At 54.6% G+C, this 45,626-nt stretch carries 47 protein-coding genes, 2 tRNA genes, 1 other RNA gene and 1 pseudogene (1 of these 51 running past the window's edge); 31 read left to right on the top strand and 20 right to left on the bottom strand.

Annotated elements, in window-relative coordinates; genetic code table 11:
* Positions 1 to 100 precede the first annotated feature (100 nt).
* Both FC75_RS03455 and FC75_RS03450 read right to left on the bottom strand, forming a co-directional pair.
* Positions 101 to 1,288 (bottom strand): hypothetical protein, encoded by a 1,188-nt coding sequence (locus FC75_RS03455; RefSeq protein WP_056989131.1) that lies wholly within the window; start codon positions 1,286 to 1,288, stop codon positions 101 to 103.
* Between the two features lie 161 nt (positions 1,289 to 1,449).
* Entirely contained in the window at positions 1,450 to 2,406 is a 957-nt protein-coding gene (locus FC75_RS03450; RefSeq protein WP_162261096.1) for a helix-turn-helix domain-containing protein, read from the bottom strand.
* A 282-nt stretch (positions 2,407 to 2,688) separates the two neighbouring features.
* Here FC75_RS03450 and FC75_RS03445 point away from each other — a divergent pair, with 282 nt between their 5' ends.
* Complete coding sequence (locus FC75_RS03445) at positions 2,689 to 3,375, top strand: ATP-binding cassette domain-containing protein (protein ID WP_056989129.1); 687 nt, start codon at positions 2,689 to 2,691, stop codon at positions 3,373 to 3,375.
* Between the two features lies 1 nt (position 3,376).
* Positions 3,377 to 4,555: an ABC transporter permease gene (locus FC75_RS03440; protein WP_056989128.1), complete on the top strand. Its 1,179-nt coding sequence runs from the start codon at positions 3,377 to 3,379 to the stop codon at positions 4,553 to 4,555.
* A gap of 437 nt (positions 4,556 to 4,992) precedes the next feature.
* Here the strand turns inward: FC75_RS03440 and ssrA are convergent.
* Positions 4,993 to 5,363: a transfer-messenger RNA gene (ssrA, locus tag FC75_RS12385) on the bottom strand.
* A 115-nt stretch (positions 5,364 to 5,478) separates the two neighbouring features.
* Here ssrA and FC75_RS03435 point away from each other — a divergent pair.
* From FC75_RS03435 to FC75_RS03420, 4 genes are all read left to right on the top strand, one after another.
* Positions 5,479 to 6,198 carry a response regulator transcription factor gene (locus FC75_RS03435; RefSeq protein WP_056989127.1) on the top strand — a complete coding sequence of 240 codons (720 nt, stop codon included), beginning with the start codon at positions 5,479 to 5,481 and terminating at the stop codon, positions 6,196 to 6,198.
* Positions 6,195 to 7,658, top strand: a complete 1,464-nt coding sequence (locus FC75_RS03430; protein WP_054664557.1) for a sensor histidine kinase — start codon at positions 6,195 to 6,197, stop codon at positions 7,656 to 7,658. The genes FC75_RS03435 and FC75_RS03430 overlap by 4 nt, the downstream gene beginning before the upstream one ends.
* A gap of 125 nt (positions 7,659 to 7,783) precedes the next feature.
* Positions 7,784 to 8,218: an ACT domain-containing protein gene (locus FC75_RS03425; protein WP_054664554.1), complete on the top strand. Its 435-nt coding sequence runs from the start codon at positions 7,784 to 7,786 to the stop codon at positions 8,216 to 8,218.
* A 131-nt stretch (positions 8,219 to 8,349) separates the two neighbouring features.
* On the top strand, positions 8,350 to 8,853 hold the full coding sequence (locus FC75_RS03420; protein ID WP_054664551.1) for a hypothetical protein: 504 nt from the start codon (positions 8,350 to 8,352) through the stop codon (positions 8,851 to 8,853).
* 45 nt (positions 8,854 to 8,898) lie between these two features.
* Here the strand turns inward: FC75_RS03420 and FC75_RS03415 are convergent, their stop codons facing one another.
* A complete protein-coding gene (locus tag FC75_RS03415) occupies positions 8,899 to 10,212 on the bottom strand; it encodes a Y-family DNA polymerase (RefSeq protein ID WP_156403570.1) in 1,314 nt (437 codons plus the stop codon).
* Between the two features lie 112 nt (positions 10,213 to 10,324).
* On the opposite strand from FC75_RS03415, the gene FC75_RS03410 reads away from it, so the two are divergent.
* Positions 10,325 to 11,167 carry an aldo/keto reductase family protein gene (locus tag FC75_RS03410; protein ID WP_056989125.1) on the top strand — a complete coding sequence of 281 codons (843 nt, stop codon included), beginning with the start codon at positions 10,325 to 10,327 and terminating at the stop codon, positions 11,165 to 11,167.
* Between the two features lie 17 nt (positions 11,168 to 11,184).
* Here the strand turns inward: FC75_RS03410 and FC75_RS03405 are convergent, their stop codons facing one another.
* From FC75_RS03405 to FC75_RS03395, 3 genes are all read right to left on the bottom strand, one after another.
* Positions 11,185 to 11,766 carry a hypothetical protein gene (locus tag FC75_RS03405; protein WP_056989124.1) on the bottom strand — a complete coding sequence of 194 codons (582 nt, stop codon included), beginning with the start codon at positions 11,764 to 11,766 and terminating at the stop codon, positions 11,185 to 11,187.
* Positions 11,767 to 11,778: 12 nt separating this feature from the next.
* Complete coding sequence (locus tag FC75_RS03400) at positions 11,779 to 12,564, bottom strand: hypothetical protein (RefSeq protein WP_056989123.1); 786 nt, start codon at positions 12,562 to 12,564, stop codon at positions 11,779 to 11,781.
* Between the two features lie 124 nt (positions 12,565 to 12,688).
* Entirely contained in the window at positions 12,689 to 14,929 is a 2,241-nt protein-coding gene (locus tag FC75_RS03395; protein WP_420843306.1) for an LTA synthase family protein, read from the bottom strand.
* A 184-nt stretch (positions 14,930 to 15,113) separates the two neighbouring features.
* Between FC75_RS03395 and FC75_RS03390 the strand changes: the two genes are divergently transcribed.
* From FC75_RS03390 to FC75_RS12625, 4 genes are all read left to right on the top strand, one after another.
* Positions 15,114 to 15,725, top strand: coding sequence for a VanZ family protein (locus FC75_RS03390; RefSeq protein WP_056989121.1), 612 nt, complete (start codon positions 15,114 to 15,116; stop codon positions 15,723 to 15,725).
* A 318-nt stretch (positions 15,726 to 16,043) separates the two neighbouring features.
* Entirely contained in the window at positions 16,044 to 16,892 is an 849-nt protein-coding gene (locus tag FC75_RS03385) for a GRP family sugar transporter (RefSeq protein ID WP_056989120.1), read from the top strand.
* Positions 16,893 to 17,020: 128 nt separating this feature from the next.
* Positions 17,021 to 18,361, top strand: coding sequence for a glucose-6-phosphate isomerase (locus tag FC75_RS03380; RefSeq protein WP_056989119.1), 1,341 nt, complete (start codon positions 17,021 to 17,023; stop codon positions 18,359 to 18,361).
* A 160-nt stretch (positions 18,362 to 18,521) separates the two neighbouring features.
* Positions 18,522 to 18,662 (top strand): hypothetical protein, encoded by a 141-nt coding sequence (locus FC75_RS12625; RefSeq protein ID WP_156314388.1) that lies wholly within the window; start codon positions 18,522 to 18,524, stop codon positions 18,660 to 18,662.
* A 56-nt stretch (positions 18,663 to 18,718) separates the two neighbouring features.
* Here the strand turns inward: FC75_RS12625 and FC75_RS13270 are convergent, their stop codons facing one another.
* Both FC75_RS13270 and FC75_RS03375 read right to left on the bottom strand, forming a co-directional pair.
* Positions 18,719 to 18,877, bottom strand: a complete 159-nt coding sequence (locus FC75_RS13270; protein ID WP_225350806.1) for a sunset domain-containing protein — start codon at positions 18,875 to 18,877, stop codon at positions 18,719 to 18,721.
* 111 nt (positions 18,878 to 18,988) lie between these two features.
* A pseudogene (locus tag FC75_RS03375) lies at positions 18,989 to 19,837 on the bottom strand (DNA/RNA non-specific endonuclease); the annotation flags it as partial.
* Positions 19,838 to 20,043: 206 nt separating this feature from the next.
* On the opposite strand from FC75_RS03375, the gene FC75_RS03370 reads away from it, so the two are divergent.
* Positions 20,044 to 20,955, top strand: a complete 912-nt coding sequence (locus tag FC75_RS03370; protein WP_054664539.1) for a Gfo/Idh/MocA family protein — start codon at positions 20,044 to 20,046, stop codon at positions 20,953 to 20,955.
* Between the two features lie 24 nt (positions 20,956 to 20,979).
* Here FC75_RS03370 and FC75_RS13110 read toward each other — a convergent pair whose 3' ends face one another.
* Positions 20,980 to 21,111, bottom strand: coding sequence for a hypothetical protein (locus tag FC75_RS13110; RefSeq protein WP_268872394.1), 132 nt, complete (start codon positions 21,109 to 21,111; stop codon positions 20,980 to 20,982).
* A 227-nt stretch (positions 21,112 to 21,338) separates the two neighbouring features.
* Here FC75_RS13110 and FC75_RS03365 point away from each other — a divergent pair, with 227 nt between their 5' ends.
* Both FC75_RS03365 and FC75_RS13105 read left to right on the top strand, forming a co-directional pair.
* On the top strand, positions 21,339 to 23,216 hold the full coding sequence (locus FC75_RS03365) for an OPT/YSL family transporter (protein ID WP_056989118.1): 1,878 nt from the start codon (positions 21,339 to 21,341) through the stop codon (positions 23,214 to 23,216).
* Positions 23,217 to 23,485: 269 nt separating this feature from the next.
* On the top strand, positions 23,486 to 23,617 hold the full coding sequence (locus tag FC75_RS13105; RefSeq protein ID WP_263849641.1) for a hypothetical protein: 132 nt from the start codon (positions 23,486 to 23,488) through the stop codon (positions 23,615 to 23,617).
* A 90-nt stretch (positions 23,618 to 23,707) separates the two neighbouring features.
* On the opposite strand, the gene FC75_RS03360 is transcribed toward FC75_RS13105, so the two are convergent.
* On the bottom strand, positions 23,708 to 24,040 hold the full coding sequence (locus FC75_RS03360; RefSeq protein ID WP_054664983.1) for a DsrE family protein: 333 nt from the start codon (positions 24,038 to 24,040) through the stop codon (positions 23,708 to 23,710).
* A 118-nt stretch (positions 24,041 to 24,158) separates the two neighbouring features.
* Here FC75_RS03360 and FC75_RS03355 point away from each other — a divergent pair.
* Positions 24,159 to 24,230, top strand: a tRNA-Glu gene (locus tag FC75_RS03355).
* 91 nt (positions 24,231 to 24,321) lie between these two features.
* On the opposite strand, the gene FC75_RS03350 is transcribed toward FC75_RS03355, so the two are convergent.
* The 5 genes from FC75_RS03350 to FC75_RS03330 form a co-directional block, all read right to left on the bottom strand.
* Positions 24,322 to 24,687, bottom strand: coding sequence for a hypothetical protein (locus FC75_RS03350; RefSeq protein ID WP_056989117.1), 366 nt, complete (start codon positions 24,685 to 24,687; stop codon positions 24,322 to 24,324).
* A 49-nt stretch (positions 24,688 to 24,736) separates the two neighbouring features.
* Positions 24,737 to 25,267, bottom strand: coding sequence for a hypothetical protein (locus FC75_RS03345; protein ID WP_054664988.1), 531 nt, complete (start codon positions 25,265 to 25,267; stop codon positions 24,737 to 24,739).
* Positions 25,268 to 25,313: 46 nt separating this feature from the next.
* Entirely contained in the window at positions 25,314 to 25,964 is a 651-nt protein-coding gene (locus FC75_RS03340) for a TMEM175 family protein (RefSeq protein WP_054664991.1), read from the bottom strand.
* Entirely contained in the window at positions 25,957 to 26,448 is a 492-nt protein-coding gene (locus FC75_RS03335; RefSeq protein WP_054664994.1) for an AAA family ATPase, read from the bottom strand. Before FC75_RS03335 ends, FC75_RS03340 begins: the two co-directional genes overlap by 8 nt.
* Positions 26,449 to 26,532: 84 nt before the next feature.
* On the bottom strand, positions 26,533 to 27,966 hold the full coding sequence (locus FC75_RS03330; protein ID WP_054664997.1) for a C69 family dipeptidase: 1,434 nt from the start codon (positions 27,964 to 27,966) through the stop codon (positions 26,533 to 26,535).
* Between the two features lie 177 nt (positions 27,967 to 28,143).
* Between FC75_RS03330 and FC75_RS03325 the strand changes: the two genes are divergently transcribed.
* Both FC75_RS03325 and FC75_RS03320 read left to right on the top strand, forming a co-directional pair.
* A tRNA-Gln gene (locus tag FC75_RS03325) sits at positions 28,144 to 28,214 on the top strand.
* 94 nt (positions 28,215 to 28,308) lie between these two features.
* Positions 28,309 to 29,379, top strand: coding sequence for an FAD:protein FMN transferase (locus FC75_RS03320; RefSeq protein WP_056989133.1), 1,071 nt, complete (start codon positions 28,309 to 28,311; stop codon positions 29,377 to 29,379).
* Here the strand turns inward: FC75_RS03320 and FC75_RS12620 are convergent.
* Positions 29,369 to 29,509, bottom strand: a complete 141-nt coding sequence (locus FC75_RS12620; protein ID WP_156314419.1) for an ASCH domain-containing protein — start codon at positions 29,507 to 29,509, stop codon at positions 29,369 to 29,371. The genes FC75_RS03320 and FC75_RS12620 overlap by 11 nt on opposite strands.
* Positions 29,510 to 29,603: 94 nt before the next feature.
* Here FC75_RS12620 and FC75_RS03315 point away from each other — a divergent pair, with 94 nt between their 5' ends.
* Positions 29,604 to 29,804, top strand: a complete 201-nt coding sequence (locus tag FC75_RS03315; protein ID WP_056989116.1) for a hypothetical protein — start codon at positions 29,604 to 29,606, stop codon at positions 29,802 to 29,804.
* A 25-nt stretch (positions 29,805 to 29,829) separates the two neighbouring features.
* On the opposite strand, the gene FC75_RS03310 is transcribed toward FC75_RS03315, so the two are convergent.
* Positions 29,830 to 30,015: a hypothetical protein gene (locus tag FC75_RS03310; protein ID WP_056989115.1), complete on the bottom strand. Its 186-nt coding sequence runs from the start codon at positions 30,013 to 30,015 to the stop codon at positions 29,830 to 29,832.
* Positions 30,008 to 30,328 carry a hypothetical protein gene (locus FC75_RS03305; protein WP_054665003.1) on the bottom strand — a complete coding sequence of 107 codons (321 nt, stop codon included), beginning with the start codon at positions 30,326 to 30,328 and terminating at the stop codon, positions 30,008 to 30,010. The genes FC75_RS03310 and FC75_RS03305 overlap by 8 nt, the downstream gene beginning before the upstream one ends.
* An 89-nt stretch (positions 30,329 to 30,417) precedes the next feature.
* Here FC75_RS03305 and FC75_RS03300 point away from each other — a divergent pair, with 89 nt between their 5' ends.
* The 7 genes from FC75_RS03300 (at position 30,418) to manA (ending at position 38,622) form a co-directional block, all read left to right on the top strand.
* Positions 30,418 to 31,119: a histidine phosphatase family protein gene (locus FC75_RS03300; protein WP_054665006.1), complete on the top strand. Its 702-nt coding sequence runs from the start codon at positions 30,418 to 30,420 to the stop codon at positions 31,117 to 31,119.
* A gap of 159 nt (positions 31,120 to 31,278) precedes the next feature.
* Entirely contained in the window at positions 31,279 to 31,938 is a 660-nt protein-coding gene (locus FC75_RS03295; protein WP_056989114.1) for a TetR/AcrR family transcriptional regulator, read from the top strand.
* Positions 31,931 to 33,661 carry an ABC transporter ATP-binding protein gene (locus tag FC75_RS03290; protein WP_056989113.1) on the top strand — a complete coding sequence of 577 codons (1,731 nt, stop codon included), beginning with the start codon at positions 31,931 to 31,933 and terminating at the stop codon, positions 33,659 to 33,661. The genes FC75_RS03295 and FC75_RS03290 overlap by 8 nt, the downstream gene beginning before the upstream one ends.
* Positions 33,661 to 35,544: an ABC transporter ATP-binding protein gene (locus FC75_RS03285; RefSeq protein ID WP_054665009.1), complete on the top strand. Its 1,884-nt coding sequence runs from the start codon at positions 33,661 to 33,663 to the stop codon at positions 35,542 to 35,544. The genes FC75_RS03290 and FC75_RS03285 overlap by 1 nt, the downstream gene beginning before the upstream one ends.
* A 129-nt stretch (positions 35,545 to 35,673) precedes the next feature.
* Positions 35,674 to 36,528, top strand: a complete 855-nt coding sequence (locus FC75_RS03280) for a VOC family protein (RefSeq protein WP_054665012.1) — start codon at positions 35,674 to 35,676, stop codon at positions 36,526 to 36,528.
* 70 nt (positions 36,529 to 36,598) lie between these two features.
* Positions 36,599 to 37,582, top strand: a complete 984-nt coding sequence (locus FC75_RS03275) for a serine hydrolase domain-containing protein (RefSeq protein WP_056989112.1) — start codon at positions 36,599 to 36,601, stop codon at positions 37,580 to 37,582.
* A 68-nt stretch (positions 37,583 to 37,650) separates the two neighbouring features.
* Complete coding sequence (gene manA / locus FC75_RS03270) at positions 37,651 to 38,622, top strand: mannose-6-phosphate isomerase, class I (protein ID WP_056989111.1); 972 nt, start codon at positions 37,651 to 37,653, stop codon at positions 38,620 to 38,622.
* A gap of 89 nt (positions 38,623 to 38,711) precedes the next feature.
* On the opposite strand, the gene FC75_RS03265 is transcribed toward manA, so the two are convergent.
* Positions 38,712 to 40,070 carry a Mur ligase family protein gene (locus FC75_RS03265; protein ID WP_056989110.1) on the bottom strand — a complete coding sequence of 453 codons (1,359 nt, stop codon included), beginning with the start codon at positions 40,068 to 40,070 and terminating at the stop codon, positions 38,712 to 38,714.
* A 153-nt stretch (positions 40,071 to 40,223) separates the two neighbouring features.
* Here FC75_RS03265 and FC75_RS03260 point away from each other — a divergent pair, with 153 nt between their 5' ends.
* The 6 genes from FC75_RS03260 to upp all read left to right on the top strand — a co-directional run.
* Complete coding sequence (locus FC75_RS03260; protein WP_056989109.1) at positions 40,224 to 40,805, top strand: thymidine kinase; 582 nt, start codon at positions 40,224 to 40,226, stop codon at positions 40,803 to 40,805.
* Positions 40,806 to 40,856: 51 nt separating this feature from the next.
* Positions 40,857 to 41,936 carry a peptide chain release factor 1 gene (gene prfA, locus FC75_RS03255; protein WP_054662004.1) on the top strand — a complete coding sequence of 360 codons (1,080 nt, stop codon included), beginning with the start codon at positions 40,857 to 40,859 and terminating at the stop codon, positions 41,934 to 41,936.
* A complete protein-coding gene (gene prmC, locus FC75_RS03250) occupies positions 41,929 to 42,759 on the top strand; it encodes a peptide chain release factor N(5)-glutamine methyltransferase (protein ID WP_056989108.1) in 831 nt (276 codons plus the stop codon). The genes prfA and prmC overlap by 8 nt, the downstream gene beginning before the upstream one ends.
* A gap of 22 nt (positions 42,760 to 42,781) precedes the next feature.
* Positions 42,782 to 43,798, top strand: coding sequence for an L-threonylcarbamoyladenylate synthase (locus FC75_RS03245; protein ID WP_056989107.1), 1,017 nt, complete (start codon positions 42,782 to 42,784; stop codon positions 43,796 to 43,798).
* A gap of 174 nt (positions 43,799 to 43,972) precedes the next feature.
* Positions 43,973 to 45,205: a serine hydroxymethyltransferase gene (gene glyA, locus FC75_RS03240; protein WP_056989106.1), complete on the top strand. Its 1,233-nt coding sequence runs from the start codon at positions 43,973 to 43,975 to the stop codon at positions 45,203 to 45,205.
* A gap of 118 nt (positions 45,206 to 45,323) precedes the next feature.
* A protein-coding gene (gene upp, locus FC75_RS03235; RefSeq protein ID WP_054662007.1) for a uracil phosphoribosyltransferase crosses the window boundary here: on the top strand, positions 45,324 to 45,626 show its start. The gene runs 327 nt beyond the window's last position; the window shows 303 of its 630 coding nt (coding positions 1-303); the start codon lies at positions 45,324 to 45,326; the stop codon falls past the right edge of the window.

Below are 45,626 nucleotides of genomic sequence, written 5' to 3'. Positions count from 1 at the left end.
TCATGGCCTTTTTGGTCTAGTCGCTAAGGTGTTGCACTTGAATTGTAAACTGGGGTAAAAGACTTCTACTTACTAATTGAGGAAAAATAGGACGTCTAAACTAAGAGTGACCTTGCCTGTGCTGTTGAAGGGAGACAAGCATAGTGATCCCGTATAGTGTCAGGGCCTCTGCTAAAATCAAGCTCAACGAATGTACGTACTCGATGTTGTGAAAATCACCGCGCCCGTAATAAATGCCCATAAAGTTCGTGAGCGATGAGGGAAGAAAGGGTCTGATCATTTTCGGTAACAAGTAAACAAGATTAAGGGCACGTCCCCAAATCACACACAACAAGATTGTATCTCCGAGTATTCGGTTACTGGTAAAACGTGAGAGAAGGTATGCGCCGGAGGTTAACAACAGTGTCCACACGAGAAAGTACAACAAGAGGATACCACCCCATTGGAGCGCATAAACGATATGTACCCCTGAACTGGTTTTTTGAGAGACTGCATAAAAGGGTTCCCCAAGTGGTATATGATCCAGTGATATTAATCCCAATAATGCCAGAGCGGTACCTAAGATTAACGTTACACCGATTTGTAAAAACGGTGGAATTGCTGTTCCGAAGAATATCGTATGAATCCTAACGGGCGAAATTTCTTCGAGAGAATCTGTTTCATTACGTTTAGATCGACTGAACGCACTAAACAATAGAAGTGCAATCATAGACAAAATCGGTAACAAAATGCGATCCGCTCCCTCATCAACCGATTGCGAATCCGCGCCCGTTGCATAAACCAATGCCACTATCGCATCCTGAACGTCGAGTGCCGGTGTTGCATTGACATGCCGTTTGACAAAAGCTTTGAGAACATTCAGACGGTCACGATTTTGAAGATTGAAATAGACCAAGACGCCTCTGTCAGCAAGATCACTTGACTTATACGCCGATAGGATTGTTGCATTGAAGGCCGCATAATTATGGTGCGCCATTTCGGACTGTAATTCTCGAATCGTGCTACGCCACTCTGGCGAGTCCTTGAAAGAATCTGCTCTCGCCCTGGCATAACTGTCCATTTCGGCGTAACCCTGCTGCATCCCTCGTTTCAGTTCGGTACTCATTACTTTTTCTACATTTTTCTGTGTCGTAATTCGTTCCGCTTTAGTCTGCGGCCATCCGGATGCTTCACTGGAGACGATTCCGGGTCGAAGAGACAGATACATGAACCCAGCTAATAGGAAAACCGTGAACGCCCAGAGGCGCCAATGCTGTTGTTTGAACTGAAACCGGAGAATAGCCTTCATGCCGTTCGTCCCCCTCTCCTAACTGAAAAAAGACGAAATAAATTAGACCAGATACAGTCAACCCAGGAACTTGTACTGGAGTGAATCGTAGCATGAACGAAACTTTTAACTTGCAAAATTTGCAGATGTGAAAAATATGTAAGCACTTTTATCTGAGTAAACTACATTGGTTTTGTCCGGCTGGCCAACTTGACACTGTCATACATCTCTCTGAATTCAGTCGCAACTTGATCTGCGCCGAATTCTTGAAGAAATTCAATGGCTTTAAATATTTTAGGCTCAACATCTTCCTTGCCGGAGCGGAGATCGTACAGCAGTTGTATGAAAGACCGGCGAATGGTTGTGAAGAGGAGGTGACTAGGTAATTCTTGCTGTTGTATCAGACCCATCAGCTTTCTTGCACCATTGAAATCTTCCATCGTTTTACGTTCCAACAGAAGATATTCTGTATTTAAGAGGGCATCCCATGCACGCTTGTACGCTTCAAAATCGTTTTGTCGTATCTCATTCAGGGCATTTAGCAGTAACAACGCAATAGCAATATTTTGTCGCGTCGTTAAGATTGCGGAAACGTTCGCAAATTGTCTGACGGTTTGTTCATTCCACACAGTATTGTCAGATAAATCATCGCTTAGTTTAGCTAGATCACTTCCACGCAGTAATTGTCTCCCGGTTAAATCTAAATAAAAATTAGCCGCCGTGGCAGCTTGATATAAATCATGAGTTGCACTGCTGCGTCTATATGCATGAATTGACGTGCGATAAAGGTCAAATAGACCACTGATATCTTTCTTGAAATATGCAAGCGCGACTTTTGATTCAAACCGCTGCGTTAATCCTTCTCCCTCTTTGGTAAGGCTATTGAATTCCTCAACTGTTACTCCCAAGTTGACGAGTAGTCGCTTGAGAATGTCGAAAGATAAATTGGTCTTCCCCGCCTCAAATCGAGACAACGTCGATGTAGAGATAATGTCACCTGCCACCTCGGATTGTGACAGACATCTTTCCTTACGCAACTTTCTAAAGACGAATCCGGTCATCACAAACACCTCGGAGTAAAAAATGAAAAATACTGTAAGTTTCTCTGCATAGCTCTGCTTCTGTCCGTTCTCGAACACGGACTGGTCGTCTCTGGGACCGATTACGACGACAGCGGCCATTCATGGCATACATTGGGATAACAAATAGTTCGTTGTACCAGCCTGCAGCCAATAACGTATCATTTGCCCAGTCACTCGGCTCTAACTTGTCTTTAATTTTAACATCGATTTTTAATGAAAAACATATCTTTTTAGCACCAAGTTCGAACGACGAAAGATTCAAACCAGAATGGTTCACGAGCAACAATCAATTCTATATGGGACATTATGTCTAAACTTAATTTAGAGCGGGGTGTTTTTATGCTAGAAGTGAAGGACCTGTCGTTTGCGTACAAAGACCAGCAAATTTTCGAGCACCTCAGTTTTACTGTTGAGGATGGCGAAATCGTCGGCCTAGTCGCGCCAAATGGTACCGGCAAAACAACGTTGCTCAAGCTTTTGTGCGGCCTCCTGCCGACCGGGGCGGATACGCTGACGCTGAACGGCCTCAAGCTGTACAGCAAGCGCATCGCTTACCTGAAGCAGCTGTTTTTCCTAGAGAGTTCCAACCAGTTGTACCAGGAGCTGACCGTGCGAGATCACCTGACGTACGTCAAGGAGGTCTGGCACTCCAAGGTTGAGATTGGTCCGGTGGTGGAAAGTTTGGAGATGGGCAGTTATTACAAGAAGGTGATTAAGGATCTATCCTTGGGCATGAAGCAGCATGTCCTCTTGGCGATGTATATCATCAGCGACGCGCAAACCATGCTAATCGACGAACCGCTGAACGGACTGGATCCCACCAGCATTCAAGAATTCGAGGAGGTTTTCCTTCAGCTCAAAGCCAAGGGCAAGAGTTTGGTTATCTCCTCTCACCAAATGGACAGCGTCGGGCGCACGTGTGACCACGTCTTTTTTCTCAAGGACCAAACCCTGCATGATGTCACAAACACCGGTCAGGATATGATGGGCGTTTACAACCATTTCTTCCCGAAGGCAGGTGCTTGAAATGGGACCACAGTATCGCATCACGTTGAAACGAGGGCTGCACTCAGTTACCAACATTGTGATTGCGGCAGCGTTTTTTCTCCTTTTGATGGGCACGTCTTTCAGCCATTTCGGCCAGCAGGACACGACGCAGGCCGATCAGTACATGGCCTATGCCACAGCCGGTGAGACGGTCGCCAAAACCATCAATAAGCTAAAGAAGGTCAAGCCCGCCACAGCCACGGTGAAGGCCGAGTTGCGCCAGAAGAAGCAGGAAAAGTATTACCTTGACCAAATCACCCTTGTCGCCTCCGGTGGGCCGGCGGCCGACCTTGATGAGGTCAACAAAGCGGTGTTAGACCACGCCAAGTACAGTCTGCACGCAACGGAAAAGGACCCGCACGTGCAGCTGCAGCTGATCAAGTACGCTGGCCAGCCCACAAGCCGCAAGCTGATCGAGCGCAAGAAAGACGTCGCGTTTCATACGTACCTGTATCAGCATCACATGCGCGAGATTCCGGTAGCGTCGATCAAGCCTCCAGCCGCGAATTATGTCAGCGATGCGTTGCTGTACCATGTTTCGCCGCTGCTTATCATCGCCGTGTTCATCGTCTGGCTGGCCGAGTTCTTCACGACCGACAAGCGTGAAGGCAACCTCAGCGTGACCAACACGTTACCAATGACCAAGATGAAGGTCCTGATTGCCAAAATTGGCGTTGCTTTCACTATCGCGCTGCCGTTGTTTTGCCTCACTGCACTGATCGTGTATGTGATTATTGGGCTAAGCGCTGGTTGGGGCAGCTTCCAGTACCCCATTGTGTATTCACCGGACGGGCAGCGCGCCTCAGTCATGCTGTTGGGGCATTTTCTCATATTGTTCCTTGGCGCGCTGATTGCGGTGTTCTGTTTCTTCGTGGCGCTCAGTGCGTTAGTCGGCCTATTTGCCAGCGACATGGATGCCGTGCTAGTGGCGGACGTCTTGGTGCTGCTCACTGGCAGTGCGCCAGTCATCGGCAGCAAGATTTTGAGTGGCGCGGCAAAGTTCCTGCCGTCTGCGTATTTCGATTACTCGGGATTAATCCTGCACTCTGCCGCTTGGCCTAGCCTGGGATATGGTGGCGCCGTTGCCGTGTTAATTGTTGGCACAATTATGCTGCTTGGGCTGACGAGCCTGATTGTGCACCGGCGGCAGCTACTTTAACCGTCACGGCCAGATGAGTTAAGACTGCTGACAAACTTGAATCAGTATGATGAGTTGAAGATTGACTAACGACCATCAAAGTCAGTTGCCTCGCACAATGAGGTCAGCTGGCTTTTTGTATGTCATGGGGGAGGGCGGGTACCCCAAAGTTTTAGCAAAAGCCTCAAGCCTCAAAAAATAATCCCCAGCATTCTAACCAGTTAATAGCTAAAATAGGGGCAGCGATAGAGACACTAGATTTGTTGCTTAATTCGCCACAGAATCATCACACTTTTGGCCGACAATCGTTATTGTTAGTGAGTGCCTAAAAAGCGTCCATTCGTTTTACCGAATGTGGAAAGTCATTTCGAGTCAACCGAAACGAGCAGAAAAGAAAAGCCCCAAATCCCCGGTAAATCAGCGATTCAGGACTCAATCGAAACGTATGAAAAGGTACTTTCTGGAGACGAGGGGAATCGAACCCCTGTCCATCAGCCTTCCTACCAACAGCTCTACACTCATAGTGCGCCTACTTGGGATTTCGCATTGCGCGAGCGCCGACGCGCAGGGCTAACGGCGCAATGCTAACCTGATTATCTCTTGACCACACCTTCAGGTGGGAGGGCGACCCGTAGCACTATTGATTGAGACCCAGATCCGGCGCTAGTGCGACACCGGGAGGATCACGCTAAAGACTGTTGTTAGGCAGCCAGAGCGTAAGATGATTCATTGTTGTTTGCAGTTAAAAACTGTGTTCCGTTGATGACGGAGCCGAGCCTCCGGAGTGCACCACTGGCGAAACGACCAATGTCGAGACCATTACGTCCCCATAACTTGCAAACTACATCGTATCACGTCATTAAAACCTTTGTCAAAGAGGTGTGCAGCGTGCTACGCTGGAATTATAATGAGATAGTGAACGACTAATTATAAGAGGCTGTTAAATGAAAATCTTGATGATCGAAGACAACGAAAGTGTTGCCCAGATGATGGACATGTTTTTTAAAAAAGAAAAATGGGAGGTCGAGAATGCCTATGATGGCGAGTCTGGCCTGGCCATGTTTAAAGCGGCGCCGGACTCTTTCGACATCATCACGCTGGACCTCAACTTGCCGAAAATGGACGGCATGGAGGTCGCTCAGCAGATTCGTAAGCTGTCCAAAACCGTGCCACTGATCATGCTGACGGCGCGCGACTCTGAAAGTGATCAAGTGCTCGGCCTTGAGCTTGGGGCGGATGACTACGTGACTAAGCCATTTTCGCCGATCACGCTGGTGGCGCGCATTAAGGCGCTACATCGGCGGGCTGAAACTGCGGAACCAGCAGCTGTTCAGCAGGAGGACGAAGAAGATTTTGATGTGGTCACGGATCATTTCAAACTGAGCACGAAGACCCGCGAAGCGTACTTGGACGGTAAGGAAATCGAGGGGCTGACGCCGAAGGAATTCGACCTGCTGCACACCCTTGCGGCCAATCCCAAGCAGGTTTTTTCCCGAGAACAGCTGCTTCAGCTCGTCTGGGACTGTGAATATTACGGTGATGAACGGACGGTCGATGCCCACATCAAAAAGCTGCGGCAGAAGATTGAAAAGGCTGGACCGCAAATCATCCAGACGGTCTGGGGGGTCGGTTATAAGTTTGACGACTCCGGGCTGGACCAGTGAAACTTCTTTATCAACAGATGCTGGCGTTCTTCGGCGTCCTGATTGTCGCAATGGCGATCATTTCGGTGATGTTCATCCGCTCCACCTCAAACACGGTGTGGCAGAACAGTTTTGACCAGCTGGAAGAGTACACCGACGTGTTAAAAGACCGCGCCGTGGACCCGAACACCTACCTGATCAACACCGAATTTATTGAACACTCTGAGGAAATCTTGAAGAAGCAGAATGTTCACTTCATGATTTATGATGCGACCAATACCGTCCGCTACCCCCAAACAGCGGAAGGCCAGGCCACGGCCATCGCTGGCAGATACTGGAAGCAGCTAGAAAACGGTGACGCAGTGGCGCTGCCGGAGCTGACCACGAATCCCCGCAATGGCAAGCAGCAAAGCATGACGATTTACTACAAGCCGGTGTTTTTGTCCGGTAAGTTGCTGTTTGTCATTGCGGCGTTTGCGCCAGTGGACAACATTCAAAGTTCACTGCGGCGGACTGAGTATAACCTGTTTATCGCCTTTCTTCTGTCGCTGTTGGTCGCCATTGTGCTGAGTTATGTCCTTGCGCGCTATCAGGTCAATCGCATCAACCGGCTGCGCCAGGTCACGCATCAGGTCGCTGAAGGCAATTACGACGTGGATGTCAAAATCAAGAGTCGCACGCATGATGAGGTCGCGGCGCTGGCCGACGATTTCCAAGACATGGTCGGCTCCCTACGCGACAGCCAGGCGGAGATCCATCGCCAGGAGGAGCGGCGGCGACAGTTTATGGCGGATGCGGCCCACGAGATGCGGACGCCTTTGACCACGATCAACGGGCTGCTTGAAGGCTTGGCTTATGATGCGATTCCTGAAGAAAGCAAGGGCCAGTCGATTCAACTCATGCGCAACGAGACCAACCGGCTGATCCGCTTGGTCAACGAGAACCTTGACTACGAAAAGATTCGCACCAACCAGATCCTGCTGAAAAAGCAGACGTTCAACGCGACCGAAGCCTTGGGCGAGATCAAGGTCCAGCTCAAGCAGAAGGCGGCAGACGCTAAGGACGAACTGGTGCTCAAGGCCAGTCCAGACGTTCAGGTGTACGCTGACCGCGACCGGTTCGTTCAGGTGATGGTCAACATCATTCAAAACGCGATTCAATTCACGCAAAACGGCACCATCACGGTCACGGCGAAAACCGGGTACCATCAAACTGAGCTGAGCGTTGCCGATACCGGCATTGGCATGACTGAGGACCAGGTGAAAAATATTTGGGAGCGTTACTACAAGGCGGATCCTTCCCGGAAAAACACCAAGTACGGGGAGTCCGGATTGGGGCTGGCCATTGTTCACCAGTTGGTCACGCTGCATGGCGGCACAATTGACGTGCAGTCGAAGAAAGATGAAGGGACGACCTTCACAGTTGCCTTTCCAGACGAGGAAACGGCGCCTAAGCAGGCGCCCATCACGCATACGAAATAAGGCGACACTCAGGCTGCATCACGGCGGTCTGGGTGTTTTTTTGACGACAGTTGTGGGTTTCTGTGCGCAGTTGTTCACCATTCGTGATACAATGGGGCTATTTGATAGGGAATCGAGGATTTATTGTGGAAAAATATTATATCGTCGATAGTTCGATCCTGCCGGACGTGGTGGAAAAGGTGATCGCCGCACGCACGATGATTGAAAACGGGCAAGTGCGTCAGGTTTCGGAAGCGGTCAAGCAGGTGGGCATCTCCCGAGGCACTTATTACAAGTACAAGGATTACGTCTTCTTGCCTGACGCCGGGTTGGCTCAACGCAAGGCGGTGATTTCACTGATGCTGCACCATGATCGGGGCATTCTGTCGGAAGTGTTGACGACGATGTCCAATGCCGAAGCATCGGTCATTACCATTAACCAGAACATTCCGATTCACGACTGGGCCAGCGTGGTGATTTCGTTTGACATCAGCAACCTCACTGGGACTGTTGACAGCCTGCTGTCCGCGCTGAAAAAGTCCCGCGGCGTGACAGATGTGACCCTGATTTCCGTTGAGTGATTCCTGACAGTAAGATTAAACTTGCAAGTGAATTCGATGAGGTATATTCTAATTTGCAAGAACAAACGCGAGTTGTGGGAGTGAGTCGCGTTTTTTAATTGGCGACTGCTGTCGTTGGGGGGCTTTTCTGAATGAGCCGTGTTGTGAAGCTGTTTTGTGGCGTTTTGCTGGCGTTGATTGTGGTGCTGCCGGCGTTGTTGCTAGTGGCGCTTATTCTACTGGTATCAGTGCTTTTCGCCGGGGTCAGTGCGCCGGTGGATCTCGGCGTGGTCCTGCCGTCCCTGGTCGCGGTTTTGATTGGCGTTCCGCTGCTCTGTGCGCTGCTTTTGCTGGGATTGTGGTTTGCGCACTTTCACCGAGCAACGCTCCATGTGGTGGACAACGGCGTCAAGCGCGAATTAACCATCAAAGTCAGCCTCAGTGGGCGCCAGATCTTGAGGCAACTGTTCAATGAAACCATCATCTCTCATCAGCATGGTGAAGGCTGGTTCTTTGCTTTTGATCATGCGCTTGAAGGGTTCTTCCATGACGAGCTGCGTGACTACTTACTGCACCAGGTCAGCGAGCAGTATGGCCTGGATGTTGAGGCCGTGATGCGCTTGGCCGATGATCAGGATTACCACTTCTCACTGTAATCAAAGCGGCGCCCCTCGCAATCCGCGTAGGGACGCCGCTTTTTGCTATTCGTAGCTGTTGCCGCCGTTATGGCCGCCGACCAGGCTGGCGCGTTGGATCGCGGTGCCGCCGCGCAGTTTACTCTTGGCGTAGACAACGGCAGTGAAGCCGAATTTGGTGCGCAGGCTGTCCACTGCGCGGGCAAGGTCGGTGGTTCGCACTTGGTCTGCCACGGGTTGCAGCAGGCTCAGCTGCTCGCCCGTGTCCGGGGCCAGGCGGCCGGTGTACACGGCGATGTTGCGGATGACCTCGCCGTGCCAGTAGCGGCGAAATAGCATGATCAGCGCCTCGTTCAGCTCGTCGTTGCGGTTGGTCGGAAAAATGCGCAGCGCGTGGCTGAAGCCGCTTTTGCCTGAAGCCTCTGCGGCCGCGTAGGAAAAGCCGATCCCCAGGCTGACGCTGCCGGCTTTCTTGTGGTGATGACGCAAGCGGGCAGCCACCTGTTCGCCTATTTCCTTGATCACGAGCTCGATTTCACTTTGAATCGCGTAGTCGCGCGGGAGAACCTGAGAGTTGCCGATACTTGGGGCCTTGGTCGACACCCGCTTGGCGATGGTGGTGCGATCAATTCCCCAGGCCAGGGCAAACAGCTGCTGGCCGATAATGCCCATTTCCTGGTCGAGTAGGTAAGGGTTGGCGTGTGCCAGCTCGTAAACCGTGGTAATGCCCAGCCGTTTGAGATGCGTGGCGGTGCGATCCGCAATGCTCCACACTGAGGTCATGTCGTTGATCGACCACAGCTTCTCTGGGACCGTGGCGTAGGAAATCTCGCCGATGAGGTCTGGCTGGTGCTTGGCGTAGACGTCCAAGGCAATTTTGGCCTGGACCGGGTTCTCACCGATGCCGACGGTGGTGTAGAGGCCCAGCTGGTGATACACCGTTTTCTGGATTCGCTTGGCGACTTCCCGTGGCGTCTTGCCAAAAAGGCGCCAGGAGTGCGTGAGGTCCAGCACAGACTCATCGATCGAATACGGCCACAGGTCTGAATCGGCGACGAAGCGGCGGAAGATGTCGTTGATCTGCAGGTTGCGCTGAATGTAAAGGTTCATGCGCGGGGGGACCACCATCAGGTTGGGGTCGTCGGGCAGGTCGCGCTGGCGGCTCACGTTTGCTTGCAGTCCGTACTCTTTTTTGGCGATCGGCGAGGTGGCAAGGATCAAGCCGCCGTTGGTATTCTCCTGCTCGGACATGACGACCAGGGCGACCTTAAGCGGGTCCCAGCCGCGGGCGACCGCCTCGACCGACGCGTAAAAGGATTTATTATCGATTAGAAAAATGACCCGGTGCGGCTCGTTTGCGTAAATAGATGGCTCAATCATCATGACTCACCTCTTGTTCATTATACGAACAAACGTTCTGCTTTGGCAAGCCATTTAATGGTCCGTCACGTGCTATACTTTTCATGTTCAGATTAAAAAATGAGGTGAAAAAATGTCAGTATTAACTGATCCATACACACTCCCAAACGGGGTCAAAATCCCGCAGGTGGGTTTTGGTACGTGGCAGATTCCCAACGGTGATGCCGCTTACCAGGCGGTGAGCGAGGCCCTTCGCCAGGGCTACCGACACATTGACACAGCACACGGCTACGGCAACGAGGAAAGCGTGGGCAAGGCCATCCGTGATTCCGGGATCCCGCGTGATCAGATTTTTGTGACCTCTAAGCTCCCCGCGGGGGCGAAGACGGCAGAGGCGGCCCAGGCGGCCTTTGAAGAGTCCATGGCCCGGCTCGACCTTGGCTACATTGACATGTACCTGATCCATGCCCCGTGGCCATGGGAAGAGTTCGGCGCGGATTACCGAGTGCAGAATCGGACCGTATGGGAACAGATGGAGTCCTTCTACACCAGCAAAAAGGTGCGTGCCATCGGCATTTCCAACTTCAACGTTCGCGACCAAGAGGACCTGTACGCGCACGCCAAGATCAAGCCGATGGCACTGCAGCTGCAGTACTACATCGGCTTTACGGAGGACGATAACGTCAAGTGCGCGCAGGATAATGGGCTGCTTGTTGAGGCCTTTTCACCGCTGGCGACGGGTTTTCTGCTCAACAACGATGCCGTCAAGGCCGTTGCCGGCCACTACAATACTGGAGTCGCGCAGGTGGCGATCCGCTATGTCCTGCAAAAAGGCTTGCTGCCGCTGCCTAAGGCGACCAGTCCGGCGCACATCAAAGCCAATACCGAGTTGAGTTTTACCATCAACGATGAGGACATGAAGACGCTTGATCAGTTGAAGGACACGGCGCCGGGGGAAGACAATAATCGCTATTAAGTCAAAAAAAATCGCGCCTAGGCGCGATTTTTTGGTTGATCAGGGGCAATCACCAGGTTGGGGGCGGCGGTGAAACTGTGGTCCGGATGCGCGTCAATCAATCCCTGATCGGCCGTTAGGATCACGAATCGGGAGTCGCTCCCAGCCAGCGTCTGAGCGGCCAAACTCAGAAAGGCGCGCGTTTCGGTTGGCACCATGCTCGCCGGCAGGCCGTTGGCAAGAATCACTGGGCGCTTGCTCATGACGCCGCGGAAGAATTGGAGGTAGAGACTTTCGGCTGGGGTCAGCTGACTTGCGAGCTGATCCAAGAATAAGGTGTCTTCGCGCAGGACTGCTGGCAGCAAATCCATCGCCGAGCCGCGACTGTTGATCAGCAGGTTCGCCCGCACGCTCAGGTAGGGCACAATTCCCGTGTCGGTTTGATCGACCAGCGCCAGGGCTTTGGTGCAGCCACCGTTAACGAACGCCTGCGTGTAGTCGGCGAAGGTCTGGGTGAGCGCAGTTGCCGGAACGAAAACGAAGCTGATCATTCCCGGAGCAAAAAGGGTTTTGACATGATCGCGAAAAGTTTGTGCAGTTTGCGAATGAAAAAGGGTCATTTACATGTCTCCTTAGGAATGGGTTTGATTAGGCGAGGACACCGTGTGCAGCAGCCGGTGTTTAATCACGCTCAGCTCAGCCAGTGCAGCGAGGCCTTGACCGCCGATAATGGTGCCACACCCGACCAGTGCAGTGGGGATGATCCCGAAGAGCTGGTGCGGCGGCTGCGGTTCGTTGGGTGGGGGACCGGGGAAGAAGAGGCCAGGGCCGGTAAACTCGGTGAGTTTGTGCTCGAACAAAGTGCGGAGGCTCTGATTGGCAGTGGTGTTTGACACGCTGCGGCTGAACTCAGCGGTCAGCGCATTCCGGCTCTGATTGACCAGTAAGTGATTGAGCGAGTCGCTGAGTAAAAAGGTGGCCAGACCGATCAGCAGGAATGCGGCAATGAAAACAGCCAGGCTTTCAGCAACGTACTGGGCGGCGATACTCCAAGTACTTTTACCCAAAATCAGGTAGGCCTCGGATTCAGCGCGGCGGTGGCGCACAGACCACCACCCGAAAACGAGGCAAAGCAGCAGGTTGATCGCGACCACGACCAACCACGTGAGCGTGTATCGCGTGTCCAGTGTGGCGTAGCCGGCTTTTACGGCTTGCACGACTGGGCCTGAAGCAGCGTGACCATCCGTCGTCAGCTGTTCGAGCCGGTTGATGAAGCCTTGGCGCATGTCGGCGTTGGCGTGGCGAATGGTCCACAAAGCGAGACTAGCGAGGCAGAAAACAGCGGTCAGCAAAAATTCGCCCAGGTAAACCCGTTTATGATATCGAATCGCGCTGGCTACCCGCTCCATGAACCGCATGCTGATCACCACCTTACGAGTCAAAGTATAACGGGCAGTTTTGAACAAAGTGTGAAGCCAACGCGAAAAACTCGCTTTGCGGCAACCAAAAAGGCCTCGCGCTCGGCGGGACCCAATTGACGCGTTATTTGCTGGACTGAGTGGTTCTCTTCACGTCACCGTTCGCTTGGCCTGCGACCTTATCCGGATAGGTGGTCAGTGCGCTGGGGTCATTGGCGACCTCAGGCGCATCGGTGCTGAAGTCTGAAACGGTTGACTGATCATGATTTTTGCTGAATAACGAGGTGGACTTTTTCCCGGCCTCCTGCTCAACATGCATCATTTGCGCCAGGCTTTGAGAAAAGTCGGCTTGGTCCGGGTTGACCGGGGTGTACCCTTTCGGAACGTAAAAGCGCAGCAGATTTTTGTTAGCGAGCGTATCCGAGAGTGATAATTCTTGGTTGACGTGTTGCTGCTTAGCATCGATCGTCGCCTGGTCCGCGGCGCTCAATTTGACGATTTGGCCCGTTTTATTATCGTAGACGACGCCGCTGAGAACGGTATAACGCGGCGTGACAAAGTCGTGATTCCGGAAGGCAATCGTGGTGTCGTGCTGCGGTGAGAGCAAATCGGTGCCAAACTGGACGAAGTTGTTGCTCTTGACGCCAAGCAGGTGAAGCAGGGTCGGCAGAACGTCGATTTCTCCGCCGTATGTGTGATTAACGCCGCCCTTAAGTCCCGGCATGTGGAAAATCAGAGGGACGCGCTGGAGCTGGGCGTTATCAAACGCATTCCAATCATCGGGAGTCGCGTCATTCGTGAGTTTGGCAGCGGTGGGATTGCTGTCAGGGGTCAGGAGCGAGGCAAGGTCCTTATTACGGTCGTCTGACAGGCCAAAGTGGTCGCCATACAGCATCACGATGGAGTTCTTTTCCAGGCCGGAGGTTTTCAGGTAGGCGAAGAATTCTGACAAGGCTTGGTCCAAGTAATGCGCGGTGCGGAAGTACCCTTTGATGTATGCGTCGTCGGTATTGGCCTCAGGGAAGTCGGAATCCTCATCGGTGATGAAGAACGGGTAGTGGTTAGTGGTCGTGATGACCTTCGCGTAAAACGGCTGCTGCAAATGCTCCATGTACTTGATTGATTCGCCAAACATCAGCTTATCTTTGATGCCGTAAGCGGTTCGCGTATCGGCGTCATGGTTGTAGAAATTGCCGTCGAAGAAGTAGTTATAACCCAGACTCTTGTAAACGTTGTTGCGGTTCCAGAAGGTACCGAGGCCCCCATGGAATACGGCACTGGTGTAGCCGGCGTACTGCTGAAGCAGGCTCGGCGCCCCCTGGAAGGTGTTATCCGTGCCCAGCGCGGTAAACAGCGACCCAGAGGACAGGCCAAACGTACTGGTTTCCAGCATGTTTTCAGCGTCCGAGGTCTTGCCGTTGCCGACTTGATGGTAGAAGTTATCGAAGCTGAGCGTGTCCTTCTGCTTGATCAACGAATTGAGAAACGGGGTCACTTCTTGGCCGTCGACTTTTTGGCCGATGAGGAACTGTTGGAACGATTCCATGTGGATGATAATGACGTTTTTACCCTTGGCGGTGCCATAGTAACTGACATTCGGGGCGGCGTAATGGCTCCTCGTGTACTGCAGGATCTTGTCCATATCGGCGCTGTCGGCGCTGGCTCGCACCTGACTGTTGCGGGCGGTTTGAAACCCATCATAGGCGGTGAACGGAACAAGCCCGAGGTACTTGACGGTGTAATTATGGTCGAAGTTGCGCGTCAACAGCTGCGGCCGGTTGAGCTCGCTGATGGCCATGGTGACGCCGAAACAGGCGACAGCGACCAGCGACACCGCCTGGGGGAGATGATAGGTCACAGGCTTGGTGTCCACCTTGAGCCCAAAGTGCGGCCAAACCAAGGATTCGTGGTGAATGTAACGCCAGACATTACGGATCCCATAGCCAAGGTAGGCCAGCAGGACCAGCACGACATCGAACCAGTACACCAAATCGCGCGGGATCATCATGTTGATCGTGCTGGTGCCGAGCCCCTGGGTCACCTTAGAAACGCCCAGCATCGTTTGAACCGACATGAAATCAGTGAACTCGCGGTAGTACAACACGTTGACAAACACCAAAACAGTCATTAAGAGATAGATCACAATTGCAGTGATGTAAGCGGGCCGCGCTTTTTTTACGTAAAGGGCCAGGCTAAGAAATAAGGCACTCAGGCCCAGCGGATTGATCAGTTGGATGATCTGCTGGAGAAGCCCAGAGGTCCCGAGGGTGAAGTCGACGTAGTACGCAAATTCGGTCTTCGCCCAAAGCAGAATCAGCAGGATGATCAAAAACCCCAAACGAGTCGTTCTAAGCCGGTTGATCAGGTCTTTCACGGCGCGCCTCCTTACAGAATAGTCGTTGTCATTGTACCTGTCTGAGCCAAGGGGGGCAAACCTTCGCCGACCGCAGCGCGCTTTTGTAAGAATGATTTAAACCCTGGAGGCGGGTTCGAGGACCTAGTAGGTCATTGCTACAATTAATGGTAAGAAACAACTAACGGAGGCTGCCATGCTATTTTTGGGCCCATTATATCAATATGCCCAAGCACATCTGGCGGGGTACGTCAATCATTGGCCGCTGGTCAAGCTGGCAATCTACAGTTTGGACAAGACCCTCTTTTATCTGCTGATCGCGCTTGTCTTGCGGTGGGCTTATCTGCGACTGCGCCATCAGCGGCCGCGGCTGCGCGGGGAGCTGCGGTGGGGCTTTTTTACCGCATATCTCATCCTTTTGCTGATGCTGACCGTTTTTCGCAACCACTACTTTCCCTGGCAGTGGCCGGTTTACCTGCAGCGGCCGCTCAGTGACATCAATTTTGTGCCGCTGGTGAATACGATCAAGCTGCGGTTTGGCAGTCCCGTGGATTTGTGGTACCAATCCTTAGGCAATGTGGTCTGGTTTTTACCTTTTGGCTTTGGGCTGCCCGCTCTCAGCAAGCGGCACTTAGGCGCGTTCGGGGTCGGATGGCGCGCCGCGCTGCTTTCGCTGCTCATTGAAGGGCTGCAGTTCGTGCTGTACACGGGCGTGGCTGACATTGACGACGTGATCTTTAACACGATTGGCGGTTTAGTGGGCTACTTCATTTATCGCGTACTTTTTGGCAGGTCCAAGCGGCGTTAGGCAGCGAGGACCTGTTTTTTATGTTATTTTCTGAAAACGGTCCTGCCGCGCCACGTTGGGTGAAAACCCGGGGCCGGCGACGGCTTTTTTTGAAAAAAGTTTGGTTTCGTGGTATACTGTCTGGGGGTTCTGATAAAAGTCAATTATTGCAAAGCGGCGAGCGGTTTCCGGCAAAAAGTGCAAGCGGCTTCAGAAACCGCTTGCTGACGGGGTTGAGAGGGTCACCAGGGTTGTGCTGAAAACGAAATCACGATAGACTGATAACTTGTGTCTTTAACTATTTGTCCAATATTTAATTCACTCATAAGGAGACGACTCATGGGAATTCTAATCGCGCTGATCCCCGCCATTGCTTGGGGATCAATTGGTCTGGTCAGTGGCAAACTTGGCGGTAACGCCTATCAGCAAACGCTGGGGATGACGTTCGGTGCTTTGGTATTCGGGATTGGGACTTTCTTGGTCGCACAGCCGACGCTTGACGCCAAGGTCTGGTTGTTTGGCATTTTGTCCGGGCTGTTCTGGAGCCTTGGTCAAAGTCAGCAGTTCCAGGCCATGAAATACATCGGCGTGTCGCTGACGGTGCCGATGTCCACCGGCATGCAGCTGGTGGCCAACACCCTGGCCGGCGCCCTGCTGTTTGCCGAGTGGCAGACGACGAAGATGGTCGTGCTCGGGCTTTTGGCACTGTTCGCGCTGATTGCCGGGGCGGTGTTGACCTCACGCACGGAAAAAACCGGCGAGGCTGGGATCATCAACTATGGTGCCGGTATTCGCACTCTGATCATTTCCACACTCGGTTATGCCGGGTACACGATTGTCGTGAAGGCGGCGGCGTTAGGCGCGACCGCGGTCGTCTTGCCTCAGGCAGTCGGCATGGTGATTGGCGCGCTGTTATTTTCCATTGGGCATCACGCGTTCGCCAAGGCCACCGCAAAAAATGTCGTCACCGGGCTGCTTTGGGGAATCGGGAATGTTTTCATGCTGATGGCGATGGCCCAAGTCGGGCTGGCAGTGGCGTACTCTCTGTCGCAAATGGGGATCGTGATTTCCACGTTTGGGTCGATTTTCCTGCTGGGGGAGAAGAAGACCCACAGAGAAATGATCTGGATCACTTGGGGGTCGCTGCTGATTATTGCCGGCGGTGTGATTTTAGGTATCATGCAGTGACCATGCGGTTCTGCGCAGGCTTGTTACCTGCGTAGGACTTTTTACTTTTGTTAGCCGCTTTCTTGCTTTTTACCTGAGCGATGCTTAGAGTTGAAGATGTCAAAGACAAATAGGAGGAACACATCAAAATGGCTCACATTTCATTTGATTCATCGAAGCTTTCGAAGTTTGTTCACGAGAACGAACTTGGCGAAATGCAGGCAATGGTTACCGCCGCAGACAAAGAGCTGCGCGAAGGCACTGGCGCTGGTAATGACTTCCGCGGGTTCTTGGACCTGCCAGTCAACTATGACAAGGACGAATTTGCCCGCATCAAGGCCGCCGCAAAGAAGATTCAAGGTGACTCTGAAGTCTTCGTTGCGATCGGCATTGGCGGTTCGTACCTGGGCGCGCGGATGGCCGTTGATTTTCTCTCCCACACTTTCCGCAACTACGAACCAGGCCGCAAGCTGCCAGAAGTCTACTTCGCCGGCAACTCCATTTCCGGTTCGTACCTGTCCGATCTGATCGACATGATCGGCGACCGTGACTTCTCGCTGAACGTCATCAGCAAGTCCGGGACCACCACTGAGCCTTCCATCGCGTTCCGCGTGCTGAAGGCTAAGCTGATCGCAAAGTATGGCAAGGACGGGGCCAAGGGCCGCATTTACGCCACCACTGATCGCGCTAAGGGTGCCCTGAAGTCTGAGTCCGATGCTGAAGGCTACGAGGAATTCGTTGTGCCGGATGACCTGGGCGGCCGTTACTCTGTGCTTTCTGCCGTTGGTCTGCTGCCAATCGCCGTTGCCGGCGGTGACATCGACGCCTTGATGAAGGGTGCCGCTGATGGCCGTGAAGCCTATTCCGACGCTGATTTGAGCAAGAACGAGGCTTACCAGTACGCTGCTTTGCGGAACATTTTGTACCGCAAGGGTTACACCACTGAACTGCTTGAAAACTACGAGCCAACGCTGCAGTACTTCAGCGAATGGTGGAAGCAGCTCATGGGCGAATCCGAAGGCAAGGACCAGAAGGGAATTTACCCATCAAGCGCTAACTTCACGACGGACCTGCACTCACTGGGTCAGTACATCCAGGAAGGCCGCCGCAACCTCATGGAAACCGTTGTTTGGGTCGACAAGCCGAACCACGACATTGAGATTCCGGCCGAGCCAGGTTCCCTGGACGGGTTGGAGTACCTTGAAGGCAAGAAGATGTCCTTCGTTAACCGCAAGGCTTACGAAGGCGTGGTTCTGGCCCACACGGATGGCGGCGTGCCAGTGATGACCGTCAACATCCCACAGCAGGATGCGTACACGCTTGGCTACTTGATCTACTTCTTTGAAGCAGCGGTTGCCATTTCCGGCTACCTGAACGGGATCAACCCATTCAACCAGCCAGGGGTCGAAGCATACAAGAAGAACATGTTTGCCCTGCTTGGCCGTCCCGGCTTCGAGGACATGACCAAGGAACTGAACGCTCGCCTGTAATTTCTAAGGGCGTAGGGGTTCGGTAAACAGCAAAAGGCTCTCAAGCCTAGTGGCAGCGAGCGTGACTCATTTTGGGTGAGTCACGCGACTGACAGGGTTTGGGGGCCTTTTGGTTAGGTTTGGGGCCACCACTTGAACCCACAAAAGGAAGGTCTTTCAGATGAAGCCAGCCAATCGGACTAAGCAGAAGCTCAGCAAGCCGGCCCACCAGACTGCCACTGCTGATCAGGCAGTGGGTGCGGCAGCCCTTGTCGCACTCACGGGCTTGTACTGGTGGCTCATTCGAACCAGCCGCAAGTGACGGCAAATCAAAAGCGCCAAACTGCTAATTTTCAGCAGTTTGGCGCTTTTGTCAGCTTAGCGCAGGGCTTTGCGATAGCCTGCCGCCTGTGCCTGTTGTTCAGTGTCAAAGTACACCGCGTTGCTCGAATTCATGCGGTAGCCGGATTGGCCAGGCACGTGGTAGATGTGGGAGTTGCGATTGCCCACGATTTTGCCAGCGCTGGCGGTGTTCATGTCGCCGCGCTGAGTCGTAGTGTGCGCGGCGCCGCTTGCTGGTGCCGCACTCGCATTGGTCGTGCTGCCGCTAGCAGGTTGGGTCGTTCCAGCCGGGGCGCTTTCGCTTGCGCTCACCACGCTGGTGCCATCGGCGTAGTTGATGGTGACGCCGTCTTCAACGTTGAAGATATAAACGTTGAAGCTCAGCCCGCTGGCACCGACGTCTTCTGCCATCATGTGGACGCCAGAGGCGAGGAGGTTATTCCCCTTGTAGACGGGCCGCACTGAGTACCGCACGTACGCACTGGGATTAGTTTTCATGAAGTAGGCGATGTCATCTTCAAACCGCAGCATCTCCGGTGAGTTGAGCGAGCGCGTACCAGTCATCAAGTTCTTGGGATTGTTGTTTTGGCCGGTGAGCTGATAGCCGATGAGGTGGCTGCGATTGTACAAGTAGCCGCTCTTGAGCTTCTTGTTGTGCCAGCCGGTGGGGTCCCAGGTGAGCGGCTCGCGCTCGGCCGTTGGCATCATCGCTTTGTTCATCAACGCTTCTGCGTCGGTGGCGCGGTTAAGGCCGTCCAAGTCGGCGAAGCGCTGCCAGGTGCCGTGCTGGGTGCTGAGGTCCGCTGCCGTAAAGGTGGGCTTGCCCCCATTGACGTCGATGGTTTGAGTGCCGTGGTAACTCAGGTTGGCCAGGTTTTGCTCGGCAGTTGTCTTGGCTTTGGCCGCGGCTGCTTTGGCGAGGGCCGCCTTTTTGGCGGCCGCTTCTTTGGCGGCTTTTTCCTTGGCCTTGGCTGCGGCGCGTTTCTTCTGCGCCGCTTCCTTGCGGGCTTTTTCCTTGGCAGCCTTTTGGCTTGCATCGGGTTTAGTCTTCTGCTTTTGACTGGTCGTGACGGAACTGCTTGAATCGCTGCCGCACGCGGTCAGAGTGGTGGTACCGAGGCTCAGGACAACCGTCAAGGCGGCGGCAGTTTTCAGCAGTCGCTGCCAACAGCGATGAGATGATTCATTTTTCCCCAAAAGTATTCCCTCCAATGACTTTCTTACTCTATTATGCCCTTCCGCTGTCGCGCAGGTCGAGCGGTTTACCAGATTCGCTGAATTAATTAAAATTGCGGTCTTGCTTTGACCGGTGCAGGGGGCCTGTGCTAGCGTTAGTGTATTAATAATGAAAAGGTGATTGCATGCTCAATGTTGGCGTGATCGGACTCGGGAATATCGCTCAGAAAGCCTATTTTCCGACGTATGCAACAATGCAGGACAAGGTTCAGTGGTATTTGGCCACCCGCGATTTAGGCAAGTTGACTAAGCTGGCCAACCAGTACCGGCTGACCGCTGCCGGCACGGATCTGCAGGCGCTGGACAGTCTGAAACTGGATGCGGTGATGATTCATGCGGCGACGCCGGCGCATTACGCACTGGCGAAGCATTTTCTTGAACGTGATGTGAATGTGTACGTCGACAAGCCCCTGGCCACGACCAAGGAGGCCGTGCAGGAGCTGTACATGATCGCCGCTGCGCACCGCAAGATGTTGACGGTGGGTTTCAATCGCCGGTATGCGCCGCTGATCACCGAACTTTCGGCGCTGCCTAACAAGAATGTGATTCAGGTCGTCAAAAATCGGGTCGCAAGCCCCCAGCCGGCCGCCGATGCCATTTTCGATCTGCTGATCCACCCGTTGGATACCGCGCTGATGCTGGCCGGCTTTCCTTCGGCGCCCAAGGCCCGTTACAGCATGCATGCGGATAAAAATGGCAACCTCGAGCAGGCGACGGTCAGCTTTGCGGCCCAGGGCATGCGCGTCGAGGCCGGCATTAACATGGTGGCCGGTGCCAACTTGGAAGAGGCCACGGTCAGTACCACTGACGGGGTGTACCGCGTTCAGGACCTGAGCCGCCTGCAGGCATACACGAAGACTGGGGAAGCGACCAGACAGGCGCCAGACTGGCAGCCAACGCTCGAAACCCGCGGCTTTGCCCCGCTGGTCCGCGCGTTTCTTGATGCGCTTCAAAACCAGACGGACAACCCCATCGCGCCAGAGAGTAGCCGGATCACCCACCAGTTGCTTGCGGACATGGTCGCTCAGCTCCATTAAAAAAAACGCCCGCGGGCGTTTTTTTTAGTGCTTGGCAGAAACGGCGGCCTTGATCGTCAAAATACCGGCGCTCAGGGCCAAGGCCCCGGACACAAGCGTCAGGCCGCCGGCTACGGTCGCTAGAATCCCTAATGGTAACACGTGCGTTTGTTTCATGACTGGCGCCTCCTTATCTGTATCCAGTTTACCCGATTAGCCAATGGAAAACGTTAAAAATCTGCGATGAGACTCGAGATGATTTTGCAGCGTCTTTTGGCTCGCTGTTTTCTTTGCGGATTTTTTTGTTCGGCAACAGACGTTATCCGTGCAATCAAGATAACCACCATGCTAAGTTTAAGTTAAACATAGTAAACGATTTATGGTTAAGATAAGGGGAAACCAATATGGAAAAGCCAATCAGCGTCCCCAAGACGCAGGCGCCGGCTAAGCCCAAAAGCCGCGTTGGGTCAACCATCGTCCTCAGCGTGGGAATCCTGCTCGCGTTGCTGTTTGCCGCGTCGACGGCGTACTCGGGGATGAAGGCAGGACTCACCGTGGCGGCCGGGATCCCAGGGGCCATCATCGGTTCGGCGGTCGTCCGAGCCTTTGCGCGAAGGGAAGGCTTTGCTGGCACCAACGAAATGCAGGGAATGGCCAGTGGCGGCGAAACCGTCGCCTCCGGAATGATTTTCGTACTGCCCGCGGTGCTTTTGATCGGGGCGCAAATCAACTTTTTTGAGGCGGTGCTGGTCGGCACACTCGGGGTGTTGTTCGGAATCGGGACGGCCTCCATTGTCGAAAATCACCTGATTGTCGGCAGTAAGGATACGCTGCTTTATCCAGAAGCGATGGCGATTTCCGAAACCATTCGGGCCAGCGCGGAAGGCGGCCAAGGCATGAAGATGATGGCCTCGGGGTTCGGTATCGGTGGGCTTTTGACCATGGCGACCGGCTCGATGTTTGGCTGGATCAACAACCATTTTGTCATGTACGGGCCTAAGGACTTTAAGTGGAAATTTGAACTGGAAGTGAACCCGTTGCTGGCCGGAATCGGCTTTATCGTCGGCATGCAGGTTGCGTTGCAGATGTTTGCCGGCTCGCTACTGGCGAATTTTGCCATCGCACCTTTGATCGGTTACTTTACCGACATGGCAGGCGGCGGTAATGACGTTTGGAACGCCGCGGGCACAGCGGTGAATTCACTGGGCTTTGACGGCATCTCTGGCAGCTACAATCGCTACCTGGGCGCCGGCATGATGCTTTGCGGGGGCCTGATCGGGGCGGTCAAACTGATTCCGGTGATCGGGCGCTCGCTGAAAGTCGCATTTGGCGGCAAGGAAAAGAAGTCGATGTTTGGCATCATGCTGTTGGGTTTTGCGATTGTCTCTGTTTTTGTTCTCAGCAGCATTTTCTCAGGCAGTTTGATGATTGGGCTGCTTGGCGGGGGGCTGGCCATGATTTTGGCCTTCGTCTTCGTGGTGGTGGCGGCCAATTTGACCGGAACCATCGGCACGTCGAATCTGCCGGTTTCTGGCATGACGATTGCGTCGCTTGTGCTGCTCACCGTTTTGTTCGTCGCGATGGGCTGGACATCAGACTTCGACCTGCGCTCGCTGCTGCTTTTGGCCACCTTCGCGGTGACCGCGATCAGCATTGGCGGTGGGTATTCACAGACGCAAAAAGCGACCGAACTCGTTGGGGCGGCCCGGCCAAAGATGCAGCGGCGGTTTCTGCTGGCGGCTGTGATCGGTGTGATCACAGTGGTTGGTGTGATCGTGGTCTTGGCGCCACAGCTGGCTGACACCAGCGCTGATGCCGCATTTGGCCTGCCTCAGGCGAACCTGATCGCCGCTTTGACCTCGGGCATCATCACCGGGCAGCTGCCGTTTACGATCATCTTTATCGGGGTTGCGATGGGCTTAGTCATGCACTTCCTGAAACTGCCAATCATGACCGTCGCAATCGGCTTTTACTTGCCAATGGCCACGACCGCGATCATCCTGGTGGGCGCAATCGTCCGCATGATCGTTGAAGGTAAAGGTAAACCGGCAAATCAAGAACGCGTTCAGCACGGCGTCTCGCTTTCCTCCGGGTTGATCGCAGGGGGCTCGATTATAGGGCTCACGGGGATTCTTCTGTCGATCAGTGGCGTACTGACGCCAGGCACGCCAAGTGGGCTGCTGGCCGGCAACGGCGCGGCAGTGGCACTGTTAACCATTCTGGTCTTGGCGATGCTTTTCTTCCTTCGTAAATCTTCTGTAACGGCAAAAGCCAATAAATAATGGGTGACGGCCGTCCTGACAAGCTGGGCCTAGGCGGATAATCCCTGTTACATGGGGCTTAACCAGAGGTCTTGGGAATGTAACAAAATAGTTACAAATGCGCCGTGAATTTGCATCAATGTAAAGGTTGTGTATAATGAGCAACATACAAAGCAAAGGAACAGAATCTTCACGGAGCGTTTAAGGGCCGGCACGACTTGGCTGCTTGAACGGCGATGTTATCGGCCCGCGAGGAATCCGAATTTTGAAATAAAAGGAGGATGACGCAGATGGTCACAGTATTAGTCGGTGCAGCCGCACTCTCGTTCAACGGGTTGTGGGTCTACGCGATGTTTGATCGAGCAGGGCGGACCTGCCGTCACCAAAACACCCCTAACATGATGGTTGCTAAGAAAAAATAACCCATAGTTTGGCGTGGAAGAGCGTCGCTGCAATTGGTGCAGCGGCGTTTTTTTGATGCGCCGTCTGCGCGGCGGACCGCACGGACACACTCAAGGTTTGATGTACGCGTAGCCTTCATGCTGCCGCTTCGCCAGCTCAAAAACGCCCGCGGGTACGACGGTCAAACCCGGCTGTAAGGCGTTCTCGTTGACCTGGTGGCTGACCATGGCGTTGCGGCAGACCGCGACGGTGACGCCTGCCGCAACCAGCGGCTGCAGATCGATCTGACTGGTGGTTTTGGCATCAACCACTGGGGCGCCATTGATCAGCAGCTCAATTTTGCCGGAGAGGCCAGCGGCGTTGGCCGCCGCCTGATAGTTGGCAATATTGCTCAGGACGGTGGGCCATTTAGCGGACTCATCAATGTGAAAAATCGTGTTCATTAGTTTCATCTCCCTGCGTTGAATGTAGCACACATGACTCGAATAAGGGGAATTTGTCAGGTTAAAGGTTGACATATCCGCTGAATCCTGTAAACTTATAAACGTGCTTTAAAGACATTGCCCGTTAGTCAAGGGGTTAAGACGCCTGGTTCTCAGCCAGGAAACACGGGTTCGAATCCCGTACGGGTGATAAGAAGGCCGCTAAACGCTGTTAGCTCAGCGTTTAGCGGCTTTTTCGTGGGCTGAAGCGCCAGGCGAGACGTCACTGGTGCGGTGGCCGATTATTCCGCCTGCGTTGGCGCTTTTGGATCATCGGGCACAAACACGATGGGCCGTTGGCCATGCTTGCCGGTAATAATGTCGACGTCGAAGAAGGACAGCGTCATGGTTTCGCCTCCGGGCTCAACAATGTACTCATCGCGCAGGAGGTACAGGCCGGCAAATACAAACATGAACATCACCGGCAGGACCTCCAGCGAGGCGTAGAAGATGTGCATCACAATCAATGCCACAGTCGCGATGATCAACAAGGTGAGGTACTTACCCTGCTTGCGCTGAATTCGAGGCTGCCCGCCGTATTGCGCCATCAGCTGGTTTAACTTGGGCTCTCGAAACCTTCGCCCGTCAGCGCTATGAAAGCTTGCCATCAGCCAAATCCCCCATTTCAAAAACGGCAGCGAACTGGCTGCCGTGACCTTATTTAACGGTACTTAATAAGCTGGACGCCTGCGCCTTCGCGGTCGCGCTCAGCGCTTGATACTCTTGATAGGCTTTGACGTAATTGCCCTGAGCGACCGCCTCACGCAATGGCGCTAGCTCGCTACTGGAAAATACTGCGGCGGCTGCTGTATTGGCCTGCGCTGCCGGGACGCCGGTGGTTGCTTGCACCAGGCTGGCAAATTTATCCTGGTTGCCGGCTGCTTGGACGATTGTGCTCATTTTGGTGTTGTCCAAGGTGCTTGCGGCTTTATCTAACGCGGCATCCGTCGTTGGATCGCCGGTTTTATGGGTTTCGATCTGCTTGACCAGTTGGGATTTCACCGCGCTGTCTGCCGGGGTGTCATTGCCGGTCACGTTGCGGTAAGTGTTGTTGAGCGGGGTGAAGAACACCACCACTAGGACGCCTAATACCACGATGAGCCCCAACAGAATCGCAATCACGCGGGGCCACCGGCGTTTGCGCGCCTTCTTCGTCTTCTTTTGGCTGCGTCGTCTTGCTTCTCGCATGTCATCACTCCTTATATAGGCTCTATTATAGAACGTTCAGGGCAGCTTATTTGGTAAGATTGTCTGTCTTTTCGTTGGTCGCAATGTGAACAACGCGCGAAAAACGCAAGTAGGCGATGAAATGGAAGACCACACCGGCGACCAATAAAATCCCGGCAATGAGGTTGGAAAAGCTGGTGGCGATCATCGACAACAGGTAAATGCTGACACTGCGGGCCGGATCGAGCCGAATCCGCTCGTAATGGCTGGTGATGCCGCTGCGTTCGACCGTTTGCAGTTCCGGATGATGCTCCAGGTAGCGGTACAGCAGTAGAAATGAGAAGGAAATCAGCAGGGCGACCAGGTCGTAAACAATGAACGCCAGCCGGATATCGCTGGTGTTACCGTCTGAAAGGGCCTCAATCAGCAGCACCATGGCGTAGTTCACCAGGGTGACCGCAAAGAGCACGAGCAGGTTAAGGACGTTCAGGGTGCGGTTAGTGCGCTTGACATACTGAAAATAGTCATGGTGAAACAGCCAGCTCGTCCCCACGTAAAAGTACGAGAGAATGTACATCAGAAACAGTGGCGTTTGGTGAAGGACGACTTGGTTCAGTGATCCAGGTTTGATTGTTTCCGGTTGGAATTCCAAAATCAGAATCGTGAGCAGGATGGCGAAGACGCCATCGCTCAATGCATTCACTCGTGATTTACTCATCCTCGATCACCTCTTGAGTAATCTGATCCGCCAGGCGCGCAATCGAGCGGGCGTCTAGAATATGGTCTTCGCTCAGCTGATCTTGGTCCCGCCACCAGCGGCGCAGCGTCTCCTCACCGAATGGCTGTGGTTTGGTCGCGTCACGGGCCAAGGTTTCCTCAAAGGGAAGAGCGAGGTAATAAGACCAAGCGTGAGGGGCAAATGACGCCTTTACGCGCATCAGCATCTCCCCGTACACGTCTTTGCGCAGGATGCCTTCAATGATGGTATAGCGATAATGGGCGCGGCCAAATTCGGCCAGGGTCTCGATCAGGGGGCCGGCCAGGGTGCCTTGATGGTCGCTTGCGTGCAGCAGCTCGCGGCGCAGCGTGTCCTGATGAAGGACGAGGGTTTGACCCGCAGGCAGTCTGGCTTCCAGTTGGGCTGCTAACGTCGTTTTGCCACTGGCAGAATTACCGCGGAGAATAATCAGTGTTGCGACCATGGGGCCACCTCCTTTGCGTTTAGTATGCCGCTTTTTGCGAAAAAAAACACTCACCAGTGATTGGTGAGTGCCAAGGGCGAAAACTTATAGGTTCTTGTCCATATTAAAAGTCAGCTTGGAAAGTTGCATGCCTTGCATCAGCATGCTGGCGATTTGCTTTTTGGCTTCCGCCTTCACTGCAGCCACCAGCTTGTAGTTGGCCTGCGTCAACGCGTCGGTCAGCTCCTGGCCGCTCATGTCTTTCGTTGCCGCGTCGGTTTCCGCAATGTGAACGCGGAAAAGCCGGTACTGCTCAGTCAGGTAATCGCGGTTTTGCTGGATGAACTTGCTGTAGTGGCTTTCCACCAGCATGCCCAAGCTCCGGTGCAACCAGTAGGCGGAGTCTTGATCCACGTCCAGCGTCATCGGGGTTTGGGAGTAGGATGGGTCGGTGTCATCCGCGTTGCAGTAAAACGGCACATTAGGACTGAACGTCGGGATGCCGATGTTCAGCCACATGATCGCGGCGTGGCCGAAGTCGACGTCGTTGCGCAGTTGCAGGATGTGCGAGTTCTGCGTGCGGTTCAGGCCGATTGGGCGGTAGCGCAGCCGGTCGGCATCGGTCGAGTCCTTGGCAAACGGATCGTACGGCGTCTCATTGTAATGCGAACCCAGGATCTGGGCGATGTCCTCGCGGGTGATCTTGTGGTCGGTGCGCATGATAAAGGGCAGCTCGCCGGATTCCGGCTGTTCTTCCGCCTCTGGGTTGAGCACGTGGTGGGCGTACCAGACGCGCGGGGTGTTGTAATGGCGGTCCTTTTCATTGAACGTGCCAAAGATGTGCCGGAAGTTCCAGCCCTTTTTGTCGGGATTCAAGTGATGCTGAGCCACGAAGTCCTGGATGCCGTCACTCCAGATGAAGTTATCCGCGTCGGTGAAGTCGACCTGTTGAATGGCGACCTCGTTGGCGGCGACGGCGTAGGCGTCATCAGGGATGCGCTGGGCGACCCAGTGGTGACCGGTGACGATTTCCATGTACCAAACGTTGTCTTTGTCAGAGAAAAGCACGGAATTGCCGGCCGGCGAGCCGTACTGTTTGATCAGCTGGCCCAGATACTCAACGGCGTGGCGGGCGCTTTCAACGAACGGCAGGGTCATGTTGACGATGAGATCTTCGTCCAGGCCGTCTTTGACCAGCGGATCAAAAGCCAGGGCCCGTTCGTTGCCGTAAGTCGATTCGGTCGCGGACATGGCCACGTTTTTCTCGTTGATCCCGGATTCTTCGTAGTCGCCTTCGTGCTCGGTGTCAACGTTGGGCACCGCGTTGTAGCGGTAGCCGTTTTCCGGCAGATCGGCCTCAAAGCCGTTGAGCGGGGATTTCACGTGCAGGCCCTTCTCCCCGTGCCAGGCTGGATGCATGTAAAACCGGTGCGGTGCGAGGACGTGGAACGTGTCGTCGTTGCGCGAGATCATGGTGCTGCCGTCGATACTGGCATTTTTCCCCACCAGAATGGACGTGCAAGCAGATTCAATTTTCATTCTTACCCCTCATTTCTAATGACTGTACACCTAGTGTACGCCATTCGTTTTCGGTTTGCAGTAGTGGCAGGCTGGGGCGGCCAGGAAGCAAGAAAGTTTAGCGGCGGAAAACTTTTTTCCAGAATCAATTGACAGGGCCGGCCATTTTTCGTAAGATATTACTCGTTGTTAAGTTATTGGGTAGTAGCGAAGTGGTAACGCAATGGACTCTGAATCCATAATCATAGGTTCGATCCCTATCTACCCAATCCTTGCCGGACAATGATGTCCGGCTTTTTTATTGCGGCACGGGTATACTGGAATTTGGACTATTTTAATTGAGAAGGGATCGTTATGGTCAAAATAAAACGTTTTTGGCGGCTGCTGGCTGCCGGGTTGGTGTTACTCGCGTTGGCCGGTTGCGGCCAGAAGCAGGTGACGCCCAAGCTGCGGCCGAACGATCCGTACACCGATAGCGAGTTTTCGCTGGGGACAATCTGCAAGGTCACCGTTTACGACAGCGGCAAAAAAAAGGCCGTCAAAGATGGGCTGAGGACGATTCGCCACATTGACAGCGAGGCCACCTTGACTCGCAGCGGGTCAGTGCTGGACAAGATCAATGCCAACGCCGGCATCAGGCCGGTCCGCGTGCCGAAAGACTTTTGGCCGCTGCTGAAAAAAGCGCAGTATTTTTCTAAAAACTCGAACGGCAGCTTCGATATGGCGATCGGCGCCGTGACCAACCTGTGGAAAATCGGCTTGCCCGGGGCCCGGGTGCCCAAACCCGCGGAAATCACGGCAGCCTTGCCGCTGGTCAACTGGCGCGACGTGCAGCTCAACGCCAAAACGTGCACGGTGTACCTGACCAAAAAAGGGATGCGGCTGGACTTTGGCGGCATCGCCAAGGGCTGGGTCGCTGATCAGGTCCGGCAGACGCTTAAAAAAGACGGCGTCACCACGGCCATCATCGACCTTGGCGGCAACGTGGTGGTCATGGGCCATTCGCCAAAAGCTGCCGGCCGCAAATGGACGATTGGCATCCAGGATCCGAAGGCTAGCCGCGGCACGGCCCTGGGCACGATCCATGCCGCCAACATGTCGGTCGTGACCGCCGGGACGTACGAACAGTACCTCATGTCTCACGGGCACAAGTACATCTACTTGTTTGATGCCAAAACGGGTTATCCTTACGACAACAACCTGGCCTCAGTCACGATTGTGTCTAAGCAAAGCGTCGACGGCGATGCGCTGTCCAATGCCGCTTTCGACAAAGGGTTGCGCGGTGGGCTTGCGTACATGAACAAAAAGCGGGGCCAGGACATTGAAGCCATTTTTGTGACCAATAATAATCGGGTGTATATCACGAACGGCCTCAAGTCTGACTTCAAACTCGTCAAAGGGACCAACTATCGCCCAGGAAACTTCAAGGCCTAAAGTGCAGCCGCTCTGCCAACCCCTGCCCGGGGCGCAGTTGGCGTCTTTTGGCATCGTTTAGGCGGACTTCAATCGTTTTCGTTCTGTTTTCGATCAGCTGAAATTGGTCGTGCGTGATGGCCATTTCCATGGACTCGCCTCCATTTGGTGACAGTATCCCTTACGGGGCAGACAAGCAGCGCCTAGACGTGCTAAAATACTGAGGAAAAATGAGGAGGCTGGCCATGTCCCATCAACAAGACTCAAACCATTATGTGCAGCAGTTCATTGACCAAATCATTGCCTTACTGCTGTTGATTTTTGTTTGGCTCATGCGGGCCTCGCTGGGGCCCACTTGGACGAAGATCCTGATCGTTGTGGCGCTGCTCATTTCGCTTGCCGATTACGTCTTCTTGGGCCGCAAGAATAAGCGTCAAAAAAAATAAGATCCCGGCCGCGGCGGTCGGAATCTTATTTTTTTCGAATGGTCCACAGAAAAATCGCATAGCCTAAACAAATTAGACCATAGACGATTGCGGCCAGCACTACGAAGAGGAGCCAAGGCCAGTCGAAGAGGATGCGCATGCCCCAAAGCAAAGCTGCCATGATGCCCGCTTGGACGGCCCGGGTGCGCAGATCCGCGATCTGTTTATTCAAAGGACACCTCGACGTACAGAAATTTCGCGGTCGTCACATGGCTGAGCGTTAACCAAAGCGCTTTGGGCTCAGGCGGCTCGTCGGGGTCAACTTGCTTGGCTAACCAGTGAACCAGCCGCCGGTGATGGGGAATAAATTCGTCAGACAGCGGAAACGCGTTTAGCCGATTCTCTGGGAACCATTCGTGCAGGCCGGGAAAAATCAGCGTGTCTTTAAGGCGAAAGCTGATCGTGTTCTGGTAGCCGCGGCGAATAATCGTGGTTTGCTGCGGATGCGTTTTGATGTATGTGAGTACTTGTGTTGCCAGGTCCAAATCAGTCACCTCCGTCTTCAGTCCGAGTAGAATAACTGCGGAATATGATACCATGGAACTATTGGAAAGTATAGAACGGGGGCCTTCAGATGACAGTCCATTTATACCTGGTAAGACACGGTGAAACCGAGATGAACCGGGCGCAGAAGCTTCAGGGTGTGACCGATGCCGCGCTGACGGCCAAAGGTCAGGAAGCCGCCGTCCAGCTTGGCACTTTGCTGAAGCCGATTCATTTCGACGCGGCGTATAGTTCCGATCGCCGCCGCGCGGTTGCCACAGCAAAGGCAATTTTGGCCGAGCACGCGGACGCCCCGGCACTCGAGGAAAAGGCGGGCCTGCGCGAATATTACTTTGGCGGCAACGAGGGCATGAGTAACATGAAATTGATGCGCAAGACGACGCAGCGCTACGGCGTGCGGGCGTTTGCCAAGATGTGGCTGGATGCGCCGCAGTTTCGGACCCTGGTCCGCAATTTTCACGCCATGGATGACACCGGCCAGGCGGAGACCTTGGACGAGCTGATCACGCGGGTGCGGCAGACTTTTGACGAGATTGTTGACGCCAATCAGCCCGAGGCCAATGTTCTGGTCGTGGCGCATGGGGTCAGTTTAAGTGCGTTGATCTACCAGTTGGCCCCAGACCAGCTGCCAGTCACGCTACTCAAGAACACGAGCGTCACCCGCGTTGACGTGACCGGCGACCAGTGGGTGGTGCGCGGGGTCAACTTGACGGCGCCCAGAGAAATCCTCGCCCTGGCGGGAGCGCCGCAGTCGACGCCCGAACAGGAATAAAGCAATGCTGGCTCTGTGGTTGGCGATCACGCGACCGCAGGGTGTTTTTTTGAAGAATTTTCTGAAAACAAATCGAAATATTGTTGTTTTTCGAACATAAGCGCGTATAATGACAAGTTGTCACATGACATTATGTCATTTTTTTAGAAAGGAGCCCGTATGCCAAAACCAACCTTTTTCCGCCTGGCGGAAACAAAACGCAAACGGCTGATCAAGGCGGCCTATGATGAGTTCTCGCGTGCGTCATTCCAGGATGCAAGCATCTCGAATATCATCAAGGAAGCCGGCATTCCGCGCGGTAGCTTCTACCAGTATTTTGAAGATAAAAGCGACATCTTTTTTTACTTGCTGGATCGCACTCGGTCTTCGACTGAGGAACTTTACATGCAGGCCATGACTCGGCATGACGGGGACCTGTTTGGGATGATGGCGGATTTTTTCGACACGTCAGTCGAAAAACTGCTGAAGGGGCCACACCGAGAATTCTATGAAAATGTTTTTTTGTTCATGGATTTTCACAACGCGGCACACTTCAGCTCAATGCCAAAAAAGGCGCCAGACCCACACCCGAAAAAGGTGTTTCTTGACTATACACTTGAGCACATCGACCGCAGCAAGCTGCGCGTGAAGTCAGATGAAGACGTCGCGATGCTGTTTCGCCAAGTGATGTGGATCTTCATGCAGTCGATCGGCTATTATTACACTCGGCGCAGGAATGGCGAGAACGTGACCACAACAGCCTTGAAAGCCCGCATGGCTAAGATGCTGAACTGGTTGCAGTACGGCGTCGTGATATCAGAGGAGGAAGTACATGATTAAATTAGCGAAAGGCCGCGTCTCGATTGCGCAGATTACTGGGGCGGTGCTGTTCATGATCATTCAGGTCATCACCAGCCTTTATTTGCCTGATTTGACCGCTGACATCGTCAACAACGGGGTCGCGACCGGCAATATTAACTACATTTGGCAGGAAGGTTTCAAGATGATCGCGTTTGCGGTCATCAGCGCCTTAGCGGCCATCTGCAACGTCTTCTTGGCGGCGCGGGTCTCCCAGAAATTGGGGCAGCGCATTCGCTCTGACGTTTATCGCAAGGTCATCACTTACTCGCATGATGAGATGGACCAAATTGGGACCAGTAGTTTGATCACGCGGACCACCAACGACGTGACGCAGATTCAAAACGTCTGGGTCATGATCCTGCGCATGATGATCATGGCGCCGATCATGCTGATTGGGGCCAGCTTCCTGGCATACCAGAAGAACCACACGCTGACGCTGATTTTTCTGGTGGTGCTGCCCATCATGGCGATTTTCATCGGGATTGTGATGAAGTTTGCTGTGCCACTGTTCCGCGGCATGCAGCAAAAAACTGATAACATCAACTTGGTCTTTCGCGAAGGCCTGACCGGGGTCCGGGTCATCCGGGCGTTTCGGCAGGACAAGTTTGAGCAGGACCGGTTTGAAGGCGTCAACCAGGATTACACCAACAACGCCGTAAAGGTCTTTTCCATCATGGCAATGATGATGCCGGTCATGACGCTGATCATGTCTGGGACCAACATAGCCATCGACTGGTGGGGCGGTCACCTGATCGCGGCCCAAGCGATGCAAACTGGGAACCTGATTGCGTTCATTACTTACGCGATGCAGATTCTGATGAGCTTCATGATGCTGTCGATGATCTTCGTCTTCATTCCTCGGGCGCAGGCCTCGGCGGTCCGAATCAATGAAGTGCTGGACCAAACGACGACGGTCAAGTCGCCGGCAAATCCGACACCATTCGCCGATACCACGCCTGAGCTTCAGTTTGACCACGTGCAGTTCCGTTATCACGGGGCCGAGGATCCGGCTTTGCAAGGCGTTGATTTTGACATGAAGGCCGGCCAGACGCTAGCCATTATTGGCGGCACTGGTTCTGGTAAAAGTACTTTGGTTAACCTGATCCCGCGGTTCTATGACGTGGAAGAAGGGGCGGTCAAAGTGAACGGGATGAACGTCAAGGACGTGGACCTGGACGAACTGCACCGCAAGATTGCATTTGTGCCGCAGAAGGCCAACCTCTTCTCTGGGACGGTTCGTTCCAACATGCAGTATGGCAACGATGACGCGACAGATGACGAAATCTGGCACGCCTTGGAAGTGGCCCAGGCCAAAGACTTCATCGCGGCCAATCCGGAAGGGTTGGACTACCAAGTTGAACAAGGCGGGGATAACTTCTCCGGTGGCCAAAAGCAGCGCCTGGCCATTGCACGGGCGCTGATCAAAGACGCCGCCGTCTATGTGTTCGATGATTCGTTTTCCGCGCTGGACTTTAAGACCGACGCCGAGCTGCGGCAGGCTCTCAAGGACGACGAAAAGATTTCTCAGCGCGTTGTGGTCATTGTCGGTCAGCGAGTGTCGACGGTTGCCGATGCCGACACGATCGTCGTGCTGGACAACGGCAAGATGGTCGGCCGCGGCAAGCACGCCGAGCTGAAGGCCAACAATGAGACTTACCGGGAAATTGTTAACTCACAAATTCGCGAAGGGGATGAGAAATAATGGCTGAAACGAATCGCACGACTTCAACCAGGCCAGCAGGCGGCGGTCACGGACCAGGGGCCCGCGGCGGCGTGGTCGAAAAGCCTAAGAACTTCTGGGGCACCACCTTCCGCCTGTTTGGCTATATGAAATCTCGCTTGGTCGGCATTGTGATCGTTATGCTCTTTGCCATTGCGTCCACGATTTTTCAGATCCGGACCCCAAAGATTTTGGGGGAAGCGACGACTGAAATCTTTAAGGGCTACATGAAGGGGGTCGCCCAGCAAAAGGCCGGCATCCCGATGAAGCAGTTCCCCATTAATTTTGACAAGATCAAGGAGATTATGATCGTTGTGATCTTCATGTACCTGGCGTCGGCGCTGTTCTCCTTCATGCAGCAGTTCATCATGACCCGCATTTCTCAGCGCACGGTTTACGACCTGCGCAAGGAGCTCAAGGCCAAAATGCAGCGGCTGCCGATCAACTATTACGACACCCACAGCAACGGCGATATTATGTCCCGTGCCATCAACGACATGGATAACATTGCTTCGACCCTGCAGCAGAGTCTGACCCAGTTGGTCACTAGTGCGTTTACCTTCATTGGGACTTTGTGGATGATGCTGACGATTTCTTGGAAGCTGACCTTAATCGCGCTGATTACGATTCCGTTGAGTCTTGTCATCGTGGGCATTGTTGCGCCGCGCTCGCAGAAGTATTTTGCCGGTCAGCAGAAGGCGCTTGGCCTGCTGAACAACTATGTCGAGGAAAATTACGCCGGTCAGGTGATTGTGAAGTCGTTTAACCGCGAGGAAGACGCGATGAAGACCTTCGAAGTCGAGAATCAGGCGTTTTATGATTCGGCCTGGAAGGCGCAGTTTGTTTCCGGCATCATCATGCCGCTCATGACGTTCCTGAATAACCTCGGGTACGTGTTCGTGGCGATTTTTGGGGGCATCTCGGTCTCCAATGGGACAGTCACCCTGGGGAATGTGCAGGCCTTCCTGCAGTACACCCAGCAGTTCTCTCAGCCAATTTCACAACTGGCGAACTTGGCCAACACCATTCAAAACACCATCGCTTCGGCTGAACGTGTCTTTGAGGTCATCGACGAACCGGAGATGGAAGACATCGAATCTGGTGTGACGCCAATCGAAGGCGACAAGCACCCGCTAGTCATGGATCACGTCAAGTTTGGCTACCAAAACAGCCCAATTCTGATGAAGGATTACAACTTGACCGTTGAGCCGGGCCAGATGATCGCGATTGTTGGGCCGACTGGGGCCGGCAAGACGACGGTTATCAACATGCTGGAGCGCTTCTACGACGTCAGCGGCGGCTCCATCCGGATGTGGGGCACCGATATTCGCGACATGACGCGCGAGGATGTGCGCAAGCACTACGCGATGGTCCTGCAGGACACGTGGCTGTTTACCGGCACGATTTGGGATAACCTGAAGTACGGGCGAGAAGACGCGACCGATGAGGAGATTCTGAACGCGGCCAAGGCGGCGCACGTGGACAGTTTCGTCCGCCAGCTGCCGAAGGGTTACAATACGGTCTTAAACGAATCCGCTTCTAACATTTCGCAAGGCCAACGCCAGCTGCTGACGATTGCCCGTGCCTTTGTGGCGGATCCCGAGATCCTGATCCTCGATGAGGCGACGAGTTCCGTTGATACCCGGACTGAAGTGCACATTCAGCACGCGATGAGTCGCCTGCTGAAGGGCCGCACGAGTTTCGTGGTCGCCCACCGGCTGTCCACGATTCGCGATGCCGACAACATTATCGTCATGAACCACGGTTCGATTGTTGAAACTGGTGATCACGATACGCTGATGGCCAAGAACGGCTTCTACGCCGATCTGTACAATAGTCAGTTCAGCGGCAGTACGACGATTTAATGAGGTACGAATAACTCCCACCAGGCGGTTTGGTCGCTTGGTGGGAGTTTTTTTGCTGCGAGTCAAAATCCGTGCGCTTTCCTGCAAACTCGATTATGCTGTAAACCAAATCGGCAGGAGGTGAGCAAAATGACGCAGATGATGCTTAATCCATCGTCGCGAATTGGTTTTGTCGCATTGCGCGTTCACGATTTAACCGTGATGCGTGCTTGGTACGTGCAGATGTTGGGTCTGGAGGTCCTGCAAGACAGTCGACATCAGGTCCTGCTGGGCCTCCAGGCAAACCACCGAGTGTTGCTGCTGCTTGAGGGCGGGGGGAACATTTCCAAAACCCCAACGGCAGGGCTGAGCGCATTTGCGCTTTCCGTGCCGACGCTGCCTGTGGTGCTGAAGCAGGTGGCCTGGCTTCACGCGCAGGGGGTCGCGGTCAGCCCGTGGTTTAAAACCGGGTTCAGCCGCGGCGTCCGGGTGAACGACCCGGAAGGCAATGAAGTGATCCTGGAGTATGATGAGGGGCCGCGCCTGGTCGTGGGCCACGGGTACAATTTCACAGATGCGGCGGGCAAACCACTGCCGACGCCGCACCTGCCAAAAGCGCCGAGACGGGCGCCACTGTTGCCCCCGCCCTCGTTTATCGGCAGGCTCGTGGTTGAAACGCCGGCGCTGATGGCAACGATTGATCATGTTCAAAACACCCTGGGGTTCATTCTGCAGCAGAAAACGCCTAACTGGGGGTATTTGACAGTTGGCGATAATACCATGCACTTCGGCATTGAGGTGGTCAAAAGACAGCTGGGGCCTAGGCCCGCTGATGTCATCGGCGCCCACTATGTCAGTGTGATCATTCCTAACCACAGCATGATGAATCTACTTCAACTCAATCTTCAAACGCGAGGCTGGATTGATTTTGATTACGATGCCGCCAACGATTACCTGATGATCGACGGGCCCAATCACTTGACCCTTTGGTTCTCCATTGCGTGACGACGGTCGACCAGTTACTGGTCGGCCTTTTGCGTGCCGCGGTATACTAGACCGTATTGGAGGCACAGACATGGACGTGATGCAGGAATTACGCACGATTGTAGATCAGAAAATGGCGCCTGGGGTTTCCGCGGCCTGGCTTCATGACGGGGTCGCGGCACTCACCGTGTACGGCGAGGCAACGTGGCAGCCGACTAAAACGCCGCTTCACTCGGGGATGCTGTACGACTTGGCTTCGCTGACGAAAGTGATCGGCACCACCACGGTATTTTTACAGGCGCTTGATGATGGCCGCGTGGGCGTGGACGATGCTATCAGTGGGTATCTGCCCGAGTTTCACCAGCCCACAACGTTTCGCCAGGCGTTGACGCACACCTCCGGCCTGGAGGGGTACATTCCGCATCGCGACGAGCTGCCGCCCAAGGCGCTGCGCCAGGCACTGATCACGCAGTTAAAAGTGACTGGGGAGTGTGATCACAAAGTCGTGTATCGCGACGTGAATCTGCTGCTGGTGGGTTGGGCCTTGGAAAATATTTACGGCAGGCCGATTCAGGCGCTGATTCAGCAGCGCGTCCTGAGTCCGCTGGGGCTGCAGACGGCAACGTTTGCCCCGGACCCTTCGCGGTGTGTGCCGACGACCTACTCGGCCGCAGCGGGCCTGCGTCGCGGCGTGGTCCATGACCCGAAGGCGGCGATCCTGCGCGAGCACAGTGGCGCCGCCGGGTTGTTTGCGGGCTTGGATGACCTGATCTGCTTCAGTGAATTTGCCTTTGCCCGGCGCCACGCCGATGCCTGGCCTCAAAGCTTTGCCACAATTTTGCGGGATGAAACGACCAATCAGTTGGGCCGCAGCCTTGGGTGGGACCTGCGCCGCGATGCTGGTGGCCGGCTGTGGCTTTATCACACCGGGTACACCGGGACGTTCTGGCTGATCCAACCGCAACTGCAGGAATCCCTGATCGTGTTGACCAACCGCGTGCACCCCAAACCGAATATGGCATTTTTGGCCAAGCGCGACGAATTGATCACGAATTTCATGGCGGCGCATTCATGACCCTGGCGGCTGTGTTAAACTTGATTCGATAAATGGATCTATAGAAAAGTAATGGGGAGGAAATTTCATTGACGGAACCAATTTTTCTGGAACCCGTATTTCACGAAAAGATCTGGGGCGGCCGTAAGCTCGAAACCGAGTTCGGTTACAAGATCCCGGACGGTAGGATCGGCGAGCTGTGGGCCATTTCGGCGCACCCGAACGGTCCTGATGTCATCGCCAACGGGCCGCTGAAGGGCAAGACCCTGGATGTCGCCTGGAAGGAAGACCAGGACTACTTCGGTCATCAAAAGGCCAAGGTCTTTCCGCTGCTGACCAAGATCTTGGATGCCAACGACAGTCTGTCGGTGCAGGTGCACCCGGACGATGCCTACGCCGCAGCGCATGAGCGTCCCGGTGAGCTGGGCAAGACGGAGTGCTGGTATGTGATTTCCGCGGAACCTGGTTCCTATCTGATTTACGGCCACCACGCCAAGACGCGTGAAGAGCTTGCCGACATGATCCACAAGGGTGAGTGGGACAAGTTACTCCGGAAGGTACCAGTCAAAACCGGCGACTTTGTTTACGTGCCAAGTGGCACCATTCACGCGCTGAACAAGGGCATCATGGTCCTTGAAACCCAGCAAAGCTCCGACACGACATACCGGCTGTATGACTATGACCGGGTCGGCAAGGACGGCAAGAAGCGCGAACTGCACCTGCAGCAAAGCATTGACACCACGACGGTGCCGAGCCAGGATCCTAAGCTCAATATCACCAGCGAGCAAAAGGATGACGCCACTATCACGACATTCGTGACAGCCCCGATTTCCAAGTTCTTCTCGGTTTACAAGATCGATTTGGACGGCAAGCTGACTCAGACGCCAACCGCACCGTACACGCTGGTTTCGGTGCTGGACGGCGAAGGGACGATCGAAGCGGATGGCCAGTCCTATCCGATCAAGAAGGGGACTCACTTCATCATTCCTAACCAGATCAAGTCTTGGACCTTCACCGGCAAGATGATGATGATCACCTCGACCCCAGGTGACGAAGAATAACTGAAACTAAAATAACCCGCTGGCTCATCGTTTCTCAGTTGAGAAATGGTCAGTCAGCGGGTTTTCTGTTCCCTTGAATGGTGATCAGTCTAGAAACCGGCTTTAATGAATCCGGCCTGACTGAATTTTTGGCGCATCTGGAGGACCGCAGTGTACGTGGCCAGCAGGTAGATCTGGTCTTCTTGGACGCCCTTGAGGTAGGGGATCACATCGTCAAGGTTGGGCTTAGTGGCCAAATCGCTTTGCGGCACACCGGCCACCTGCATGCGGAAGGCGATATCTTTGTAGCGCTCGCCGCCCACCATGTACGACGTGGCCAGGCCGCTTTGAACCAGTTGCTCCAAGTTGCCGTCCCAGATCCATGACGTGTCCGTTCCGTCTGCGTAGTTGGCGTTCAGCAGCATTGCGAAGGCAAACGGCTGCTTTTGGCGCTGGATCATGCTGAGGACCTCGTTGAGACCGACCGGGTTTTTGACCAGGATCAAGGTGACGTTCTTGGTGCCGATCTTGATTTGTTCCTGGCGCCCGAAGACCTTTTCATCATAGCTGAAGGCCTTGGCGATCTGCTCAGGCGTGATGCCGAACTCCGCGCCCACCGCGTAGGCTGCTAAGGCGTTGTAAATGTTGTAAGTGCCGCCGACCGACAGGCTGTAGGGATGGCCGTCGATTTCAAACCTGGATGAAGTCGGGGTCTGCTCGGTGACGCTGGTGACCTGATGATTCAGGACCGGCCGCTTGAACCCACAATTCGGGCAGAAGAAGCTGCCGAGGTTTGAGTAAGTGATGCCGTGGTAGTGGAGGATGTGCTCACACACTGGGCACAGCACGCCGTCCGTGTTCGCCGGGGCCTTGATGTCGTTGCCCGCCTCCGCCGCTAAGGCAAAACCGTAGTATCGCAGCGGATTTTTCAGCTCACGCGAAGAGAAAATCGGGGCGTCCCCGTTGGCGATGACCAGCGCGTCTGGGTTGGCTTTGACGCCGCGCAGGATTTTGGCATAGGTGGTGTAAAACTCGCCGTAGCGGTCCATTTGGTCGCGGAAAATGTTGGTCATCACAAAGGCCTTGGGGTGCAGGTAGCGCGCCACCGGCGCGACATTGGCCTCGTCGACCTCGAGCACGGCGATCTTGCGCTTGGCGCCTGGCTTGGTCTTGTGCGCGAAGTAGGCGCCGATGATGCCCTGAAGCATGTTGGACCCGGTGGGGTTGGTCAGAATATCGTCGTACTGCTGGGCCAAGACTTTGACGATCAGTGCGGTGGTCAGGGTCTTGCCGTTGGTGCCGGTGACGATGATGGTATCGCGGTCCTGGCCCAGGCTGGCAAGCACGTCCGGGTCGATTTTTTCCGCCAGCTTGCCCGGGTAGGCGGAGCCGCCGTGGCGGAACTTGTGCAGGTACCAGTAACTTAAGCGCCCGGCTGCGATGGCGAATTGGCTTTTCAAAGATGGCATGTAAACGGCCTCTCTCTATTAGTTTTGCAGCTACTATCATAGCATAGCCGCTCCGCGTTTCTGACCGGGAGCATGTTATTATGGTAAAGATTCCGTTATACTGGATAAGGTGAATTTTTTGCGGCAAGGCGCTTCTTGCCGAAGGAGGCCCTTATGGCACAATTGTTTTTCCGCTACGGCGCGATGAATTCGGGTAAAAGTATCGAGATCCTGAAGGTCGCGCATAATTACGAAGAGCAGCACAAGAACGTCATCATTTTGACCAGTGCGGTGGACGACCGCTCAGGGGTGGGCGTCATTTCCAGCCGCATCGGGCTGGAGCGGCCGGCCAAGGCCATCGATGATGAGACGAATATTTTCGATTTGGTGTCCAAGCTTGATCCGCATGCTTACTGCGTGCTGATCGACGAGGCGCAGTTTTTGAAGAAGCACCACGTCTTCGAGTGCGCGCGGGTGGTCGACGAGCTGCACATTCCGGTGATGGCGTTCGGCCTGAAGAATGATTTTCGCAATGAGCTTTTCGAGGGTTCGAAGTACCTGCTGACGTATGCGGACAAGATTGAGGAAATGAAAACAATCTGCTGGTTCTGCGCGAAAAAAGCGACGATGAATCTGCGGGTTCACGATGGCAAGCCCGTTTATGAAGGCGAGCAGATCATGATCGGCGGCAATGAGGCTTATTTTCCCGTTTGCCGGCATCATTACTACTTCCCGCCTAAACGCTTAAAGGCTTGATAGTCTCTGCGGGTGTGCGGCAGTTAACGGCAACATTAATGGAGGATTTTTATGGATAAGATTTTTACCCAGTTAGACGGGCTGATCGGTCGCTATGAGGAGCTGGAAGAGCTGCTCTCCGACCCTGAGGTCATCAACGACACCAAGCGTTACCTTGAGCTTTCCAAAGAGGAAGGCGGCATGCGCGACGTGGTGGCGGCCTACAAGAAGTACAAGCAAGTGAAGCAGGACATCAGCGAAAGCGAGGAAGTGCTGCGCGAAAGCAAGGACGACGACCTCACGGAGCTGGCCAAAGAGGATCTGAACAATCTTAATCCCCAGCTGGATCAGCTTGAGACCGAGATCAAAAAGCTGATGCTGCCGAAGGACCCCAATGACGACAAGAACATCATCATGGAGATCCGCGGGGCCGCCGGCGGGGATGAGGCGAGCCTGTTCGCCGGCGACCTGCTGTCCATGTACATGAAGTACGCCGAGCGGCAGGGTTGGACCACCGAAATTATCGACGAGAACCCTACCGAAGTCGGCGGCTACAAGGAAGTCTCCGTGCTGATCCAGGGGCAAAGCGTGTACTCAAAGCTGAAGTACGAAAACGGGGCGCACCGCGTGCAGCGGGTGCCCGTGACCGAAAGCGCCGGCCGGGTCCACACCTCGACGGCGACCGTGGGGGTCATGCCCGAGTACGATGAAGTCGACCTCGAGATTGACCCGAAGGACATTCGCACCGACGTCTACCGGTCCAGTGGTGCCGGTGGTCAGCACATTAACAAGACCAGTTCCGCGGTGCGCATGACGCATTTGCCGACCGGGATCGTGGTGACGATGCAGGATCAGCGCAGTCAGCAGCAAAACCGCGTCAAGGCCATGCAGATCCTGCGCTCACGGGTTTACGACTACTACGAAAGCCAAAACGAAAGCGAGTACGCCGCCAAACGTAAAACGGCGATTGGCTCCGGCGACCGGTCCGAACGCATTCGCACGTATAACTACCCGCAAAACCGCGTTACCGACCACCGCATCGGGCTGACCTTGAACAAGCTGGACCGGATCATGAACGGTGAGCTTGACGAGATCATCGATGCCCTGATCGTGCAGGATCAGACGAACAAGATGGAACAAATCGATGAGTAAGACTTACGGGGAGGCGCTCAGGTGGGCGTCTTCAGTGCTTTCACCGCTTGGGGTGGACCCGGACGGGGCGCGGTACGTCCTCGAAATGCGGGCAGACTTCACGCCCAGTCAGCTTCGACTGCATGACCGCGACGTGATGCCCGATTCGGCGTTGACTCAGTTTGAGCAAGACGTTGCGCGGCTTTCACACCATGAACCGGCCCAGTACATTGTGGGGGTTGCGCCATTTTACGGCGATCTGTTCAAAGTGACGCCGGCTGTCCTGATTCCCCGGTTTGAAACGGAGGAGCTGGTCGCCTGGGCGGCGGCGGAACAACCGGCCGCCCAAACCGGCCTGGATCTGGGCACGGGCTCTGGTGCCATCGGCCTGACGCTGGCCAAGCAGCTGCCAAGCACGGCAATGACGCTCAGCGATGTGTCGGCGGCGGCGCTGGCAGTCGCGCGGGAAAACGCCCGCCGGCTGGACCGGCGCGCGACGTTTGTCGAAAGTGATTTATTCGCGGCGATTCCCCAGCGCTTTGATTTCATCATCAGCAATCTGCCATACATCAGTAAGGCGGAAACCGACGTGATGGATGAAAGTACCCTGACCTATGAGCCGCCTCTCGCACTTTTTGCGGCGCACGACGGGCTGGCACTTTTTCAGCGCTTTGCCGCTGGCGTCGCCGCGCACGTGAATACTGGTGGTGCCGTGTACCTGGAGTTCGGCTACCGCCAGCAGCCTGCCTTGGCGAGGCTGTTTGCTGAGGCGCTGCCCCAAGCGCAAGTGACGTTTAAACGGGACATGGCAGATCACCCGCGCATGGTGAAGCTTCAATTTTAATTGGGATTAAAGGAGCACAAATATGGAAACCAAAGTGTTTAACAAGGATGAAGTCGCGCAGGCCGCTGCGCTGATCAAGGCTGGCGAGGTCGTGGCCTTTCCCACGGAGACCGTGTACGGACTTGGCGCTGACGCCACTGATCCCAAGGCCGCGGAAAAGGTGTTTCAGGCCAAGCACCGGCCGGCGGACAACCCGCTGATCGTCACGGTGGCAGGCCCGGACATGGTGGCTCAGTTTGCGACCATTACGCCTGCCGCGAAAAAGCTCATGGATGCCTTTTGGCCTGGCCCTTTGACCATCATTTTGAACATTTTACCCGGTAAACTTTCAATGGTGGTCACAGGCGGGCTGCAGACAGCGGCGTTTCGGATGCCGGCCAACTCGTTGACGCGGCAAATGATCAGCCTGGCGGGGCGGCCGATTGTCGGCCCTTCGGCGAATATTTCCGGCAAGCCCAGCGGCACGCGGCCGGAGCATGTGCTGCACGACTTTGACGGCGCCATTGCCGGGATTTTAGACGACGGGCCGACCACGGTCGGCGTCGAGTCCACCGTGATCGACATGACGGTGACACCGCCGGCCATTTTACGGCCTGGCAAGATCACGCCGAAGCTGCTTGCGCCGGTGATCGGCGAGGTCCAGTCCGACCATCACAAAGTGGGCGCCAAGGAGACCCCGAAGGCGCCAGGCATGAAGTACAAGCATTACGCCCCTAGCGCACAAGTCGTCATCGTTGATCACCCGGCTGATTTTCCGGCCGCGCTGAAGTGGGCTGAGCAGAATGGGCAGCCGTTCGGGGTCTTAGCGACTGATGACCTGTTGACTGATGTCCCGTCTGCTGTGCCAACTTACAGTCTTGGCCGGGACCTCACGTCGGCCACTCACAACTTGTTCGCTGGGCTGCGCTGGTTCGACCTTCACCCAACCGTCACGGTCATCTTGGCCGAAGCGTTTGCGCAAGAAGGGCTGGGCGTCGCCTACATGAACCGGTTGAACAAGTCGGCCGGCAATGACCATTTTGATCCGGATCAGCACTGAGTTTGCAGCCGCTGCGTGCGGCTGTTTTGATATTCGGCTTTTTTTGGCGAAACAACCATGAAAATTTCGAAATAGGCGGATTAAAGCTTAGGGCCCGAATGTTTACGGGCTGCTTTGGGGTTGGTATACTGGTCTTGACCAATCGCCGCTGACGCAATAAGGAGGATCCGCCACATGGATTTCAAGCAGTATGACCCCGCCGTTTTTGGTGCCATCGAAAATGAAGAACGGCGCCAACAACAAAACATTGAACTGATCGCCTCTGAAAATATTGTCAGCCCGGCCGTGCGCGCGGCCCAGGGCAGTGTGCTGACCAACAAGTACTCCGAAGGGTACCCAAAGCACCGCTATTACGGCGGAAATCAATACATCGATGAAATCGAGCAGTTGGCGATCGACCGCGCCAAGGAATTATTCGGCGCCGAATACGCCAACGTCCAGCCTCACTCCGGGTCGGGCGCCAACATGGCCGCTTACCGCGCGTTTCTAAAAGACGGTGATAAGGTGCTGGCGATGGATCTGACTGACGGCGGTCATTTGACTCACGGCAGTCCGGTCAGTTTCTCGGGGCAAACTTACCATTTTTATCACTATGGCTTGGATCCGGAAACCGAGCGCCTGAATTACGACCAGATTCTCGCTCAGGCCGAGGCGGTGCACCCGCGCCTGATCGTTGCCGGTGCGAGTGCGTACAGCCGGGCGATCGACTTTGCCAAGTTCCGGGACATCGCCGATCACGTGGGGGCGTTTCTCATGGTCGACATGGCCCACATCGCGGGCCTGGTGGCCGGTGGGGCGCACATGAATCCCGTCCCGTACGCGGACGTCGTGACGACGACCACGCACAAGACGCTGCGCGGACCGCGCGGCGGGATGATCCTCGCCAAGGCCGAGTACGGCAAGGCCATCAATTCCGCGGTGTTCCCGGGGATTCAGGGCGGCCCACTTGACCACGTGATTGCCGCCAAAGCGGTCGCGCTAGGGGAGGCGCTGCAGCCCGACTTCAAGCATTACGCGGCTCAGATCGTCAAGAATATGCAGGCGATGTGCGCCGGCTTTGCGGAAGATCCGCGGCTGAAAATGATCTCCGGCGGCTCGGACAACCACATGGTGCTGCTCGATGTTACCGGCTATGGCGTCACCGGCCGGGATGTGCAGGACCTGCTGGATGCCGTGATGATCACGGCTAACAAGAACCAGGTGCCAGGCGAGCAAAACGGGCCCTTCAAAACCTCTGGGCTACGGGTCGGCACGGCCGCGATCACCACGCGCGGCTTCAACGAGGAAGACTGCCGGGAGGTGGCGCATTTGATTTCCAGTGCCATCGCCAATCGGCACGACGAAGAAAAACTTGATGAGATTCGCCAATCTACCCTTGCACTAACAGGGCGTCATCCCTTATCATAGGAAAGGTTACGGCGAAAGCCGGAAAGCAAGCGGACAGCACTGTAATCACGACTCTATGAGTCGTGATTTTTTTAGGCAAGCAGCCGCCTGCGCCACATCAAAAGGAGGGCCTTTCTGCATGGGCAAATTTACTGTTTTGAATCACCCGTTGATTCAACACAAGCTGACCTTGATCCGCGATAAGAACGCGGGGACCAAGGAGTTCCGGGAGATCGCAAACGAGATCGCCGAACTGATGGTTTACGAGATCACACGTGACTTACCAATGAAGGACGTCGAGATCGAAACGCCAATGGGTAAGACAACACAAAAGGAACTGGCTGGCAAGAAGCTGGTCGTCGTGCCGATCCTGCGTGCGGGGTTGGGCATGGTTGATGGCGTCTTGCGCCTGATCCCTGCGGCCAAGGTTGGCCACGTCGGG

Source organism: Lacticaseibacillus camelliae DSM 22697 = JCM 13995 (assembly GCF_001436615.1).
In the GTDB taxonomy this organism is placed as follows: Bacteria; Bacillota; Bacilli; order Lactobacillales; family Lactobacillaceae; genus Lacticaseibacillus; species Lacticaseibacillus camelliae.
This window is presented reverse-complemented; position numbering and strand designations above follow the sequence as displayed.

What these genes read in the sequence shown, in the direction of transcription:
- FC75_RS03390 (WP_056989121.1), top strand. Translation starts at nt 15,114, where the DNA reads ATGCTATTTTTGGGCCCATTATATCAATATGCCCAAGCACATCTGGCG.
- FC75_RS03300 (WP_054665006.1), top strand. Translation starts at nt 30,418, where the DNA reads ATGACAGTCCATTTATACCTGGTAAGACACGGTGAAACCGAGATGAAC.
- FC75_RS12620 (WP_156314419.1), bottom strand. Translation starts at nt 29,509, where the DNA reads ATGGAAATGGCCATCACGCACGACCAATTTCAGCTGATCGAAAACAGA.
- FC75_RS03455 (WP_056989131.1), bottom strand. Translation starts at nt 1,288, where the DNA reads ATGAAGGCTATTCTCCGGTTTCAGTTCAAACAACAGCATTGGCGCCTC.
- FC75_RS03275 (WP_056989112.1), top strand. Translation starts at nt 36,599, where the DNA reads ATGGACGTGATGCAGGAATTACGCACGATTGTAGATCAGAAAATGGCG.
- FC75_RS13110 (WP_268872394.1), bottom strand. Translation starts at nt 21,111, where the DNA reads ATGAAACAAACGCACGTGTTACCATTAGGGATTCTAGCGACCGTAGCC.
- FC75_RS03260 (WP_056989109.1), top strand. Translation starts at nt 40,224, where the DNA reads ATGGCACAATTGTTTTTCCGCTACGGCGCGATGAATTCGGGTAAAAGT.
- FC75_RS03360 (WP_054664983.1), bottom strand. Translation starts at nt 24,040, where the DNA reads ATGAACACGATTTTTCACATTGATGAGTCCGCTAAATGGCCCACCGTC.
- FC75_RS03315 (WP_056989116.1), top strand. Translation starts at nt 29,604, where the DNA reads ATGTCCCATCAACAAGACTCAAACCATTATGTGCAGCAGTTCATTGAC.
- FC75_RS03405 (WP_056989124.1), bottom strand. Translation starts at nt 11,766, where the DNA reads ATGACCCTTTTTCATTCGCAAACTGCACAAACTTTTCGCGATCATGTC.
- FC75_RS03340 (WP_054664991.1), bottom strand. Translation starts at nt 25,964, where the DNA reads ATGAGTAAATCACGAGTGAATGCATTGAGCGATGGCGTCTTCGCCATC.
- FC75_RS03365 (WP_056989118.1), top strand. Translation starts at nt 21,339, where the DNA reads ATGGAAAAGCCAATCAGCGTCCCCAAGACGCAGGCGCCGGCTAAGCCC.
- FC75_RS03265 (WP_056989110.1), bottom strand. Translation starts at nt 40,070, where the DNA reads ATGCCATCTTTGAAAAGCCAATTCGCCATCGCAGCCGGGCGCTTAAGT.
- FC75_RS03290 (WP_056989113.1), top strand. Translation starts at nt 31,931, where the DNA reads ATGATTAAATTAGCGAAAGGCCGCGTCTCGATTGCGCAGATTACTGGG.
- FC75_RS12625 (WP_156314388.1), top strand. Translation starts at nt 18,522, where the DNA reads ATGAAGCCAGCCAATCGGACTAAGCAGAAGCTCAGCAAGCCGGCCCAC.
- FC75_RS03330 (WP_054664997.1), bottom strand. Translation starts at nt 27,966, where the DNA reads ATGAAAATTGAATCTGCTTGCACGTCCATTCTGGTGGGGAAAAATGCC.
- FC75_RS03385 (WP_056989120.1), top strand. Translation starts at nt 16,044, where the DNA reads ATGGGAATTCTAATCGCGCTGATCCCCGCCATTGCTTGGGGATCAATT.
- FC75_RS03285 (WP_054665009.1), top strand. Translation starts at nt 33,661, where the DNA reads ATGGCTGAAACGAATCGCACGACTTCAACCAGGCCAGCAGGCGGCGGT.
- FC75_RS03380 (WP_056989119.1), top strand. Translation starts at nt 17,021, where the DNA reads ATGGCTCACATTTCATTTGATTCATCGAAGCTTTCGAAGTTTGTTCAC.
- FC75_RS03445 (WP_056989129.1), top strand. Translation starts at nt 2,689, where the DNA reads ATGCTAGAAGTGAAGGACCTGTCGTTTGCGTACAAAGACCAGCAAATT.
- FC75_RS03350 (WP_056989117.1), bottom strand. Translation starts at nt 24,687, where the DNA reads ATGGCAAGCTTTCATAGCGCTGACGGGCGAAGGTTTCGAGAGCCCAAG.
- FC75_RS03410 (WP_056989125.1), top strand. Translation starts at nt 10,325, where the DNA reads ATGTCAGTATTAACTGATCCATACACACTCCCAAACGGGGTCAAAATC.
- FC75_RS13270 (WP_225350806.1), bottom strand. Translation starts at nt 18,877, where the DNA reads ATGAACACCGCCAGCGCTGGCAAAATCGTGGGCAATCGCAACTCCCAC.
- FC75_RS03420 (WP_054664551.1), top strand. Translation starts at nt 8,350, where the DNA reads ATGAGCCGTGTTGTGAAGCTGTTTTGTGGCGTTTTGCTGGCGTTGATT.
- FC75_RS03245 (WP_056989107.1), top strand. Translation starts at nt 42,782, where the DNA reads ATGGAAACCAAAGTGTTTAACAAGGATGAAGTCGCGCAGGCCGCTGCG.
- FC75_RS13105 (WP_263849641.1), top strand. Translation starts at nt 23,486, where the DNA reads ATGGTCACAGTATTAGTCGGTGCAGCCGCACTCTCGTTCAACGGGTTG.
- FC75_RS03335 (WP_054664994.1), bottom strand. Translation starts at nt 26,448, where the DNA reads ATGGTCGCAACACTGATTATTCTCCGCGGTAATTCTGCCAGTGGCAAA.
- FC75_RS03400 (WP_056989123.1), bottom strand. Translation starts at nt 12,564, where the DNA reads ATGCGGTTCATGGAGCGGGTAGCCAGCGCGATTCGATATCATAAACGG.
- FC75_RS03295 (WP_056989114.1), top strand. Translation starts at nt 31,279, where the DNA reads ATGCCAAAACCAACCTTTTTCCGCCTGGCGGAAACAAAACGCAAACGG.
- prfA (WP_054662004.1), top strand. Translation starts at nt 40,857, where the DNA reads ATGGATAAGATTTTTACCCAGTTAGACGGGCTGATCGGTCGCTATGAG.
- FC75_RS03345 (WP_054664988.1), bottom strand. Translation starts at nt 25,267, where the DNA reads ATGCGAGAAGCAAGACGACGCAGCCAAAAGAAGACGAAGAAGGCGCGC.
- prmC (WP_056989108.1), top strand. Translation starts at nt 41,929, where the DNA reads ATGAGTAAGACTTACGGGGAGGCGCTCAGGTGGGCGTCTTCAGTGCTT.
- FC75_RS03435 (WP_056989127.1), top strand. Translation starts at nt 5,479, where the DNA reads ATGAAAATCTTGATGATCGAAGACAACGAAAGTGTTGCCCAGATGATG.
- FC75_RS03280 (WP_054665012.1), top strand. Translation starts at nt 35,674, where the DNA reads ATGACGCAGATGATGCTTAATCCATCGTCGCGAATTGGTTTTGTCGCA.
- FC75_RS03415 (WP_156403570.1), bottom strand. Translation starts at nt 10,212, where the DNA reads ATGATTGAGCCATCTATTTACGCAAACGAGCCGCACCGGGTCATTTTT.
- glyA (WP_056989106.1), top strand. Translation starts at nt 43,973, where the DNA reads ATGGATTTCAAGCAGTATGACCCCGCCGTTTTTGGTGCCATCGAAAAT.
- FC75_RS03370 (WP_054664539.1), top strand. Translation starts at nt 20,044, where the DNA reads ATGCTCAATGTTGGCGTGATCGGACTCGGGAATATCGCTCAGAAAGCC.
- FC75_RS03440 (WP_056989128.1), top strand. Translation starts at nt 3,377, where the DNA reads ATGGGACCACAGTATCGCATCACGTTGAAACGAGGGCTGCACTCAGTT.